Below are 56432 nucleotides of genomic sequence, written 5' to 3'. Positions count from 1 at the left end.
ACCGCAGCCCCGAGGAGATCCGCGCCCTGGCCGACCGGCTCGGCCTGAGCCTCGACCTCTACCAGCCGTTCCGCGACTTCGAGGGCGTCGCCCCGGACCTGCTCGAGGACAACCTGCGCCGGGCGCGCGAGCGGTTCGCGACGGCGCGCCGACTCGGGATCGGGACGGTCCTGGTGTGCAGCAACGTGGCGACCGCGACGGTCGACGACGACGAGGTCTCGGCGGCCCAGCTGCGCCGCCTCGGCGACCTCGCGGCGGAGCACGGGATCCGGGTGGCGTTCGAGGCGCTGGCGTGGGGACGCTTCGTCGACGACTACCGCCGGTCGTGGCGCATCGCCGAGCGGGCCGGCCACGAGGCGGTCGGGGTGTGCCTCGACAGCTTCCACATCCTGGCGCGAGGTCACGACCCGGCCGGGATCGAGGAGATCCCGGGGGACAAGATCTTCTTCGTGCAGCTCGCGGACGCCCCCGCGCTCACGATGGACGTGCTGTCGTGGAGCCGCCACCACCGCCTGTTCCCGGGGGAGGGCGCCTGGGACCTGGGCGCCTTCGTGCGGCACGTGGCGCGGGCCGGGTACGGCGGCCCCCTGTCCCTGGAGGTGTTCAACGACGTCTTCCGCCAGGCCGACACGCGCCGCACCGCCGAGCACGCGCTGCGGTCGCTGGTCTGGCTCGAGGACCGCGCGGCGCGGCTGCCGGGGAGCCCGCCGACCTTGCAGCGGATCGCCGACCCGGACGTGCCCACCGGCTTCGACTACGTGGAGGTCAAGGCGGAGGACACCGGCGACGTCGAGGCGGTGCTCGGCCAGCTCGGCATGACGTTCCGCGGTCAGCACCGGACGAAGCCGGTGCGCCTGTGGTCGTCCGGGGACTCGCGGGTCGTCCTCAACGAGCAGCACGCGCGCGACGAGGCCCCGCACCTGGCGGGCGTGGGGCTGCGGGTGACGGACGCCGCGGTGGTGAGCGACCGCGCCCGGGCGCTCGCCGTCAGCCCCGCCTCCCGGCGGACCCAGGCCGGCGAGCTGGAGATGGCCGGGTTCGTCGCCCCGAGCGGGCTCGAGGTGTTCCTCAACGACCGCGACCTCGGCGACGAGCCGGCGTGGGTCGCCGAGTTCGAGCACGGCCACGCGGCGGACCCTTCGGACCCGGCGAGCGGCGGCGGGGTCCGCGCGGTCGACCACGTCAACGTCTCCCACGGCCGGGACGCCCACGACGAGGCGGTGCTGTTCTGCACCAGCGTGCTCGGGCTCCGCACGCCGCCCGCCACCGAGGCGGCCGGCCCGCACGGCCTCGTCCGCAGCCAGGTGATGCGCTCCGACGACGGGCGGGTGCGCCTCTCCCTGAACGTCGCCCCCGGCGGGGTGCGGCACCCGGACCACGTCGCGCTCGTGTGCGACGACGTCGTGGCGGTGGCGCAGCGGGCGCGCGAACGCGGCCTGCGCCCCGTCCCCGTGCCGGACAACTACTACGACGACCTGCGTGCCCGGTTCGGCCTCGACGGCCAGGTGCTCGCCACCCTGCGCGAACACCGGCTCCTCTTCGACCGTTCCGCCTCGGGCGAGTTCTGGCACTTCTACACGCCGCGCATCGGCCGGCTGTGCTTCGAGATCGTGCAGCGGGTCGGCGACTACGACGTCTACGCGACCGACAACACGCCGGTCCTGCTCGCGGCGCAGGACCGGATGGACCGAGCCGCCGCGGCGGGCACGCCCACCGCCGGGCGGTCGGGGGGTCGGAGCTCGTGACCCGGGACGCAGGAGCGGCCCGCACCCGGCGCTGAGGCCGGACGCGGGCCGCCGTCGTGGTCGTCAGGCGTCGACGCGGAGCCGCGCGCCGAGCGCGACGGCGGCGACCACCGCGGCGCCGGCGACGAGCACGACGTCCTTGAGCACGTACTGCCCGAGGAGGGTCACGCCGTCGCCGAAGAGCTCGTCGGCGAACAGCGCGACGGGGGAGAGGATGCCCACCATCGCGACGGCGAGGGCGAGGAGCCCGACGCGCAGGAGCCGTCCGGTGACGAGGGTCAGGCCGATGAACGTCTCCAGGGCCGCGACGGCGAAGACCGCCGTGGGCCCGCCCACGATCCCGAACGTCAGCGTCTCGACGGTGCGCGCCGCGATGGACTCGGCGGGGCTGCCGCCGGGCACGAACTTCAGCAGGCCGAAGCCGAGGAACACGAGACCGAGGGACACGCGGAGCGCGGGGACGGACCAGCGGGCGAGGAGCCGCGCCGCCCGGGTGACGACGACGTCGATCCGGTGGGCGGCGGACTGCGTGAAGGGGCGGGACGCGGCGAGCGTGGCGCGGGGGGCGCGGGGGGTGGTCGTGGACATGGCGGTTGGCCTGTTCTTCGAGGAGGGGCGCGGCCGGGGTGGTCGCCCCTGGAGAGAGCGCGCCCTGGGACGCGCCGATGCATCCTCGACGTTTTTTCGCCCGCTCGGGCGGGGAGGACATCGTCAGGACATCGTCGGCGGCGTCCTGGGCAGGATCATCAGCACGGCACCGCGGCGGTCGTCCGGCAGTCGCCGACTTCACATTGAGGTGAGCAAGTGATTAGATCACTTCCATGACGACGGAGTCGGGGCCCATCGCGCGCCCCACCCTCAGCGGGAGCCTCGCCGAAGCGGTGATCCGGATGATCGGTGACGCGGGACTGGTCGCGGGCGAGCGCATCGGCCCGCAGCGCGACCTCGCCGCACGGTTCGGCGTCGCGGTGCCGACGATGCGCGAGGCGCTGCGCCGGCTGGAGGGCATGGGCATCCTGTCGTTCCGGCACGGGTCCGGGATCTACGTGGGCGAGAACTACAACCGCTCCGTGCTGCCCAACGCCGTCCTGCCCCCCGCGGACCGCGAGCGCCTCGTGGAGCTCGTCCAGGCCCGGGTGCTCATCGAGCCCGCCATCGCCCGGCAGGCGGCGGTCGTGCGCGAGCCCGCGGCGCTCGCGCGCCTCGCGGAGCTTCTCGCGGACGCGCACCGCTGCCTGACCACCGGCGACGACCGGCTGTGGCGGGTGAACGTCGACCTGCACCGCGCGATCGCCGACGCGGCGGGCAACCGCATCGTGGCGGAGGTGCTCGACGTGATCCTCCTGCTGCACGCGGAGGACCAGCGCCGGATCCTCACCCTGCACGGCGACCCGGACGCCGACTACGAGGAGCACGCGGAGCTCGTCCGGCTCATCACCGCCGGCGCCGCCGACGAGGTGGACCGGCGGATGCGGGAGCACCTCACCGACGTGGCCGGCGCCATCCGCCCCGCGGGCGGCTGACGGACCGGCGCGCCCACCGACCTTTACCCACGACAGCAAGCACCACGATCACGACGGAGTGATGACGATGCACACGACACGCAAGAGCGTCCTCGCTGGGGCGATCGCCTGCGGCATCGCGCTGAGCGGCGGCGCCCTCACGGCGACAGGGACCGAGGTTGCCGGGGCCGAGGCACCCGCGCACGACGGGGTGCGGGCGAGGGCATGCTCGCTGGACGGCGCGACGGTCACGGCGAGCGCGGCCCGGCCCTCGCCGCTGGAGGAGACGTTCACCGCGTACGCCGACTCGGGCGTGGGCTGGACCGGGGCGGACAGCACCTACTCGGTGCCGCTGCGCGACGGTTCGCTCGCGTGGATCTTCTCGGACACCTTCCTCGGTCCGGTCGAGCCCGACGGCACCCGTCCCACGACGACGCCGTTCCTCAACAACTCGATCGTGCTGCAGCGCGGCGACGAGCTGACCACCGTCACGGGCGGCACCCCCGACGCCCCCGAGAGCATCGTGGGACAGGACCCGGACGGTGCCTGGCACTGGTTCGGCGCCGGCCTGGCGACGCGCCGCGGCGACCTGCAGGTGGGCGTGCTCGAGTTCGCCCGGTTCGGCGAGGGCCCGTGGGACTGGGGGTGGAGCGAGTCCTCGGTCGCGACCGTGGACCCCGCCACCGGCGACGTCGAGGAGATGCGCCCGCTGCCGTCCGCGGCCGGCGTCCAGTGGGCGTCCTGGTACCAGCGCACGGGCGGCCACGTGCTCGTCTACGGCGTCGAGGACCGCGGGGCCGAGAAGTACATGCACGTCGCGAAGGTGCTGGGCGGCGACCTGGCCGCCCTCGACCGGTGGCGGTACTGGGACGGCGCGCGGTGGGTGCGCGACGAGGCCGCGTCGGCCCGCGTCATGCCCGGCGTCGCGAACGAGTACAGCGTGACGCCCTTCCGCGACGGCTGGCTCCTGATCACCCAGGACACGTCGGTGCCCTTCAGCAGCGAGATCAAGGCGTACACGAGCTGCTCGCCGACCGGCCCGTTCACCGGCGGGTCCACCGTCCACCGGATGCCCGAGGTGGGGCCGGGCGGCAGCTACGGCGACCCGGACGTCATCGCCTACAACGCCCACGAGCACCCCGAGCTGCGCGACGACGACACCCTCCTGGTCACCTACAACGTCAACTCCGTCGACCCTGACGACCTGTACGCGGACGTCAGCATCTACCGGCCGCGGTTCGTCGAGGTCACGCTCGACGTCCGCCGCTGAGGCCCTCCCCACGAAAACCCCATCCACGACGAGGTGAGAATGCAATGAAGCGAACCCGGATCCTGGCCGGCGCCACGGCGGCGTCCCTGGCCCTCGGCCTGGCGGCCTGCTCCAGCGGCGACGACGGCGGAGGCGGCGGCGGCGACGGCGACGGTGCCGCGCTCGGCTTCTACACGGACAAGGCGGCGTGGGAGCCCAGCTTCGACGCGATGAACGAGGTCTCGGGCGCGGACGGTTCGACGCTCGAGTTCACCGGCTACTCGGACTCGACCGCGTACGACAGCTTCATCAAGCAGTCGTTCCGCACCAAGCAGGTGCCCGACCTGTTCACCTGGCACACCGGCAGCTCGCTCGCCGAGCTCGTGGACCAGGGCCTGGTCGCCGAGACCACGGACCTGTGGACCCAGGCCGAGGCGGACGGGCTCGTGCCGGAGGGGCTCAAGGACAACTACACCTACGACGGCAAGCAGTACTGCGTGCCGCTCAACGTGGCCTACTGGGCCGTCTACTACAACAAGAAGGTCTTCGCCGACCACGACATCGAGGTGCCGACCACCTTCGAGGAGATGATGGCGGCCGCCGAGAAGCTCAAGGGCGAGGGCGTGACGCCCTTCCACCAGATGAACATCATCTTCGAGTTCGTCTGGTTCCAGGCGCTGCTCGCCGGCAACGCGCCGGAGACCTATGAGGGACTGCAGACCGGCGACGCGTCCTACCTCGACCCTGAGGTCGTCGAGGTGATGGACCAGTGGAAGCAGATGATCGACGACGGGTACTACAACGACCCGGGCGTCACGACGGACCCGCAGACGCTGCTGAAGAACGGCGACGTCGCGATGGCGTACTTCGGCACGTTCCTCACCGGCCAGCTCACGGACGTCGGGGCGAAGTCCGGTGAGGACTACGGCATCTTCCCGATGCCGAGCATGAACCCGGCGTCGGGCGACCAGACGGTCCTGGAGACCGGCCCGCTGTGCGTCGGCAAGGGCTCCGAGAACGAGCAGGCCGCGCTCGACTACAGCGCCTGGTGGATGACCGACGAGGCGCAGAAGACCTGGTCCTCCTCCCGCGGCGACGTCTCGTTCAACCCGAACGTGACGGTCGAGGACCCGGAGCTGCAGAAGCTGGTCGACGGCGTGACGGGCGGCGACACCACCATCCAGCAGCGCTACCTCGAGGCCAACCCGCTGCCCGTGTACACGCTGTCGACGGAGATCTTCGGCGACTTCGTCACCAACGCGCCCGACCCGATGCCGGGGCTGCAGCGGCTGCAGGACGAGGCCGACACGTACTGGGCCGAGCAGGGCTGATGCCCCACCGCACCACCGTCACCACGCCACCGGGGGCCGCCGAGCCGGCCGCGCCCCCGGTGGTGCCGGAAGGAGAGACCACCATGACCGCCACCGCCGCGCCGCCGCGGCCGCCGACCAGCGCCGAGCGCCCGGCCCGCCGCCCGCGGGCGACCTACCGCTGGTCCGCCCGAGGGTTCGCGCTCCCGGCCGTGCTGGTCGTCGCGCTGCTGCTCTACGTGCCGTTCGTGTGGACCAGCTACCTGAGCCTCACCGAGTACAACGGGCTCGGCGACCCCGAGCTCGTAGGCCTGGCCAAGTACCAGGAGATGCTCACCGACGCCGGGTTCCTGAACTCCCTGCTCAACACGGTGTTCTGGGTGGTGGGCACGCTCGTGCTGCCGGTCGGGCTGGGCCTGGTCATCGCCGTGCTCGCCTACGGGCTCAAGGCGTCGTTCTGGTACCGGCTGCCGTTCCTGCTGCCGTACGCCATCTCGGGCGTCGCCGTCGGCGTGATCTGGACGTTCGTGCTCCAGACCGGGGGCGCGCTCGACGAGGCGCTCGGGCTGTTCGGCGTGACCGACCCGCCGCGATGGCTGCTGGACGCCCCCTTGAACACGTTCGTCATGATCGCCGCCGCGACCTGGCAGGGCGCGGGCGTGAACGCCCTGCTCTTCACCATCGGGCTGCAGTCCATCCCGAAGGAGCCGCTCGAGGCCGCGCGCCTCGACGGCGCCTCGGGCTGGACGATGTTCCGGACGATGACGTGGCCGATGCTCACGCCGCTCACGACCGTGGTCGTCGGGCTGTCGATCGTCGGCTCGCTCAAGCAGTTCGACATCATCTGGGCGATGACGAAGGGCGGCCCCGGCGTCTCGTCGGAGACGCTCGCACTGACCATGTACAAGGACACGTTCGTCGAGAACGACTACGGGCTGGGGGCCGCCGTCGCGGTGTTCCTCACCGTGGTCACCGTCGCGGCGTCCGTCCTCTACCTGCGCCGGCAGCTGTCGGGCGCCCGGGAGTCGTGATGAACGCCGTGACGGCGGACCGTGTCCGCAAGGCCGTCCTCGTGGTGCTGGGCCTCGTCTGGCTCGCGCCCGTGTACCTCATGATCGTCAACGCCGCGAAGACGAACGACCAGTACGGCGTCCTGTCCGTGTGGAGCCCCGCCGGGCTGGGCGGGCTGTGGGAGAACGCCGCCGCGGCCTGGACGCGCGGCGACATCTCCGCCGGCATCGCCTCCACCGCGCTGTACGCGATCGCGGCACCAGCGATCGCCGTCGTGATCGGTGCTGCCGCCGGGTTCGCGATCGTCGCCCTGCGACTGAAGCACGGGTTCGCGTGGTTCGTCGTGATCTTCGCGTCGACCGTGTTCCCGATGCAGATGCTGCTCATGCCGCTGTTCCTCGGCTACGTCCAGACCGGCCTGTACGACACGCGCACGGGGATGATCCTGGTCTACACCGTGATCTCCGTGCCGTTCGCGGCGTTCGTCATGCGGAACTTCTTCTCCGGTGTGGCGCACCACGTGTTCGAGGCGGCCGTGGTCGACGGCGCGTCGACGTGGCGCATCTTCTGGCGGATCTACCTGCCGATGGCGGTGCCCGCGCTCGTGGCGATCTTCATCCTGCAGGCCACGCTCATCTGGAACGACCTGCTGCTCGGGCTCACGCTCACCCAGTCGGCGGAGACCCGGCCCGTGATGACGGCCCTGTCCGCCCTGCAGAGCACCTACGGCGGCTCGACCATGCCGACCGTGCTGGCCGGCGGGCTGATCGTCTCGATCCCCACCGTCGTCCTCTTCCTCCTCGCCCAGCGCACGTTCACCCGCGGCCTCGCGCTCGGGCAGTACTGACCCCCACGGAGCACCACCATGACTGATCGACACCCTCCCGCCCCGGGCGTGCCCGCCCCCGCGTGGACCGGGCGCACCGCCGTCGTCACGGGCGCGGCCGCCGGCATCGGCGGCGGCGTCGCCGACCTCCTCGTCGAGCTCGGCGCCACCGTCGTCGGGCTGGACCGGGACGCGGCGGCGCTCGACGCCGCCGTCGCCCGGCACGCCGGCGCCCCGGGCCGCCTCGTCCCGATGACGGTCGACGTCGCCGACCCGGCGGCGCTCGACGACGCCGCCCGGCGGGTCCGCGACGAGCACGGCGGCCTGGACGCCGTCGTCTGCGCCGCGGGCGTCCAGCGGTACGGCACCGTGGACGAGACCGACCCCGCCACCTACGCCGAGGTGATGGGCGTCAACGTGGGCGGGGCGTTCCACACCTGCCGCACCATGATCCCGCTGGTGCGGGCCAACGGCGGCGGGGCGGTGGTGGTGGTGAGCTCCGCCCAGGCGTACGCCACCCAGAGAGGCGTCGCCGCCTACACCGCCAGCAAGACCGCCCTGCTGGGGCTGGCCCGCGCGATGGCGGTGGACCACGCCGCCGACGGCATCCGGGTGAACAGCGTGAGCCCCGGGTCGGTCGACACGCCGATGCTGCGCTGGGCCGCCGGCCTGTTCGCCGGCGACCGCCCGGCCGACGAAGTGGTGGCCGAGTGGGGACGGGCGCACGCGCTCGGCCGGGTCGCCACCCCGCGGGAGGTGGCCGAGGTGGTCGAGTTCCTGCTCGGCGACCGGGCGTCGTTCGTCACCGGCGCCGACGTCAAGGTCGACGGCGGGCTCAGCGCGCGCCTGGCCGCCGCACTTCCGGAGGAGACGTCATGAAGGGCAGCGGCATGCGGATCGCGGACGTCCGCGCGACGACGGTCACCGTGCCCCTGGAGGCGCCGCTGCGGCACTCCAACGGGGCCCACTGGGGCCGGTTCGTGCGCACGATCGTCGAGGTGGAGACCACCGACGGCCTGATCGGCCTCGGGGAGATGGGCGGGGGCGGGCAGAGCGCCGAGGCGGCCATCGCGGCGCTCAAGCCGTACCTGCTCGGGCACGACCCCGCGCGGACCGAGGCGCTGCGGTTCATGCTCGCCAACCCCACGGCGAGCCTGTACAACAACCGCACCCAGCTCGTGGCCGCGATCGAGTTCGCCTGCCTCGACCTGCTGGGCAAGCACGCCGGTCTCCCGGTGCACGCGCTCCTGGGCGGGGCGGTGCGGGACGAGGTCGAGTTCGCGTCGTACCTGTTCTTCCGGTACCCGTCGGCCGACGGGTCGGGGGAGGTGCGCACGCCCGACCAGCTCGTGGCCGAGGCTGCGCGGCTCAAGGCCGAGCACGGGTTCCGGGTGCACAAGCTCAAAGGCGGCGTCTTCGACCCCGACTACGAGCTGGAGTGCTATCGGGCGCTCGCGGCCTCCCTGCCGGGCGACCGGTTCCGCTACGACCCGAACGGCATCCTCGGCGTGGAGGAGGCGATCCGCTTCGCGCACGCGATCGAGGACCTCGACAACGACTACGCCGAGGACTTCTGCTACGGCCTGAACGGCATGCGTCGCCTGCGGGAGAACACGAGGATCCCGACGGCGACGAACACCGTGGTGGTGAACTTCGAGCAGCTGGCGGCCAACGTGCTGCAGCCCGCGGTCGACGTCGTCCTGCTCGACACCACGTTCTGGGGCGGCATCCGCCCCTGCGTGCGCGCCGCCGGCGTGGCCGAGACCTTCCAGCTCGGCGTCGCCGTGCACTCCTCGGGAGAGCTGGGCATCCAGCTCGCCTCGATGCTGCACCTCGGGGCGGTCGTGCCGAACCTCACCTTCGCCGCCGACGCGCACTACCACCACCTGCGCGACGACCTGATCGTGGGCGGCAAGATGACGTACCGCGACGGGAAGATCGCCGTCCCGGACGCCCCCGGCCTCGGCGTCGAGCTCGACCGCGCCAAGCTCGAGGAGTACGCCGAGCTCTACCGCGAGCTGGGCCCCTACCCGTACGACCGCGACCCGGGCCGGCCGGACTGGTACCCGCTGCTGCCGAGCACGCAGTTCGCCGACCCGCGCGCAGCCGGACGTCCCGACGCCCTGGCCCGCGAGCCGTACTGACACCCCGACCTGACGTACAGAGAGCACGAGGACACGCCACGATGAGCACCGCCGCTGTCACGGCCGCGCCGACGATCCCCACGGTCGAGGACCTCGCGTCCGACGTGATCGCCGACGACTTCGACGACATGATCAACCCGCCCGGCCTCACCAACCACTGGGCGACCGCCCAGGTGGACCACGACGTCCTCGCGGTCCGCTCGCTCAACGTCCCGCCCGTGTCCCAGGGCGACTCCATCAGCGGCCAGCTCTACCTCGGTGGCCGGCTGGCGCGGTCGTACGGGCAGCCGGTCGAGGTGCGCTGGCGGCCCGACCGGGTCGAGCGGTGCACCGTCGTCGACGGCTGGGAGGTGCGCACGACGACGGTCTGCCCGCCCGGCGAGCCGGGCGTGGCCGTGCAGCTCGAGGTCACGGACACGACCGGGACCGACCGCGAGCTGCGCGTGGGGGCCTGGTTCGACTCCACGGTGACCTGCGCCGGCGAGCCGTGGCTCGCCGGGGCGCCTCCGCAGGCGAAGAACGGGCTGACCCGGACCGGGGCCCGCCGCGTCGGGCGGCCCGCCGACGGCTCGGCGGCGAGCGTCCAGGGGCTGGTCGACGATTCCGGCGCGGACGTCGACGACGGCGGCTCGTCCCGGGTCGCGGAGGTCGTGCGCACCGTCCCCGCCGGCGGCACGGTGCGGCTCGCGTACGTGCACACGGTCGCGCGCACCGAGGACGAGGCGCGGGCGGCCTTCGACCGCGTCGCGGCGGACGTGCCGGGCGCGATCGAGGCCTCCCGGCGCACCTGGGACGCCGAGATCGAGGCGCTGTTCACGCCGGGGAACGACGAGTTCGGCGGCTGCCTGCCGCGCCTGGTGACGACCGACGACGCGCTGCGCCGGCTGTACTGGTGGGGCGCCGTGGGGGTGCTGTGGTTCCGCCGCGACAACCCCGCGTCGGTGCTCGGCCGCACCTACGACACGCTCATGCCCCGGTACTGGCAGTCGACCACGTTCATCTGGGACTACTCGCTGAGCTCGATGGTGCACGCGCTGCTGGACCCGCACGTGATGCGGCGGCAGGTCGAGCACTGGGTGGGCCTCGACATCGAGAAGCACTTCGGCACCGAGTGGCTCACCGGCGGGCCGGTCGGCTACTGGTACTCGGTCAACCACTACGCGATGACCCGCCTGGTGCACGACTACCTGCGCCTGCACGGCGACCACGGCCTGCTGGACGCCGCGGTGACCACGCCCGACGGCCGCACGTCGACGATGGGCGACGAGGTGCGCGCCTGGTCCACGGCGTGGCACCGCCTCCGGTCGTCGTCAGGCCTGGCCGACTACGGCGACGTCGACAACCTCCTGGAGTGCGTGAGCTCCTACGTGCACGAGGTGGCGAGCCTCAACGCGGCCAACGTGTGGAACCTGCGCACGGCGGCGCGCCTCAGCGACCTGCAGGGCCGCGACGACGACGCGGCCCGGCTGCGCGCCGAGGCCGAGGACCTGCTGCCGAAGGTGCTGGACCTCGCGGTGCCCGGGGAGGGCTTCTTCCACGCGCGCCAGCCCGACGGGTCGCTGGTCGCCACGCGGCACTGCTACGACTTCGCCACCGTCGGCACGACGATCGCCGACGACGTGCCCGCCGCGCAGCGCGATGCCATGGTCGAGTTCTTCGTCCGCGAGCTGCGCACGCCCTCCTGGATGCGGGCGCTGTCGCCGCACGACGACGACGCCGGCTGGTCGCTGCGCGCCGACCACCAGTGGAACGGCGCCTACCCGGCGTGGCCCGCCGACTCGGCCCGCGCCGCCATCGCCCTCGGGCACCCGGAGGCCGTGCTCGAGTGGCTGCCCGGCCTGGCCCGCACCGCCAACCAGGGTCCGCCCGGGCAGGCGCACTTCGTCGAGGAGGCCGAGGAGCCGATCGGCGGCGGCGCGCGAAAGACGCCCCCGCAGCTCCCGTACCTCATCGACTGGTCGTGCTCGTCCGCGGGCGCGTGGTGCGAGCTGGTCCTCGCCGGGATCTTCGGGGTCGACGTCGCCCTCGACGGCACGGTCACGGCCGGCGGGTGCGTCGCGGACCTCGACCCCGACGCGCGCCTGGAGGGACTCGTCGTGCAGGGCCGCACGTACGACGTCGTGGGCGGCGAGGTCCGGGAGCGATGACCGCGGGCTGGGCCCGCCTGCTCGACGACGGCCGCGTCGCGCTGCCGGAGGCGCTCGCGAGCGTCGACGAGGTGACGCGGTCCTCGGGGGACCGGGCGCTGGTCGTGCGGGTCGCGGGCGGGCTCGGCGTCGACGTCCTGCCGGATCGTGGCCTGGACCTCGGGGCCGCGTGGTGGCGCGGCGTGCCGATCGCGTGGCGCTCGCCGCACCTCGGGGACCCGGGGCCGGCGCGCGGCTGGGAGGACCGCTTCCTCGGCGGGCTGCTCGCCACCTGCGGCCCGGACAACATCGGGTCCCCGCGCGGCGGGGCCGGCCAGCACGGCACGCACCACCTCACTCCCGCGCACGACGTGCGGTGGTGGCGGGAGCGTGCCGACGCGGAGGACGACGGGGGCGCCGAGATCGATGTGCACGTCGCCGGGAGCGTCGGGCACACCACGCTCTACGGGGCCCGGGTCGTCGTGGACCGGGAGGTCGTGGTGGCCACCGGCCGGCCGTGGGTCGAGGTGCGCGACGTCGTGCGCAACGTGGGGGACGCGCCCGTCGGCGTCCCGCTGCTCTACCACGTCAACCTCGGCGGGGCGGCGCTCGTGCCCGGCTCGCGGCTCCTGGTCGACGCGGACGAGCCGGTCCCGGCGGAGCCGCTGCCGGACGGCCGGGACGCGGTGACGTTCCCGGAGCCGGCCCGGGCAGCGGGGTACGTCGTCGCGGAGCACCCGGGCGTGCGGTCGGCTGGCGGCCGTGCCCGCGCCGTCGTCGCGCCGACCGGGCTCGGGGCGGCCGTCGGCGAAGAGGCGGGCGGCGGTCCTGAGATCGTGGTCGAGTGGTCGTCCGCGACGATGCCGCGGCTCTACTCGTGGCTGTGGCCGGCGCGCGGGGCGTGGGTGCTCGGCGTCGAGCCGGCGAACGCGCCCCTCGTCGGGCCGGAGCGCGACCTGCCGCACGGCGGCGCGCCCGTGCTGGCGCCGGGGGAGTCGTGGGCGTGCGGCGTGCGGGTCGGCGTCCGGACGTCGACGGAGCCGGGGCGATGACGGCGCACCACGACGCGGTGCACGACGACGCGGCACGGCGTGCGCCCGGCACGGTGCTGCCCACCAGCGTGAGCGACGCGGCGCGGCGCTACCTCACGGGGCTCGCCGAAGCGCGCGCCGCGGGGCCGAGGGCGGCCTACCCGGCCCCGGGCGACCTCGACGGCTGGCTGCGGCACGTGGCGGACGTCGACGTGTGGTTCCGCTCCGCGGTGCTGCGCGACGGCCCGCCCGCCGAGGGGTCGGAGCGCGATGTCGCGGGCGTGACCACGCACGTCGTGGCCGCCGGGCGCGCCGAGGACGACGGGCCCGTCGTCCTGGACCTGCACGGCGGCGCGCTGCTCTACGGGGCGGGGGCCGTCTGCCGCGCGTCGGCCGCGTCCGTCGCGTCGACCACGGGGCTGGTGGCGTGGGGAGTCGACTACCGGATGCCGCCCCTGCACCCCTACCCGGCGGCCCTGGACGACGCGACGACGGTCTACCGGGCGCTGCTCGCCGAGCGGGACCCGCGGGACGTCGTCGTCGCCGGCGGGTCGGCGGGTGGCAACCTCGCCGCCGCGCTGCTGCTGCGGGCGAAGGACGAGGGGCTGCCGATGCCCGCGGCGCTGCTGCTCCTGACCCCGGAGGTGGACCTCACGGAGTCGGGCGACTCGTTCGTCACCAACGCAGCACACGACGTCGCGCTCGCCAGCCTCCGCGAGGTCAACGCGCTGTACGCCGCCGGGGCCGACCTCGCGCACCCGTACCTGTCGCCGCTCTTCGGCGACCTCGCCGGGTTCCCGCCGACCTTCCTGCAGTCCGGGACGAGGGACCTGTTCCTGTCCAACACCGTGCGCATGCACCGCCGGCTGCGCGCCGCCGGCGTCGAGGCAGAGCTGCACGTGTTCGAGGGCATGCCGCACGGCGGGTTCGGCGGCGAGGCGCCCGAGGACGCCGAGCTGTCGGCGGAGGTGCGGCGCTTCGTGCTCGGTGCGCTCGCGGCGAGCCGGCGGACGTCCTGCTGACGCCGGCCCCCGGGCGGGAGGTGGCGCCGCGCGTTGAGGACGGCGGCCGGGCACGCGAGACTCGGGGCATGGGCCCGCGCGCCTTTCGTTGGGTGCTTCACGTCGACCTCGACCAGTTCCTGGCCGCGGTCGAGATCCTGCGGCGCCCGGAGCTCGCCGGGAGGCCGGTGATCGTCGGCGGGCGCGGCGACCCGAACGAGCGCGCCGTCGTCTCCACCGCGTCGTACGAGGCCCGCGCGTACGGCGTCGGGTCGGGCATGCCCCTGCGCCTCGCGGCCCGCAAGGTCCCGGACGCGGTGATCCTGCCGGTGGACCACGAGGCGTACGACGCGGCCTCCGGGCACGTGATGGACACCCTCCGGGGGCTCGGCACGGTGGTGGAGGTCCTCGGCTGGGACGAGGCGTTCCTCGGCTGCGACGCGGACGACCCGGAGGGCGAGGCCCGCCGGGTGCAGGCCGCGGTCCACGACGCGACGGCGCTGCGCTGCTCCGTCGGCATCGGCGACACCAAGGTCCGCGCCAAGATCGCGACGGGGTTCGGCAAGCCCGCCGGCGTCTACCGGCTCACCGCCGGGAACTGGTTCGAGGTGATGGGCGGACGGCCCACGACCGCCCTGTGGGGCGTCGGGCCGAAGATCTCGAGGCGGCTGGCGGCGCACGGCATCGGCACCGTCGCGCAGCTCGCCGCCGCGGACGACGACGTGCTCGTCGCAGAGTTCGGGCCCCGCATGGGCGCGTGGTTCGGCGAGCTGGGGCGCGGGCACGGCTCCGCCGTCGTCGACGACACGCCGTGGGTGGCGCGGGGGCACGGCCGCGAGACCACCTTCCAGCGGAACCTCACCACGCCGGCGCAGGTCGCCGCGGAGCTGCGGGAGCTGGCCGCCCGGGTGCACGCGGACACCGTGGCGGAGGGCCGGCCGGTGGTCCGGGTCGCGCTCAAGGTGCGCTACGCCCCCTTCTTCACGCGGACCCGCGCGCGGAAGCTCCCCGCCCCGACGCGGTCCCTCGAGGACCTGACCGCCGCCGTGCTCGCCCTCGCCGAGGACCTGGAGCCCGGCCGCGAGGTGCGGCTGCTCGGCGTGCGCGCCGAGATGGTCATGCCCGACGGTGATGATGCAGGATTTCGACGGCCGTCACGATAGTGCATTACGCTCGCGACCCATGGCCCACCCCACGCCGCCGGCGCAGCAGTCCACCAACGAGCGCGAGCTCGAGGCGGAGATCGTCACGGATCTGCGCGACCAGATGACCTACGGCTCGTACCTGCGCCTCGACCGGCTGCTGTCGGCGCAGGAGCCGGTCAGCACGCCGACCCACCACGACGAGATGCTGTTCATCGTCCAGCACCAGACGACGGAGCTGTGGCTCAAGCTCGTGCTGCACGAGCTGCTGTCGGCCCGCGAGCTGCTGGCCGCGGACGACCTGGCGTCGGCGCTCAAGCGGATCGCCCGGGTCAAGCACATCCAGAAGACCCTCACCGAGCAGTGGTCGGTGCTCGCCACGCTGACGCCCAGCGAGTACGGGGAGTTCCGCGGCGACCTCGCCAACGCGTCCGGCTTCCAGTCGTACCAGTACCGTGCGGTCGAGTTCCTGCTGGGCAACAAGAACTCCAGGATGCTGCGCGTCTTCGACGCCGAGCCGCCCGCGCAGGACGTGCTGCGGCGCCTGCTGGAGGAGCCCAGCGTCTACGACGAGTTCCTGCGCTACCTCGCGCGCCGCGGGCACGCCGTCCCGGCCCGCGTGCTGGACCGGGACGTCACGCACGCCCACACGCACGACGACGAGCTCGTCGAGGTCTTCCGGGGGATCTACTCCGACCCGCACGCCGACTGGGCCGCCTACGAGGCGTGCGAGGAGCTCGTCGACCTGGAGGAGAACTTCCAGCTCTGGCGCTTCCGCCACCTGCGCACCGTGCAGCGCATCATCGGCTTCAAGCGCGGGACGGGCGGCTCCTCCGGGGCCGGGTTCCTGCAGAAGGCGCTCGACCTCACGTTCTTCCCCGAGCTGTTCGCGGTCCGCACCGAGCTCGGCTCCTGATGACGGCGCACCTTCCGCGTCGCGTCCCTCCGGTGCGCGCCACGGACGGCGGCACGCTCCTGCCGGGGTTCGTCGACGCGCACGTGCACCTGGGGCTCGCCGACCCGCTCGCGGTGCGCGCCGGCGGTGTCGCCGGCGTCGACGACCTGGGCTGGGACCCCGCCGTCGCCGCCCGCTGGCCCGGCGCGCCCGGGTACCCGCACGTGCGCGTCGCGGGTGCGTTCCTCGCCGCGCCGGGCGGCTACCCGACCGGCCGGGCGTGGGCGCCGGGCGGCGCCGTCGAGCCGGTCGCCTCGCCCGACGACGCCGCGGCCGCGGTCGCCCGCCAGGTCGCGCACGGCGCCTCGTACGTCAAGGTCACGCTGCACGCCGGGGGTCCGGTGCTGGGCGACGCCGCGCTGGCCGCGGTCGTGCGCGCGGCGCGCGCCCACGGGCTGCCCGTCGTCGCCCACGCCGAGGGGCCGGGCCAGGCGGAGCGGGCGCTCGCGGCCGGCGTCGACCGGCTGGCGCACACGCCCTGGACCGAACGACTGCCCGACGCGGTCGTCGAGGCCGCCGCGGTGCGCCAGGTCTGGGTCAGCACGCTGGACATCCACGGCTGGGGCGAGCCCGACGCCGAGCAGGACCGGGACCGGGAGGTCGCGCTCGACAACCTGCGGCGCTTCCACACCGCGGGCGGCACCGTCGCCTACGGGACCGACCTCGGCAACGGGCCGCTGCCCGCCGGGCTGAACGTCCGCGAGCTGCGGGCGCTGGCCGCCGCGGGCCTGGAGTCCGCCGCCCTGCTCCGGGCCCTGGTGTCCCGCCCCGTGCCGGGCGCGGCGACGTTCGTCCCCGGCCCCCCGCTCGACCCCCGCACGGACCCGGACGAGCTCGTCGACCGGCTCGCCGACGCGCGCGTCGTCCGCGACCCCGCCACCCCCGCCCCGACGGAAGAGACCACCTGATGACCGTGCCGCCCCCGCTCCCGACCGCAGGCCCGCAGGCCCGCGCCGCCGCCCTCGACGCCGCCGACCCGCTCGCCGCCTACCGCGAGCGCTTCGTCGCCTCGGACGACGTGGTCGCCTACCTCGACGGCAACTCCCTCGGCCGCCCGACGAGGGCCGCGGCCGAGCGGCTCGCGCGCTTCGCGACCGACGAGTGGGGGGCGCGCCTCATCCGCGGCTGGGACGAGTCCTGGTACGAGCTGCCGCTGACGCTCGGCGACCGGATCGGCGACGTCGTGCTCGGCGCCGCGCCCGGTCAGACGTTCGTCGGCGAGTCGACCACGGTGGTGCTGTACAAGCTCGTGCGGGCCGCGCTCGACCTGCCCGAGGTCGCCGGGCGCGACGAGATCGTCGTCGACGCCGGGAACTTCCCCACGGACCGCTACCTGCTGGAGGGGATCGCGGCGGAGCGGGGCAAGCGGCTCGTGTGGCTCGACCCGGCGCCCCACGCGGGGGTCGCGCCCGCCGACGTCGCCGCCGTCCTGGGCGACGACACGGCCCTCGTCCTGCTCAGCCACGTCGCCTACCGCTCCGGCTACCTCACCGACGCGGCCGAGGTCACGCGGCTCGCGCACGAGGCCGGGGCGCTCGTGCTGTGGGACCTGTGCCACTCCGCGGGCGCCGTGCCCGTCGCGCTCGACGACTGGGGCGTGGACCTCGCCGCCGGCTGCACCTACAAGTACCTGAACGGCGGCCCGGGGTCGCCGGCGTTCGGCTACGTGCGCGCGGGCCTGGTCGATCGGCTGCGGCAGCCGATCCAGGGGTGGATGGGCGCCGAGGCGCCCTTCGAGATGGGCCCGCGGTACACGCCGCACGCCGGCATCCGCCGGTTCGTGTCCGGCACGCCCACGATCACGTCGATGCTCGCGATGCAGGACATGCTCGACCTCGTCGACGAGGCGGGCATCGGCGCGATCCGCGCGAAGTCCGTGCTGCTCACCGGGCTCACCCTCGACCTGTGCGACGAGCTCCTCGCGCCGCTCGGCGTCGAGGTGACCTCGCCGCGCGACGCCGACCGCCGCGGCTCGCACGTGACGATCGACCACCCGGCGTTCCAGGAGGTCGTGGCCGAGCTCTGGCAGCAGGGGATCGTCCCGGACTTCCGGCGCCCGCACGGCATCCGGCTCGGCCTGTCGCCGCTGTCCACGTCGTTCGACGAGGTCCGCCTGGGCGTCGAGGCCGTCCGCGCCGCGCTCGTCCGGCTGGCCGCCTGAGCGGGCGCACGATGCACGCCCCGCCCGGCGAGCGGCCCGCGGTCCTCGACGACGTCGACTCCCGCGCGGGCAGCGCGACGTCCCTGCTGCGCACGATCGTCGGCGCGTACCTGCGGCGGGCCGGCGGCTGGATCGCGGCGGCCGACCTGGTCGCGCTCCTGGACGCGGTGGGGGCCGGAGCGTCCAGCGCGCGCAGCGCGGTCTCCCGCGGCAAGTCCCGGGGGCTGCTCGAGGCCGCGGCCGAGGGCGGGCGTCCCGGCTACCGCCTGGCGCCGGGCGCGGCGGCGATGCTGGAACGCGGCGACCGCCGGATCTTCTCCTACCGCCAGCAGGGCGAGGCCGACCCGTGGTGCCTCGTGTCGTACACGGTGCCCGAGCACCGGCGCGACGCCCGCCACCAGCTGCGCCGGCACCTGGCGGGGATCGGCTGCGGGCACGTCGCGACGGGCCTGTGGATCTGCCCGGCGCACCTCGCGGACGAGGTGGAGCAGATCCTGCGCTCCCTCGGGCTGCGCGACGCCGCGACCCTCTTCGTCACGGGCACGCCGCGGGTGGCCGGCACGTTCGCCGACGCCGCCGCGCGCTGGTGGGACCTGGAGCGGCTCGCCGCCCGGCACCACGAGTTCCTGGACCGGCACGACGACGGCGCCCGTGCCCCGGCGCGCACGGCGGCGCCACCGGGCGGACCCGAGGCCTTTGCGCGCTGGACGCGCGTGCTGGACGACTGGCGAGCCGTCCCGTACCTGGACCCCGGCCTGCCGCCGAGCGCGCTGCCGGCCGACTGGCCCGGCCCCCGCAGCGTCGCGACGTTCGACCGGCTCCGTGCCGCGCTCGCCGGGCCCGCCGACGCGCACGTGCGGGCCGTCGTCGGTGGGACGGACGACGTCACAGCATCTTCGGGAAGCTGAGCACCACGATCGTCGCGACGACGAACAGCGCCACGGCGGAGCCGAGCAGGGTGCGGCGCGCGACGCGGTGGGCGAGCTTGGTGCTCAGCCCGGCGAACAGCGCGACCGCGGCGAACAGGATGGACGTCAGGACGTAGTTGTCGCCGTTCTGGTTCGCGCGCAGCGCGGTGGTCGACAGCTCCTCGGCCCGGGACAGCTCGCTCTCCGCGCGCTGACGCGCCTCGGGGTCGTAGTCGGGCATGAGGAACGGGTTGCGGGGCGCGGCGTCGTCGTGCAGCGGGTCGGTGGCCAGCCAGGCGTCGAACGCCGGCACGAACTCGGGCCGGAACCGGGCGTACAGGAACGCGGACTGCGTACCGTCGGCGGGGGAGTAGGTGCCGTCGTCGGCGAGGCCCGTCTCGATGCCGGCGCGCTGCTGCGAGGCGATCGCGTCCACCCACGAGGTGAACGTCTCGACGTCGATGGTCATGAGCTGCCCCGCCTCGGTCGAGGCCCGGGTGGACTCGGCCCGGGCGGCGGACGCGGCCGCGTAGCTGTTCGCCATCACGCCCGACCACTTGGTGCTCTGGAACGCCGACCAGGCCGTGACCAACGTCGCGAGCGCGAGCAGCGCCGTCGCCAGCAGCTCCACCCGCCGGCTGATCTCGCTGCGCCCCGACGCCGCGCCGTCGGCGCCTGGAGCGGCCCCGGACCCGCCCGCGGCCCCGCTCGTCGTCCCGGCCGTGGCCTCACCCGTCGACATGATCGCCTCCCTGCGGTTGCGGCCCCGCGCCGGCAACCCGATCATCGTGGCGGATGACCTGCCGTTTCGTACCGCGACACGACGGGTTGCCCGGCAGGCGGACGTGACGGCCGAGTGGGAGGGTGACCGCATGACCGGCACGACGAGCACGGAGACCAGGGAGCCGTCGGCGTGGGCCGTGGGCGGGACGGCTCTGGGGGCGTCGCTCCTGATCATGGTGGGCCTGTTCCAGGGGTTCGAGGGCCTGGCCGCGATCGTGAACGACGACTTCTTCCTGCGCACGGAGTCGTACGCGTTCGCGCTCGACCTCACGACCTGGGGCTGGATCCACCTGGTCCTCGGCGTCGTGCTCGTGCTCACGGGCTTCTTCCTGCTCACCGGCAGCCCGGTGGCGAGCGGCATCGCCATCGGCCTGGCCGGCCTGAGCGCGCTGTCGAACTTCCTCTTCCTCCCGTACTACCCCGTGTGGGCGGTGCTGGTGATCGCGCTGGACGTCTTCGTCATCTGGGCGATCCTGCGCACCACCGCCGACCGCTGACGCCGACCGCAAGCACCGACGAAAGGCAGGACATGACCACCAGTGCCGAACCCAGCGCACCGAGCAGCGGGCCCGTGGAGCTCGTGCTCCTCGAGTTCCCGCGGGCCGAGTTCAAGGGCGAGATCATCGCCGAGCTGGCTCGGCTCGTCGACGCGGGCACCATCGACGTGCTCGACGCCCTGCTGATCCGCAAGGCCGACGACGGCAGCGTCGAGTGGGTCGAGGCCACGGAGGGCGGCGACGACGACCTCGCCCGCATCGTCGGCGAGCCGGCCGGCCTGCTGGCGGCCGACGACGTGGACGCCGTCGCCGAGGACCTGGCCCCCGGCTCCGCCGTCGGCATGATCATCTTCGAGCACACCTGGGCGCGCGGCCTGACCGGCGCCGTGCTCGGGGCCGGCGGGCGGGTGCTCGACTGGACCCGCGTCCCGGCCGTGGCGATCGAGGAGCTCTCCCGCGAGCTCGAGAAGGAGAACTGAGATGCCCCCTATGCGACGGATGGGTCGACCCGGACTGATCGGGACGATGGCCCGCACCGCGGTGATCACCGGGACGGCGACCGCCACCAGCCGGGCGATGAACCGCCGGGCCGCCGGCCGCGAGCAGCAGCAGTACGAGGCACAGCAGTACCAGGCCCAGCAGCAACAGCAGCAGGCGTACGCCCAGCAGCAGGCGATGGCGCAGCAGGCGGCGGCAGAGCAGGCGGCGGCGCAGCCCGCGCAGGTGACCACGGGCCCCGGGCAGGACGACCTCATCGCCCAGCTCAAGCAGCTCGGCGACCTCAAGGCCGCGGGTGTGCTGTCGGACGCCGAGTTCGCGGCGGCGAAGGCCAAGCTCCTCGGCTGAGGCGGAGGTGCAGCGCAGGGTGGGGGCCGAGGGACGAGGCACCCGCCCGGAGCGGAACCGCAGACTCGGCCGACACCAGCTCGGTTGACGTCCGGCCGAGACGTTCGGCTGGGACGAGAAGGCCCGGGGCGGCGCCCCGGCTGAGATCATGACGACGATGCCCGGCGCCGCGATGCGCCGGGCATCGTCCTGCGTGCGCGGGCCCGCGCCGACCCTTCGGGGACGGCGTGCGCCCTGTGAGAAAGGGTCGGGATGGACCTCGAGACCGTGACCATGCTGGCGGTGGTCGCCGCGGCTGCCGTCGTCGCGCCGTTCGTCGTGGACCGGCTCGAGGCGCACGTGCGCATCCCGTCGGTGGTCGTGGAGATCCTGCTCGGCATCCTCGTCGGCCCGGCGGTCCTCGGCCTCGTGCACGAGACGCCGGTCATCGACGCGCTGTCCGACCTCGGTCTCGCGTTCCTCATGTTCCTCGCGGGCTACGAGATCGAGTTCTCGCGGATCCGCGGCGGCCCGCTCCGCAGCGCGGCGGGTAGCTGGCTGGTGTCCCTCGTGCTCGGGCTCGCGGTGGGCGTGTACCTGGCCGGGCCCCAGGCCGGCCTCGTCGTGGGCCTGGCGCTCACGACGACGGCGCTGGGCGTGATCCTGCCGATCGTGCGCGACGGCGGCGCGACCGGCACGCCGTTCGGCGACCGGGTGCTCGCGGTCGGCACGGTGGGCGAGTTCGGTCCGATCCTCGCCATCGCGTTCGTCCTCAGCGGCGACCGCCCGGCGCAGACGCTCGTGGTGCTGCTGGCGTTCGCGACGCTCGCCGTGTACGGGGCGGTGCTGGCCCGCAAGCCGCGCCACCCACGGCTGGGCCGCGTCGTCACGGCCACCCTGGGCACGAGCTCGCAGGTCGCGGTGCGGCTGTGCGTGCTCGTGGTCATCGGGATGTTCGCGTTCGCCCAGGCGCTCGGCCTCGACCCGGTGCTGGGTGCGTTCACGGCCGGAATCCTCGTGCACCTGTTCCTGTCGTCGAGCGACCCGCTCGAGACCAAGGTCGTCGAGTCGCGGCTCGAAGGCATCGGGTTCGGCTTCCTCATCCCGATCTTCTTCGTGATGAGCGGCGTGACCCTCGACGTGCAGGCGCTGGTGGCCGACCCCGCCGTGCTGGTGACGGTGCCCGTCTTCGTGGTGCTCTTCCTCGTGGTGCGCTGCCTGCCCACCTACCTGGCCCACCGGCGCGCCCTCGGTGGCACCGATGCGCTGGCGCTGGGCATGATGTCGGCCACGGCCCTCCCGTTGGTCGTCGTCATCACGACGGTCGGCACGACGGCGGGCCTGCTGCCGGCGGCCAACGCGGCGGCGCTCGTGCTGGCCGCGATCGCCTCCGTGCTCGTCTTCCCGGTGGTGGCCGAGCAGCTGCGGGACCGGCCCGGGCCGCGGCGGTCCGACGGATCGACGAGCCAGGAGGCCCGCGGATGACGACCGACGTCCCCCAGCCGGTGCTGGGGCGCGACTACGCCCGGCTCCTGGTGCTGTCAGCGGCCCTCGGCGTGCCCGTCTCGCTCGCGGCCTTCGCCTTCCTCGCGTTGCTGCACGAGCTCACCCACCTGGTGTGGGAGGAGCTGCCCGCGGCATGGGGGTTCGCCGGCGTCCCCTGGTGGTGGCCGCTGCCGTGGCTGCTGGTCGCCGGCGTCGCCGTGGGCGCCGCGATCCGCGCGCTCCCCGGGCACGGCGGGCACCTGCCCGTCGACGGCATGAGTGTCGGGCCCGTCCCCGCGTCGCACGTGCCCGGCGTACTTCTCGCCGCCCTGGCCGGGCTGCCGTTGGGCGTCGCCCTCGGTCCGGAGGCGCCTCTGCTGGCCATCGGGGCGGCGCTCGCCATGATCCTGGTGCGCCCGTGGGACGCGACGCTCGACGACCAGGGGCGCACCGTGCTCGCCGTGGCCGGCTCGGCGGCCGCCCTGTCGGCGATCTTCGGCAGCCCGCTCGTGGGCGCCGTCTTCATCATCGAGGCGGTCGGTCTCGCGGGGGTGTCCGGGGCGAGGCTCACCCGGCTGGTGCTGCCGTGCCTGCTGACCTCCGGCATCGGCGCGCTCGTCTTCACGGGCATGGGGAGCTGGACGGGGCTCGAGATCGCGTCGCTCTCCCTGCCGGACGTCGACGCTCCCGCGCGGCCGGACGTCGGAGACGTCCTGTGGACCGTGCCGGTGGCCGTGGTGGTCGCCGTGGGCGTGCGCCTCGTGCACCGGCTCGGCAACGCGGTCGCCCGCCGCGCCGCCGCCGCCCCGTTCACGTCGGCCGTGGCCGGCGCGCTCGCGGTGGCGGTGTGCGCGTCGGCCTACGCCCTGATCACCGGGCGCTCGCCGATGGAGGTCGCGCTGTCGGGCCAGGCGCTGCTCCCGGCCCTCGCCGCCGACCCGGCGGCGTGGGGGGCCGGCGCGCTCGTGGCGCTGCTGGTGCTCAAGGCGGTCGCCTACGGCGTGTCCCTCGGGACGCTGCGCGGCGGGCCGATCTTCCCTGCCGTGCTGCTCGGCGCGGCCACCGGCGTGCTCGTGGCGCCCCTGCCCGGGTTCGGGGCGATCCCGGCACTGGCGGCGGGCATGGCGGCCGCGTCGGCCGCGACCCTGCCGTTCCCGGTCTCGGCGTCGGTGCTGGTCGTGCTCCTGCTGGGGCCGGCCGCGCCCGCCATGGCCCCGATCGTCCTGCTGGCGGCGGTCGTGGGCTTCGTCACCGAGCAGTACGTGCTGCGCCCGCGCCGCGAGGCCCGTGCCTCCGCGCAGGAGGGTGCGGCCGGCGTCTGAGGGCACCGTCCGGGGCCCCATGGCCCCGGACGGTCACTCGCCGGTCGTGCCGTCCACGGCCTCGCGGAGCAGGTCGGCGTGGCCGTTGTGACGGGCGTACTCCTCGATCATGTGCACGAGGATCCACCGCAGGCTGAACGCGCCCTCGCCGGGGCGCCGCGACTCGCGGGAGCTGAGCCGGTCCAGCCCCTCGGGGGTCGCGAGCGCGGCGTCGATCCGGCGGTCCGCGTCCGCGACGGCGGCGTCGAACAGCGCCCGCAGCTCGTCGGGGGAGTCGTCGGCCGCCGTGTGGAACTCCCAGTCGCGGTCGGCGTCCCAGTCCACCGTGTCGAAGGGCGCCATGACGGAGCCGCCGGCCAGCACATCCGCGAACCAGTCCGACTCGACGAGCGCCAGGTGCTTGAGCAACCCGCCGAGCGTCAGGGTGGACGGCGCATGGGCGGTACGCAGCTGCTCGGCCGTGAGGCCGGCGGTCTTGAGGCGCAGCGTGTCGCGGTGGTAGTCGAGGTAGGCGCGAAGCGTGGTGACCTCGTCGGCCCGCAGGGGCGGCTCCGTGCGCTCGTCGGTGGGTGACGGCATCGACGGCTGGCGGAGCCGGAGCGTCCCGTCGTCGAGGGCGGCGCGGATCGCGGCCGCCGTGGCCGCGGGCTCCTCGGCGCGCGTGTCCCGCGCGTGCGGCTCCAGGTCGCCCAGGTCCGCGAACGCGGCGTGCATGCTCTGCACGGCGGACGGGTCGCGCAGCTCGGAGTCGGCGCGGTCGCGGGCTCGCGCGAGGGTGGTCTCGAGGTCGGGGCGAAGCACCACGTACGCCAGGTCCCAGCCCTCGCGCGCGGCGGCCGCGCGGAACGCGGGCAGGAACCACGGCCCGACGACGCCGTCCAGCACGACGTCGTACCCGCCGCGGGCGTATGCGCTCGCGGCGCCGACGACGGCCGCGGCGACGACGTCGTTCTGCCGCTGCGACCCGGCGAGGTACGGCGGCACGAAGCCGGTGGCGATCGACCGGTAGAAGGTGTCGGTCGTCAGGTTCACGGTGGGGCGGTCGGCATCGCTCGCGAGCAACGCCGCCACGGTGGTCTTCCCGGCGCCCGGGGGGCCGGTGAGGATGGTCACGGTCACCCGCGCGAGCGTAGGGGACCCGGGTCCCGAGGACACGCGGAATACGGGCCGACCCCGCGGTCGACGGGCGCGAGCACGTGTTCCGCGGGATCATCCACCGTGGAACGGTCCTCGAGCAGCAACGGAGCAGCCATGAAGAACCGGATTCGTCGTGCCGTCGTCGCGGGGCTGGCGGTCATGCCCCTGACGCTGACGCTGGGTGTCGCGGCAGCACCTGATCCGGCCGCCGAACCCGCGGCCGGGGCGCTCCCCGCACCGTCGTCCGGCTTCCGCGTGCTGCCGTACCTGCAGGCCCCCGGGGCTCGAACCATGACCCTGAGCTGGGTCTCGGAGCTGGACGAGCCCGGCACCGTGGTCGTGACCGGTCCCGGGCTGCGCGGTCCGGCCCGGCTCGCGTCGGAGCCGGAGCGCCTCGACCTCATGGAGTACACCCAGGCCGAGCTGGACCAGGAGATCGACGGCCTGGAGCAGGGGTCGTGGCTGTGGTCGGACGACAGCTACAAGCACTCCGTGGGCCTCGACGGACTGAGGCCGGACCACACCTACCGGTACACGGTGGCGCAGGGCGACGAGACCTTCCGGGGCACCTTCGCCACCGCCCCGACCGCCCGGCGGTGGGACCGCCTGCGCCTGATGGCCTTCTCGGACACCGAGACCGAGCCGATGGGCGCCGTCGAGCAGCGCGAGTGGGAGCTGCACCCGGACGGCTACACGGACGGCTCGGTCGAGCGGCCGGGGCCGGGCTCGATGTGGGAGCAGGTCCACGGGTCCACGACCCGCTACGGCGAGCACACGCTGCGATACCCCCTGGACCAGCGGTCGGCCCTGGTCGAGAACACCGAGGCGATCGAGGCGGCGGACCCGGACCTGATGCTCCTGGCCGGCGACCTGGTGCAGGGCTCCGGGTACCAGCCGGCCTGGGACGAGTTCTGGCGCCACTTCGCCGGCGAGTACGGCACGCTCGCCTCCGAGGTGCCGCTCCTCACCGCGATCGGCAACTGGGAGACGTTCGGCGCGCTCAACGACGGGTACGGCACCCCGGAGGACCGCTCGCCGGCGGTGATCGGGCGCAACCGGTACCACGACTACTTCGACACGCCCGGCGACCGGGACAACCCGCAGTACAAGGACTCCTACTACCGGCTCGACTACGGACCCGTCACGCTGCTCACGCTGGACTCCACGAACGGGGTCCCCGACGAGAACGTCGACGAGGGCATCCTGACGGGCGAGGTGTTCTCCGGGGACGACACGAACCTGACCTTCGACCGACGCACCACCGACACCCAGGGCAGCTTCACGGCGTCCGAGTACGGGGCAGCATTCGCGGACGTGTACCCCGGGCTGTCTCCCGCGGACACCGACCTGCCGAACCTCAACCCGGGCACCGAGCAGTGGGCGTGGGCCACCGAGCAGCTCGCGGACGCGCGGGAGCGGGGGCAGATCGTCCTGGTGCAGTTCCACCACGCGCCGTACTCCTCCGGCGTCCACGGCACGCCTCCGAACCACGTGTATGCGGACAACCAGTCCGGCGTCGCGATGCGCGTCTACAGCCCGCTCTTCGAGGAGTACGGCGTGGCCGCCGTGATCTCGGGCCACGACGAGATGTTCGAGCGGTCCTGGGTGGACGGCGACGGCGACGGCGTCGGCTTCAACGTCTACGACGTCGGGGTCGCGGCTGACGGACTGCGCGGCGAGCAGCTCGTGGAGTCGGAAGGTGGGGAGCTCGTCCCCGTCGGGTTCAACAGCCGTTCGCAGTGGTCCGCCTCCGCGGACGAACCGGAGACGTGGGAGCTCGACGCGAACGGCAACCCGCGGCTGGTCGACGGCGGGCTGCACTACGGGCACCTGCAGATGGACCTGGCGAACACGCGGTGCGGGGCGGAGCTGACGTTCAGCCCCGTGTACCTGTTCCCGGTCCTGGACGACGGCTACGAGCTGGTCCGGACCGAGCGGCGCGTGTACGACGACGTCGTCACCGTGCACCTGGGCGACGACGGCACGCCGCTGGCCGGCCCGGTGAAGTGCCGGCCGGACCGGGGCTGAGCGAGCGGGTTCACCGGGAGGCGAGGTCGCGCGCCCGGAGCAGCACGGCGTCGAGCATCGGCGGCGTGAGGCGCCCCGTGAAGGTGTTCTGCTGCGAGACGTGGAAGCACCCCAGCAGGGTCAGCACCCGTCCGCCGTCGGCGTCGCGGTCGCCGTCGCGCTCGAGCCGGACCTCCGCGCCGTGCGCGAACCGCGGGCGGGGGCGGGGCACGGCCCAGCCCTGCTCGCCGAGGGTGGTGAGCAGCGCCTGCCAGCCGACGGCGCCCAGCGCGACCGCCACCCGCACCCCGCCGCCCACGAGCTCGAGCTCGCGGCCGAGGTACGGCGCGCACCGCCGGCGCTCGTCGACGGTGGGCTGGTTGGCGGGCGGGGCGCATCGCACGGGGGCGGTGACGCGGATGCCGCGCAGCGTCAGTCCGTCGTCGATCGACGTGGAGGTGGGCTGGTTCGCGAACCCCGTGCGGTGCATGGCCGCGAAGAGGAAGTCGCCGCTGCGGTCCCCGGTGAACATGCGGCCCGTGCGGTTGGCGCCGTGGGCGGCCGGCGCGAGCCCGACGACGACGATCGCCGCGCCCGGGTCGCCGAAGCCTGGCACGGGCCGCCCCCAGTAGGTCTCCTCGCGGAACGCGGCCCGGCGCGTCGCGGCGACCTCCTCGCGCCAGGCGACGAGGCGGGGGCAGGCGCGGCAGTCGACCAGGTGGGCGTCGAGCGCGGCCAGGCTCGTGGCCGCGCCGGCCGCTTGGGGGTAGCGGGGCGAGGAGGGGTCGGGCCTGCCGGAGGGGACGGTCGGGACGGGGGGCACGGGCCCATCCTGACCGGGACGTGCGTCGGCCCGCCTCCGGTGGACCGGGGGCGGGCCGCAGGCGGCGGGGTCGCGCGTCAGACGGCGGGGTGCAGCCGGCCGCGGGCCGACGGGGCGGACGGGGCCGGCGTCGCCGCGGGGACGGTCTCGGTCACGAGGGCGGGCTCGGCGCCGAGGCGGCGCAGCGACCAGCCGACGAGGCCGAAGAGGACGCCGAGACCCATGACCAGGGCGCTCACGCCGTACGCCACGACCGAGGTGAAGAGCGACGCCCGCAGGAACGAGGCGTTCATCGCGGTCGCGCGCAGCGGGTCGTCCTGCTCGAGCTGCGCGTAGGTCTGGCCGCCGGTCGCCGCGAGCGCGTGCTTGTCGATGACCTGCGCCTGCGCGAAGGCGGAGAGCGGGCCGTCGACGGTGTCGCCGCCGAGGAAGGCCGCGTCCTCGGAGACCGTGATGTCCTGGGCGGCCAGCTGGTTGCTGACGGTGACCCAGGTCGCCGTGCCGGCGCCGAGCATGAGGACCCCGGCGATCAGTGCGACGAGGCCGACGGTGCGGGCCGGTCGGCGGGCGGTGCGGGTGGTGGTCATGGTCCCCTCCGGGGGTGCAGGTCGCGGGTCTCGCGGCCGGTGCCTCGGCGCCGGGTCCGGCGCTGGTTCTATGGTAAGACCACAGCGTCTGACCGGCCAGGACGAGGCTAGTGAAATGCTTCACAAGATCGATGGTGGTATCGGCGACGCCGGCGGACGGCTCGATAGCGGCCCGATCGCGGCCCGATCGCGGGCCGGCGCCGTCCTGGCTAGCGTGGCGACGACGGGGCAGGGCCGGCGGCGTCAGACGTGCCAGGACGCCGGGTCCGCCCGTCCCGGACTTCGGAGGGAGAACCATGGGCGAGGGCTCAGGCCTGGGTGGCCTGTTCGACAAGGCCAAGAAGCTGGCCACCGACGAGAACATCGACAAGGTTGCCGAGCAGGTCAAGAAGGTTGCGCCGGAGAAGTACGACGGCCACGTCGACAAGGCGGCCGAGGAGGCGAAGAAGCGGAACGACCCGCCCGCCGGGGGAGCGGACGGCCGCACCGGCACCTGACCGGAACCGCGTGCCCCGCCGGGCCCACGGCGCGTGTCGCCGCCTCTGGCCATGCGGGTGAGTACGATCGTGGGGCGTCACCCGTGGTGGCGCCCCGCGTCGTGCTCGGTGTCCCCGCCGCACGACCCTCACCCGTGAGCGCCGCACGCACTGCGCGGCGCTCGCCGAACCGCAAGGAGCAGCACGTGTCCGACGTCGCCTCGCCGATGCCACCGAACCCCGACGACGCGCAGGACACCGCGCGGGACACGGTGACGGTGCAGACGCCGACGACGGGCACGGAGCTCTTCGCCGACCGCCGCGACGTCGTCGCGATGCGCGTGGACGGCGCGCTGCTCGACCTGGCGCGCGACCTCGCGCCGGGCACCGTCGTCGAGCCCGTGACCATCGGCTCCCCGGACGGCCTCGCGGTGCTGCGGCACAGCGCCGCCCACGTGCTCGCGCAGGCCGTGCAGCAGGTCAACCCCCAGGCTCGGCTCGGCATCGGGCCGCCGGTGGAGAACGGCTTCTACTACGACTTCGACGTCGAGACCCCGTTCACGCCCGAGGACCTCAAGGCCCTCGACAAGGCGATGGCGCGGATCATCAAGGAGGGGCAGACCTTCCGCCGCCGCGTCGTCACGGAGGACGAGGCCCGGGCCGAGCTGGCCGACGAGCCGTACAAGCTGGAGCTGATCGGCCTCAAGGGCGGGTCGTCGGACGACGACGGGTCGTCGGTCGAGGTCGGCGCCGGCGAGCTCACGATCTACGACAACGTGCGCGGCGCCGGGCGCGAGTCGGAGGCCGTGGTCTGGAAGGACCTGTGCCGCGGCCCGCACCTGCCGTCCACCAGGCTGATCGGCCAGGGGGTGCAGCTCATGCGCTCCGCCGCCGCCTACTGGCGGGGCAGCGAGAAGAACCCGCAGCTGCAGCGCATCTACGGCACCGCGTGGCCGACCAAGGACGACCTCAAGGCGCACCTGGAGCGGCTCGCCGAGGCCGAGCGGCGCGACCACCGCCGACTCGGCAGCGAGCTGGACCTGTTCTCGTTCCCCGACGAGATCGGCTCCGGCCTGCCCGTCTTCCACCCCAAGGGCGCCATGGTGCGCATGGAGATGGAGGAGTACTCGCGCAAGCGGCACATCGAGTCCGGCTACTCGTTCGTCGCCACGCCGCACATCACCAAGGCGAAGCTCTTCGAGACGTCGCGCCACCTCGACTGGTACGCGGACGGCATGTACCCGCCCATGCACCTCGACGCCGAGCTCGACGACGAGGGCAACGTGCGCAAGCCCGGCCAGGACTACTACCTGAAGCCCATGAACTGCCCGATGCACAACCTCGTGTTCTCCTCGCGGGGACGGTCGTACCGGGAGCTGCCGCTGCGGCTCTTCGAGTTCGGCACCGTCTACCGGTACGAGAAGTCGGGCGTCGTGCACGGCCTGACCCGCGCGCGCGGGTTCACGCAGGACGACGCGCACATCTACTGCACGCGCGAGCAGATGCAGGAGGAGCTCACGTCCCTGCTGACGTTCGTGCTCGAGCTGCTGCGCGACTACGGGCTCCACGACTTCTACCTCGAGCTGTCCACCCGCGACCCGGAGAAGTCCGTGGGCGACGACGCGACCTGGGAGGAGGCCACCGAGGTGCTGCGCCAGGTGGCGACGGCGTCGGGCCTGGAGCTCGTGGCCGACCCGGGCGGCGCCGCGTTCTACGGCCCGAAGATCTCGGTGCAGGCCAAGGACGCCATCGGGCGCACCTGGCAGCTCTCGACGATCCAGCTCGACTTCTTCGAGCCGGAGCTCTTCGAGCTGGAGTACACGGCGCCGGACGGCTCGCGGCAGCGGCCGGTGATGATCCACCGCGCCCTGTTCGGCTCGATCGAGCGCTTCTTCGGCATCCTGGTCGAGCACTACGCGGGCGCGTTCCCGGCCTGGCTCGCGCCGGTCCAGGTGCTCGCCGTGCCGGTGGCCGACGCGTTCGACGACTACCTGTCCGACGTCGTCGCGCAGCTGAAGGCCCGCGGGATCCGCGCCGAGATCGACCGGTCGGACGACCGGTTCGGCAAGAAGATCCGCAACGCGGCCAAGGAGAAGGTGCCGTTCGTGCTCATCGCGGGCGGGGAGGACGCGGAGGCGGGCGCGGTGTCGTTCCGCTTCCGGGACGGCAGCCAGGAGAACGGGGTGCCGGTGGCAGACGCGATCGAGCGCATCGCCGCCGCCGTCCGCGACCGCGTCCAGGTCTGAGCATGGCCGGCAGTCCGCACTCCGAGCCCAGCCGCGCCCCGGGGCCCGGCGGCGAGCCCGCCGCCGGCGCCCCGGCAGGCCCCGTCGACGTGCCCGCCACCGACTTCGGCCCTCGGACCGACGACGTCCAGCGGCTGTGGACGCCGCACCGCATGGTGTACATCGGCGGGCAGGACAAGCCCGCCGACGGCTCGGAGGCGCGGTGCCCGTTCTGCCGCATCCCGGCGGGCGACGACGAATCCGGTCTCGTCGTCGCCCGCGGGCGCGAGTGCTACGCCGTGCTCAACCTCTACCCGTACAACTCCGGGCACCTCATGGTGCTGCCCTACCGGCACGTGTCCGACTACCCGGAGCTCACGGTGAGCGAGACGGCGGAGCTCGCGGCGATGACGCAGCAGGCGATGGGCGCGTTGCGGCGCGCGTACGCCCCGGCCGGCTTCAACCTCGGCATGAACCAGGGCGAGGTCGCCGGCGCGGGGATCGCCGCGCACCTGCACCAGCACGTCGTGCCGCGCTGGCTCGGCGACTCCAACTTCCTGCCGGTGGTCGGCCGCACCAAGGCGCTGCCGGAGCTGCTCGCCGACACCCGGGCACGCGTCGCCGCGGCCTGGTCCGAGAACCCGGCCGGCGACCCGGCGGGCGACCCGGCCGACGACCTGGCCGACGACCCGGCCCACGATGGCGAGGGGGACGCCTGATGTTCTCCGGCCTCCGCGGCGCCATGCAGGGGTTCTGGGCGCCGCTGGCGCGCGTCCTCCTCCGGTGGGGAGTCTCCCCGGACGCCGTGACCATCGCCGGGACGGTGGTCGTCAGCGTCCTCGCCCTCACGCTGCTGCCCACCGGCCACGTGCTGCTCGGCGGCGTCCTCATCGGCCTGTTCGCGCTCGCCGACTCCCTCGACGGCGTCATGGCGCGCACCTCGGGGCGCACCGGGCCGTGGGGCGCGTTCCTCGACTCGACGCTGGACCGGGTCTCCGACGGCGCCGTGTTCGTCGGGATCACGCTGTGGTTCGTGCTGCACCCCGACGTGCCGTACGCGACGTGGGGCGCGGTCGCGTCGCTGGCCTGCCTGGCGCTCGGCGCCGTCGTGCCGTACGCCCGTGCCCGCGCCGAGAGCGTGGGCGCGACGGCCGCCGTCGGCATCGCGGAGCGCACCGACCGACTGGTCGTGGCGCTCGTCGCGGTCGCGTTCACGCAGGTGGGGCTGCCGGAGCTCGTGACTGTCGTCGTGCTGACCCTGCTCGCCGTCGCGAGCGCCGTCACCGTCGTCCAGCGTGTCGTCACCGTGCGGCGCCAGCTCGTCGGCGTGGGCGCGGGCGGCGGCACCCCGGACCCGGAGGCGTGATGGCCGGCCTTTCGCTCGATACCGCGGGGTTCTACACGTTCGCGTGGCGGCACGCCCCGAAGATCCCCGAGCCCGTGCTGCGGGCGGCGTTCACGGCCGTCGCGGACGTCACCTGGTTGTGCCGGACCTCGGGGGTGCGCCGGCTGGAGGCCAACTACGCGCGGGTGCGCCCCGACCTGGACGGCCCCGCCCTGCGCCGCCTGACCCGCGCCGGCATGCGCTCCTACATGCGGTACTTCCGGGAGGCGTTCACCCTGCAGGGCGCGACGCCGGAGCAGATCGACGCGCGGGTGCGGACCGAGGGCTACGAGGAGAACCTCGAGCCGCACGTGCGCGCGGGCCGGGGCGCGTCGCTCGCGCTGGCGCACCTCGGCAACTGGGACCTCGCGGGCGCCTGGGCGTCCCGGCACATCGCCCCGGTGCTCACCGTGGCGGAGCGGCTCGAGCCCGAGGAGCTGTTCCAGGAGTTCGTCGCGTTCCGCCGCTCCATCGGCATCGAGGCGCTGCCGCTCGGCGACCACGACGTCTTCCGCAACCTGGTGCGCGGCGCCGCCGCGGGCGGCGTCATCGTGCCGCTGCTCGCCGACCGGGACCTCACCGCGCGCGGCCTCGAGGTCGACCTGTGCGGGCACCGCGCCCGGGTGGCGGCCGGCCCGGCGATGCTCGCGCTCACCGCGAAGGTGCCGCTCGTGCCCGTCGGGATCAGGTACGAGCGCCTCACCGGCGCCCGGAAGCGGGCGGCGGGCACCTCGTGGGGGGTCGTGCTGCGCTTCTGTCCGGTGGTCGAGGCTCCCGCGCTGACCAACGGCGCCGGCAAGCCCGACCGGCGCGCGCAGGCCGCGGCGATGACGCAGGGCTGGGTCGACACGATCGGGAGGGCGCTGACGGAGAGCACGGAGGACTGGCACATGCTGCAGCGGGTGTTCGTCGACGACCTCGACGCCGAGCGGTACGGGCGCACGCGGGTCGAGGCGGGGGAGGCATGAGCGCCATGACCGCCACCGGCCCGACGCCCGGCCCGCCGTCCGAGAGCGGGACCGGCCGGCCCCTGCGGGTGGGCATCGTCTGCCCGTACTCCTTCGACGCCCCCGGCGGCGTGCAGTTCCACGTCCGCGACCTCGCGCAGGCGCTGCAGCGGCTGGGCCACGAGGTCTCCGTGCTGGCCCCGGCGGACGAGGACACCCCGGTGCCCGACGTGGTCACCTCGGCCGGCCGGGCCGTGGCGGTGCGCTACAACGGCTCCGTCGCGCGGCTGACCTTCGGGCCGCGGGCGGCCACGCGGGTGCGGCGGTGGCTCGAGGCGGGCGACTTCGACGTCCTGCACCTGCACGAGCCGATGGTGCCGAGCCTGTCGATGCTGGCGCTGTGGCTCGCGGAGGCTCCGGTCGTGGCGACGTTCCACACCTCGCAGGAGCGCTCGCGGGCGCTGCAGGTGGCGTTCCCGCTGCTGCGCCAGTCGCTCGAGAAGATCGCCGGCCGCATCGCCGTGTCGGAGGACGCGCGCCGCACGCTGATCGACCACGTGGGCGGCGACGCCGTCGTCATCCCCAACGGGGTGTACGTCGACGAGTTCGACCGCGCGCAGCCCGACGAGCGGTGGCGCGGCACGCCCGAGGCGCCGACGATCGCGTTCCTGGGCCGCCTGGACGAGCCGCGCAAGGGCCTCGAGGTGCTCGCCGCCGCCGCGCCGCGCGTGCTCGAGACATTCCCGGGGGCGCGGTTCCTGGTGGCAGGCCGCGGCGACGCCGGCCGCGACGCCGCGATCGGCGCCCTCGGCCCGCGCTCTGGGTCGTTCGAGTTCCTCGGCGGCATCAGCGACTCCGAGAAGGCGTCCCTGCTCGCGTCCGCCGACCTGTACGTGGCGCCGCAGACCGGCGGCGAGAGCTTCGGCATCGTGCTGGTCGAGGCGATGAGCGCCGGCGCGGGCGTGGTCGCGAGCGACCTGGGCGCGTTCCGGCGGGTGCTCGACGACGGCGCGGCGGGTCGGCTGTTCCGCACCGGCGAGCCGGAGGACCTGGCGCGCGCCCTGCTCGCGGCGCTCGACGACCCGGAGGGCACGGCCGAGCGGAAGGCGTGCGCGAGCGCGTTCGTGCGGCGGTTCGACTGGTCGGCCGTGACGCAGCAGGTGCTGGCCGTGTACGAGATGGCGGTCGCCGCGGGCGACGCGATGGACGGCGGCGTCTCACTGCGCGGAGACGAGCGGGTCGGGTGGCTCCGCGGCCGCCGGCCCGGCGGAGGTGAGGGCGCGTGAACCTGTCGTTGGCATGGTCCGAGCTCGCCCTGGTGGTGCTCGTCGTGGCGGCCGTCGTGGTGTGGCTGGCCTGGCTCTCCGCCTCCCGGCTGGACCGGCTGCACCGCAAGGTGGTGGCGTCGCGGATCGCGCTCCAGGCCCAGCTGGCCCGCCGGGCCGGGACCGCGCTCGACCTCGCGGCGTCGGGCCTGCTCGACCCGGCGGGCGCGGTGCTCGTCGCGGACACGGCGTTCGCCGTCGTGGAGGACGAGGCCCCGCCCGCACCGGGCGCCGAGCTCGCCCTGGAGGGGCTGGGCGCGACCCGCGAGCGGGCCGAGAGCGAGCTCTCCGCGGTCCTGCGCTCCGCGCTCGGCGACGACGACTTCGTCCACTCCCTGCGGGGCACGGCCGACGGCGACGAGCTGGTGGGCGCGCTCGCGGCCGCGTGGTACCGGGCTCAGCTCGCCCGCCGGTTCCACAACGAGGCCGTCGCCCAGGCGCAGCGGGCGCGCCGCACCTGGTACGTGCGCCTCCTGCACCTCACGGGGCGCGCCGGGGTGCCGCACACGGTCGAGCTCGACGACCAGATGCCCGAGGGCCTCGGCCAGTCCTGAGGACGGCGGGCTCCGACGGTACGACGACGGTACGACGGCGGTACGACCGCGGGACGACGGCCCCGCCGGTCGCGCGGCGAACGTAGGATGGCAGAGGGTGCGTGACACCGGTCACGCCGCGGACACGAGCGAGGCGACAGTTGAGCGAGACCACCGGGAACACCGTAGGCGCCGGGACCGGCGAGGTGGGCACCGCCCGCGTCAAGCGGGGCATGGCCGAGATGCTCAAGGGCGGCGTCATCATGGACGTCGTCACGCCGGAGCAGGCCAAGGTCGCCGAGGACGCCGGCGCGGTCGCGGTCATGGCGCTCGAGCGGGTCCCGGCGGACATCCGCGCCCAGGGCGGGGTGTCGCGCATGAGCGACCCGGACATGATCGACGGCATCATCGAGGCCGTCTCGATCCCGGTGATGGCGAAGGCGCGCATCGGGCACTTCGTGGAGGCGCAGGTGCTGCAGGCGCTCGGCGTCGACTACGTCGACGAGTCCGAGGTGCTGACCCCCGCCGACTACGCGAACCACATCGACAAGTGGGCCTTCACCGTGCCGTTCGTGTGCGGCGCCACCAACCTGGGCGAGGCGCTGCGGCGCATCACCGAGGGCGCGGCGATGATCCGGTCCAAGGGCGAGGCCGGCACCGGCGACGTGTCGAACGCGACCACGCACATGCGGCAGATCCGCGCGCAGATCAGCCGCCTGACGTCCCTGGCCCCCGACGAGCTGTTCGTGGCGGCCAAGGAGCTCCAGGCGCCGTACGAGCTGGTGGCGGAGGTCGCGCGCACGGGCAAGCTCCCCGTCGTCCTGTTCACCGCCGGCGGTATCGCCACACCGGCCGACGCCGCGATGATGATGCAGCTGGGCGCCGAGGGCGTGTTCGTGGGCTCGGGCATCTTCAAGTCCGGCGACCCGGTCGCGCGGGCCAAGGCGATCGTCCAGGCCACCACGTTCCACGACGACCCGGACGTGCTCGCGAAGGTCTCCCGCGGCCTCGGCGAGGCGATGGTGGGGCTCAACGTCGAGGCCGAGCCGGCGCCCGTGCGCCTGGCTGAGCGTGGTTGGTGACCGCTCGCTCGCGTGACTGACGGACGGGCCCCGCGGACATCGTGTCTGCGGGGCCCCTCCCCGCGCATGTAGACCCCCGCAGATCGTCCGCGGGGCGGGTGTCCAGCGCGCATCGATCCACCGCAGCGGGTGCAGGCCGGCGCGGAGCCCCCAGGCGAAGCAGAGCAGCGGATCGACGGTGTGGTGGTCGGTTACTGTCGGGGCGTGCTGCTGCCTGAGTCGTCGGTGCCCGGGGCGGACCTGCCTGTGCGGGCGGTGCTACCTGCCACGGTCGACGCGGTGCGGTCGCGCGGTACCGCGGTGCTGGTCGCGCCGCCCGGGTCGGGGAAGACCTCGCTGTTGCCGCTCGCGCTGGTCGACGCGCTCGGGGGAACGATCATCGTCGCCGAGCCGCGAAGGATGGCGACCCGCGCGGCCGCGACCCGGCTGGCAATGCTGGTCGGCGAACCGCTCGGGCAGCGGATCGGCTACGCGATGCGTGGTGAACGCAGCGGCGGCAAAGGACTCCGGGTCGAGGTGGTGACGACGGGTCTCCTCGTGCGGCGTCTGCAGCAGGACCCGGAGCTGCCGGGTGTCGCCGCGATAGTGATCGACGAGTGCCACGAGCGGCACCTCGACGCCGATCTTCTGCTCGCGCTCTGCGTCGACATCCGGGCGAACCTCCGGGAGGACCTGGCGATCGTCGCGACCTCGGCCACGGCGGACACGGTCAAGCTGAGCCGCGCACTGGGCACCGATGTTCCGGCGCCCGTGATCACAGCGTCCGCCGCACTGTTCGACGTCGCGGTCGAGTGGGCCCCACCACCGGTCCCCACGCCGCTGCTGCCCGGCGGGCGGGTCGACCCGCGCCTGCTGGACCACGTCGCGGCCGTCGTCCGGCGCGGGATGACCGAGAACCTAGGCGACATCCTCGTGTTCGTCCCGGGGGAGGGCGAGATCAACGGTGTTTCTCGCCGGCTGGCGGGTGAGAACGTCCTGCCGTTGTTCGGCCGCCAGTCGAGGGCCGAGCAGGATCGCGCCCTGGCGCCGTCCGCCACCCGGCGGATCGTGGTCACGACGTCGGTCGCGGAGAGCTCGCTGACCGTGCCCGGGGTCAGGGTCGTGGTCGACTCGGGTCTTGCCCGGGAGCCGCGGACCGATCAGTCCCGTGGCCTCGGTGCGCTGGTCACCTGCCGGGTCTCGAGATCGTCGGCCGACCAGCGAGCGGGTCGGGCCGGGCGGGAGGCGCCTGGCCGGGTCTATCGGTGCTGGTCTGCCACCGACCACGCTCGTCTTGACGAACATGCGGCTCCGGAGATCGCGATCGCCGATCTGGCAACCTTCGCCCTCGACCTCGCGGCGTGGGGTGCTCCTGCTGGTGACGGACTGACCTTGCTCGACGCACCGCCGGCGCCGGCGATGACCGCGGCCACCAAGCTGCTGCGCCGCTTCGATGCCATCGACGAAGACGGCCGGATCACCGAGCGGGGCCGGCGGATGGCGGCGATCGGGGCGCACCCTCGCCTTGCTCGAGCGTTGCTGGACGGGTCGCCGCGGGTCGGCGTCGACCGCGCACGCGAGGTCGTCGCCATGCTCTCGGACGACTCCGGCCGGGGTTCCGGCGATGATCTGCCGGCCCGCTGGCGAGCCCTGCGCCGTGGCGAGGACCGCGGAGCCACGGCCCGCTGGCGGGAAGAGGCAAAGCGCCTCGGCCGCGGTACGGCGACCGGGGACCCGTCGGGTGTGCCGGCTGACCGGGGGACGCGCGGAGTACCGGATGATCTTGCGGCGGGGATCATGGTGGGTCTGGCGTATCCGGATCGGATCGCGCGGGCTCGCGGGACCGACTCGGCGACGTACCAGATGTCCGGTGGCACGGGTGCTGCCCTGGATCCGCAGTCGCCGTTGCGGACCTCGACCTGGCTGGCGATCGCGGTCGCTGACAGAGGACCCGGTCGCGCCGACGCCAGGATCCGTTCCGCGGCGCCGATCGACGAGCAGACCGCGCGAGACGTCGCAGGCGACCTCGTCTCGACCACCGACCAGATTCGCTGGGACGACGGCCGGATCGTGACGCGGCGCGTCGTGGCGCTCGGCGCGATCGTGCTGGGCGACGACCCGCTGGCAAAGCCCGACCCGCTGCTCGTCCAAGCCGCCGTCCGCGACGGTATCCGGCGCAGCGGCCTGTCGGTACTGCGCTGGTCGGAGGCCGCGCTCGCCCTGCGGGAGCGGCTCGCGTTCTGTCACGCCCACCTCGGCGCCCCGTGGCCCGCCGTCGACGACGACGCACTGCTGGCCGATCTCGACGGATGGCTGGGCACCGAGCTCGCCTCGGTGCGCGGCTCGCGCGACCTTGCACGCATCGACGTGGCTTCGGCGCTCCGGCGACTGCTGCCGTGGCCGGCAGCAGCCCGGTTCGGCGAGCTCGCACCGGAACGGCTCCGGGTCCCGACGGGCTCCGAGGTCCGGCTCATGTACGACGGTGTCGAGCCGCCAGTCCTCGCAGTGAAGCTGCAGGAGGTATTCGGCTGGACTGCCACTCCCGCCGTCGCGGACGGTCGTGTACCGGTCGTTCTGCACCTGTTGTCACCCGCACGGCGCCCGGTCGGGATCACGAGCGATCTCGCCTCCTTCTGGAAGCAGGGCTATCCCCAGGTCCGAGCCGACCTGCGAGCCCGCTACCCCCGCCATCCATGGCCGGAAGATCCACTCACCGCCATCCCGACCAAAGGGCTCAAACCTCGCCATTGAACCGAGCCGCCCTTTGATGCTTCGTCAGGAGGTTCGATCGACTGCCCGCATGCTGATCGCCCGGATCCAGGACCTCGTCCGAACCCACGACGCGCATCCGCAGGCTCCTCGACGCCGGGCTCTCGACGCGCGTTGCCGGTGAAGACGTGGCGCCGGCAGGGGAGCTGCGCACCGGACTAACCTTGGCCGCATGCATGCAGACACCACCTCCGACACGGCGAATCTCCGGGGTTCGTCAATCGTGGACCACGGCATGAACGCCGAGGCCGAGCCGGCGCCTGTGCACCTGGCGGAGCGGGGCTGGTGAGCCCCGCCCTCGGCGACGACTGGGTGAGGGGACCGGACGGGCTGCGGCATCGCCGCGCCGCGCGCGTGATCCTGCTCGACGAGACCGACCGCGTGCTCCTCGTGCGCGGGCACGACGCCGACGAGCCCGAGCGCTCGTGGTGGTTCACCGTCGGCGGCGGCATCGACGCGGGCGAGACCGAGGTCGACGCCGCGCTGCGCGAGCTGCGCGAGGAGGCCGGCCTGGAGCTGGCGTCCGAGGACCTCGTGGGCCCGGTGCTGACCCGCGCGGGGATCTTCCGGTTCTTCGCCGAGACGTGCCGCCAGGACGAGGTGTTCTTCCTGGCCCGCGTCGACGGCGGCCACGCCCCGACCGACGCCGGGTGGACCGACGTCGAGCGGGACGTCCTGGACGAGATGCGGTGGCTGACGACGGCACAGCTGCGGGCCGAGACGCGCGAGGTGTTCCCGACGGCCCTGCCCGACGTCGTCGACGCGCTCGCGGGCGGGTGGGACGGCGTTGTCCGCCACCTAGGCACGCAGTACGACGACGAAGACGAAGGTGCAGCGGAGGTTGGGGGCCGAGGAACGAGGCACCCGGCCGCAGCGGAACCGCAGGCTTCGGCGTCCGACACGCACGACGAGCCGTCCGACCCGGAGGAGCTCGAGCCACGTCCGGCGGCCGAGCCCGTCGAGACCCCGGGCGACGCTCCGTGACCGCGACCGTCGGCGTGCTCGCCCTGCAGGGCGACGTGCGCGAGCACGCCGCGGCGCTGGTGGCCTCGGGGGCCCGGGCGGTGCCGGTGCGCCGGCCCACGGAGCTCGACGCCGTCGACGGCCTCGTGCTGCCGGGAGGCGAGTCGACGACGATCGACAAGCTGTTGCGGATCTTCGACCTCGCCGACCCGCTGCGGGCCGCGATCCGCGCCGGGCTGCCGGTCTACGGCTCGTGCGCCGGCATGATCCTGCTCGCGGACCGCATCGAGGGCGGGATCGACGGACAGCGCACGCTGGGTGGGATGGACGTCGTCGTGCGGCGCAACGCGTTCGGCCGTCAGGTCGACTCGTTCGAGGCGGACCTCGACATGGCGGGGGTCTCCGACGGGCCGGGCGGGCGGCCGGTGCGCACCGCGTTCATCCGGGCCCCGTGGATCGAGAGCGCGGGGCCGGAGGTCGAGGTGCTGGCCCGCATCCCCGACCGCTGGGCGGACGGGGCGGCGGTCGGCGACGCCGCCGGTAAGATCGTCGCAGCACGTGCCGGACGACTGCTCGCCACCGCGTTCCACCCGGAGATCACCGGGGAGTCGCGGGTGCACACCCTGTTCGTCCGGATGGTCGAGGAAAGCAATCGCGAAGGAGCCAGGTAGGTCATGTCCGGTCACTCCAAGTGGGCCACGACCAAGCACAAGAAGGCGGCGATCGACGCCAAGCGTGGCAAGCTCTTCGCGAAGCTGATCAAGAACATCGAGGTCGCCGCGCGAGTCGGCGGGGGCGACCCCGCGGGCAACCCCACGCTGTTCGACGCCATCCAGAAGGCGAAGAAGTCGTCGGTCCCCAACGACAACATCGACCGCGCCCTCAAGCGCGGCTCCGGCGAGGGCGCCGACGCCGTCGACTACCAGACGATCATGTACGAGGGCTACGGCGCGAACGGCGTCGCGGTCCTGGTCGAGTGCCTCACCGACAACAAGAACCGCGCCGCCTCCGAGGTGCGTCTGGCGTTCTCCCGCAACGGCGGCAACCTCGCCGACCCGGGTTCGGTGTCGTACCTGTTCTCCCGCAAGGGGCTCGTCGTGGTGCCCAAGGCCGACGGCGTGACCGAGGACGACGTGATGCTCGCCGCCCTCGACGCCGGTGCGGAGGACGTGAGCGACGAGGGCGAGGTCATCGAGGTCCTGAGCGAGGCCACCGACCTGGTCGCCGTGCGCACGGCCATCCAGGAGGCCGGCATCGAGTACGACTCCGCCGACTCCGTGTGGCACCCGTCCATGGAGGTCGAGGTGGACGTCGAGGGCGCGCGCAAGATCCTGCGCCTCATCGACGCGCTCGAGGACAGCGACGACGTGCAGAACGTCTACGCGAACTTCGACGCCTCCGACGAGGTCATGGCGGCGCTGGACGACTGAGCCGTAGCGCAGTGAAGGGTGGGGGCTGAGGGGACGAGGCACCCGCCCGCAACGGAGTGCAGGCTCGGGCGGACCACGAGAATCAACGAGGAGTGACCCTCCTCCGACCCGCGCAACGAGCGTGCTCGCACGACCCTCAGACGGTGGTTCGAGGATCGAGCAAGCACGCTCGTTGCCGCCTCCGGGGAGTCGGGGGATCTCCGTGAGAAGGTGACGACGTGCGTGTGCTGGGGGTGGACCCGGGTCTGACCCGGTGCGGCGTCGGCGTCGTCGACTCGATGCCGGGCCGGCGCGCCCGGCTCGTCGACGTGGGCGTGGTGGGCAGCGACCCCGCCCACAGCGTCGACCTGCGGCTGCTGGAGATCGCCGACGCGCTGGAGACGTGGCTCGACCGGCACGTGCCCGACGTCGTCGCCGTCGAGCGGGTCTTCGCCCAGCACAACCTCGGGACGGTGATGGGGACCGCGCAGGTCGCCGGGCTCGCGATGGTGGCCGCGGCCCGCCGCGGCGTCCCGGTGGCGATGCACACGCCGAGCGAGGTCAAGGCCGCCGTGACCGGGTCCGGTCGGGCCGGCAAGGAGCAGGTGCAGCGCATGATCGCGCGCATCCTCGGCCTCGACGACCTGCCGCGGCCGGCTGACGCAGCCGACGCCCTCGCCCTGGCGGTCACCCACCTGTGGCGGCCCACCGGCGCGGTGCAGGGCGGCGAGCGGCACGAGCTGACCCCGGCCCAGCGTGCCTGGGCCGAGGCCGAGCAGTCGGCGCGCAGGGCGACGCACCGCGGCGCCCCGTCGCGGGCGGCCCGCCGCTGACGGCCACGTCGCACGGCGTCGCCGGGGACGCCGGGCCGGGTGCCCCCTGGGTCGACGACCCGCCCGGTGTCGCGGGCCGGAGTGTCGGCAGCGGTTGTTACAGTGACGCCTCGTACGGGTGTTCGACGAATCCCGAAGGTGTTCGACGGAAAGGACCAGCGGTGATCGCCTCCCTGACCGGCACGGTCGCGCACGTGACCCTGGAGCGGGCCGTGCTGGACGTCGGCGGGGTGGGCTACCTCGTGCACGCCACCCCCGGCACCCTGGCGGCGCTGCGGGTGGGGGAGCGCGCCCTGCTGCACACCACGCTCGTGGTGCGCGAGGACTCGATGACCGTCTACGGGTTCGCCGACGCCGACGAGCGCGAGGTCTTCGAGACCGCGCAGTCGGTGTCGGGCGTCGGGCCGCGGATCGCGCTGGCGATGCTCGCGGTGCTGACCCCGGACTCGCTGCGCCGCGCCGTCGACTCCGACGACACCGCCGCGCTGCGCCGGGTGCCGGGCGTCGGCCCCAAGAGCGCGCAGCGCCTCGTGCTGGAGCTGTCGGGCAAGCTCGGGGCGCCGTCGGGCGCGGCAGGCGGCGCGTCGTCGTCCACTCCCGCCGCGCCGGCCGACGCCGACGGGCGCGGCCAGGTGGTCGAGGCGCTCGTCGGCCTGGGCTGGGCGCCCAAGGTCGCGCAGGACGCCGTGGACCGCGTGCTCGCCGAGGCGGCGGGCGACGGGCCGGGCGACTCCGACCCGGGCGGCCGCGACGGGGGCACGGTCGACGTCGCGGCGACGCTCCGGGCCGCGCTGCGCACGCTGGGGGGCCGCCGTGGTTGACCCGTCGGACCCGGGGCAGGCGCCGGAGTACGGGGGCGAGCGACTCGTGACCGCGGGTGCCGACGAGATCGAGCGGGCCGCCGAGGCCGCGCTGCGGCCCAAGAGGCTCGACGAGTTCGTGGGGCAGCAGGTCGTGCGCGACCAGCTCTCCCTCGTGCTGCAGGCCGCGCTCGCCCGGGACGCCGCGCCCGACCACGTGCTGCTCTCGGGCCCGCCCGGCCTCGGCAAGACGACGCTGGCCATGATCATCTCGGCCGAGCTCGGCACGTCGCTGCGGGTCACCAGCGGCCCCGCGATCCAGCACGCGGGCGACCTCGCCGCGGTGCTCTCCTCGCTCGAGGAGGGCGAGGTGCTCTTCATCGACGAGATCCACCGCCTCGCGCGGCCCGCCGAGGAGCTGCTGTACGTGGCGATGGAGGACTTCCGGGTCGACGTCGTCGTCGGCAAGGGGGCGGGTGCCAGCGCCATCCCGCTCGCGCTGCCGCCCTTCACGGTGGTCGGCGCGACCACGCGATCCGGCCTGCTCCCGGCGCCGCTGCGCGACCGGTTCGGCTTCACGGGGCACCTCGACTTCTACGACGCGTCCGAGCTGGAGCGCGTGATCCTGCGCTCCGCCGGGCTGCTCGGCGTCCAGATCGAGCACGGCGCGGCGCACGAGATCGCCGGGCGCTCGCGCGGCACGCCCCGCATCGCCAACCGGCTGCTGCGCCGCGTGCGCGACTGGGCCCAGGTGCGGGGTGACGGCGTGCTCGACCTGCGTGCCGCGCGCGCCGCCCTCGAGGTGTACGAGGTCGACCCGATCGGCCTCGACCGTCTCGACCGCGCCGTCCTGGGCGCGCTGTGCCGGCGCTTCGCGGGCGGGCCGGTCGGGCTGAGCACCCTAGCCATGACGGTCGGCGAGGAGCCCGAGACCGTCGAGACGGTGGCCGAGCCCTATCTCGTCCGGGAGGGGCTGGTCGCCCGCACGCCGCGCGGCCGCGTGGCGACGTCGGCGGCGTGGCAGCACCTCGGGATCGAGCCGCCGCCGGGGGCGTGGGGCGCACCGGCGACGGGGTCCCTCTTCGACCCCGCTCCGAGCGCGGGGCCGGGGATGGGCCCGAGCGGGGAGCCCAGCACCTAGACTGAGGTGGTCCCGGCCACAGGAGGGCGGGGCCGGAACTCGGCGGGCGAGACGCTCGTTGGGCCCGTACGCACACGACCTGTGCCTGGTGCGCCGACCGGCGTGCCCCGAAGCCCGGCTGTCGACCGACGACAGGCGGGCAGCGACAGACAAGGACGCTCCGTGGATCCGACACTTCTCATCCTCTTCGTGGTGCTCGCCGGCCTCATGTTCTTCATGAGCTCGCGGTCCCGCAAGCAGCAGCGCAAGCAGCAGGAGTTCCGCTCGGAGCTCGCGCCGGGTCAGGAGGTCATGACGGGCTCGGGGCTGTTCGGGACGGTCGTGGAGATCGACGAGGCGACCGACACGGTGACCGTCGAGTCCACCCCCGGCACCCGGACCCGTTGGCTCCGCGCGGCGATCGCCAAGCGCGTCGACACCCCGGTCGAGGAGACCCCCGAGGAGGCCGTCGCGGCCGACGGCGAGACCGACGTCACAGCTGCGCCCGCCGGGACCGGTACGATCACCCCCGGCGACGATCACGTCGACGTCCCTGACGATCTGTCCAGCCTGGACACCGCCCAGCGGGAGTACCGCGAGCAGCAGCGTCGTCAGGACGGCGAGACCGACTCCAAGCAGTAGTTCGACAGCGGTACGCGAGGGCGGGCATCGTCCGCCCGCCTGACACCGCGCCGGTCGGGGTGACCCGGCCGGCGCCCTCACGCGTCGGCCCAGCGCCGTCGCGCACACGGGAAGAGACTGAAGTTGGCTGACTCACGCACGAAGCGGTCGCGTCCGGTACGCACCCTCGTGGTCTTCACGATCCTGACGATCGTCGTTCCGTTCCTGGTGCTCGGCGCGGGGGTGTTCTTCGACCCGAAGTCGGCGGACAACCCCGACGGCGCGAGCTTCGCCCCAGGGCTGGCCCTGGACCTCCAGGGCGGCACGCAGATCGTCCTGACACCGACGTCCACCGACGGGTCGGAGGTCACGGACGAGACGGTCTCGGAGTCGATCAACGTCATCCGGCAGCGCATCGACTCCTCGGGCGTCACCGAGGCCGAGATCACCAGCCAGGGGTCGAACCAGATCGTCGTCGGCATCCCCGGCGAGGTCGACCAGGCCACGATCGACCTGGTCTCGCAGCCCGCGCAGATGCGCTTCCGGCCCGTGCTGACGTACGCCATGGGCACGCCGACCCCCGAGCCCAGCGCCTCGCCGAGCGCCCCCGCCGAGGAGGGCGCGGCCGAGGAGGGTGCGGCCGACGAGGGCGCGCCTGACGAGGGCGCGGCCGACGAGACGGACACCAGCCCCAACGGCAAGGGCGCGGGTTCGGCGGTCCCGGCCCCGGCGGCGAACGACCCGACCCCGGCCGCGACGGCGACGGCCACGGAGGGCGCCACCGACGACCCGTCGCCGGCGGCGACCGAGGAGCCCGCCGAGGGCGGCGACGCCGCGGCGACCGACCCCAGCGACCTCGCGCAGATCACGCCCGAGGTCCAGGCCGAGTTCGACGCGCTGGACTGCACCGACCCGGCGAACCTCACCGGCGGCGGCGGCGACGACCCGAACGCGGTGCTCGTCACCTGCGCCGAGGACGGCACGCTGAAGTACGTCCTCGGGCCGATGGAGATCGACGGCACGCACATCTCGTCGGCCAGCTCCGGCCTGATGGCCGGCCCCAACGGCACGGTCACCAACGAGTGGGGCGTCACCCTCGACTTCGACGACGAGGGCGCCGCGGAGTTCCGCGAGACCACCGAGCGGCTCATCACCCTCGAGCCGCCGCGCGACCAGTTCGCGATCGTGCTCGACGGCCTCGTCGTCTCCGCCCCGCAGGTGGAGAACCCGATCACCAACGGCCAGGCCCAGATCTCGGGCAGCTTCACGCGGGAGTCGGCCGCGACGCTGGCGAACCAGCTGAGCTTCGGTGCCCTGCCGATCGCGTTCGAGGTGGAGAGCCAGGAGCAGATCTCCGCGACCCTCGGCTCCGAGCAGCTGCGCAACGGCCTGATCGCCGGCCTCATCGGCCTCGCGCTGGTGGTCGTGTACTCGCTCTTCCAGTACCGCATGCTCGGCCTGCTGACCGTCGGCTCGCTGGTCGTCGCGGGCACGATCACCTACCTCGCGATCGCGATCCTGTCCTGGACGATGGGCTACAAGCTCTCCCTGGCCGGCGTCGCGGGCCTCATCGTCGCGATCGGCTTCACCGCGGACTCGTTCATCGTCTACTTCGAACGCATCCGCGACGAGGTGCGCGACGGCCGCACGTTGTCCTACGCGGTCGAGCGCGGGTGGACCCGTGCCCGCCGCACGGTGCTGGCGGCCAAGTCCGTCACCTTCATCTCCGCGATCATCCTGTACTTCCTCGCCGTGGGCGGGGTCCAGGGCTTCGCGTTCACCACCGGTCTGACCACGATCATCGACGTCATGGTCGTGTTCTGGTTCACCCACCCGATGATGGAGGTGCTCACGCGGATGCCGTTCTTCCGCGACGGGCACAAGTGGTCCGGGCTCTCGCCCGACCGGCTGCGCATCGGCAGCGGCCCGCGCTACGCGGGAGCAGGCCGGGTGCGGATGCCCGAGCCCGCGACCGTCGGCGCGCCCGCGCCGTCGGGCGCCGCACCGGCCGGAGCCGGGGCCGCGACCGGGGAGGTGTCGACGACGGCGGACGAGCCCGTGGGCGTCACCGCGTCGGTCGGCGCGGCATCGTCCGCAGCCGCGACCGACACCTCGGGTCGACGCCTGACCATCGCCGAGCGCCGGGCGGCGGAGCGCAAGGCGGCCTCTGCCGCCGGCGAGCCCGCCGGTGACCCCGATCCCGACGGGCGCGCACCCGACGATCCCGCGGCCGCCGAGCCTGCCACGGCCGACGAGAACGAGGAGAACCGGTGATGGCCGGCATCAACTTCGCCCAGTGGGGCAACGACCTGTACACCGGCCGCCGTTCGTACCCGATCGTGCAGCGCCGCAAGCGCTGGTTCACGATCGTCGGGGTGCTCGCGATCGCGTCGATCCTCATCCTGGCGACGCGGGGCCTCACGCTCGGCATCGACTTCCGCGGTGGCTCCGAGTTCACGGTCGCCGGCACCTCGACGACCGACCAGCAGCCCGCGGTGGACGCCGTGCACGACGTGCTGCCGGACGACGAGCCGCGCGTCGCGGTCATCGGCGGCGACTCGGTCCGCGTCCAGACGGAGCAGGTCGACGACGCGCAGGAGGCGGAGCTCGTCACGGGTCTCGCCGACGCCTACGGCGTGGAGGAGTCCGCGATCACGACGTCGTTCGTCGGCCCCACCTGGGGTGCCGGCGTCTCGATGCGCGCCCTGTGGGGCACCGTCGTGTTCGTCGTGGCGGCCGCCCTGTTCATGGCCGTCTACTTCCGGGCGTGGCGGATGTCGGTCGCCGCGATCGTCGCGATGCTCGGCGACCTGCTGATCTCTGCGGGGGTCTACTCCCTCATCGGCTGGGAGGTCACCCCGTCGACGGTCATCGGCTTCCTGACGATCCTCGGCTTCTCCCTGTACGACAAGATGGTCGTCTTCGACAAGGTGCGCGAGAACACCGCCGACGTCTTCACGCAGACCCGCAACACCTATGAGGAGCGGGCGAACCTGGCGGTCAACCAGACGCTCGTGCGGTCGATCAACACCTCCGTGGTCGCCCTGCTGCCGGTCGCGAGCATCCTCTTCGTCGGCGCGTTCCTCCTCGGCGCGGGCACGCTGCGCGACCTGTCGCTCTCCCTGTTCGTCGGTATCGCCGTCGGCGCGGCGTCGTCGATCTTCCTCGCGACCCCGCTCGACGTCGCACTGCGCACCCGGGAGCCGAAGATCGCCGCGCACACGCGGTCGGTGCTCGAGGGCCGCGAGCAGCTCGCGGCGGAGGGCGGGCACGACGCCGAGCTCGCCGCGGCGTCGACCGGCTCCACGCAGCTCATCCCCGGCCGGCACCAGGGCCACGGAGCCCAGCCGCGCCGCCGCCGCGGGAACTGACGCCGGCGTGGGCTGGGACATCGAGCCGCAGCACCCGGCGCCGGCGGCGCCGGGTGCGGGCACGCCGCCCACCGGTCCTGGTACACCGGCGGACGACATCACGCTGGACGCGCTCGCCCGGCTGGGCGAGGGGCGGGCCGCGGAGATCCGCGCGCTGATCCGCGACGTGCCGGACTACCCGCACCCGCCGGTCGTGTTCCGGGACATCACGCCGCTGCTCGCGGACGGCCCTGCGCTGGCGGACGTCATCGAGGCGTTCGCCGGCCTGCACCTGCCGGGCGGCGGTCCCGTCCTGGACGGCGAGGTCGACGTCGTGGCCGGCATGGAGGCGCGCGGGTTCCTGCTCGGCGCGCCCCTGGCCACCCGCCTCGGCGTCGGGTTCCTCCCACTGCGCAAGGCGGGCAAGCTGCCGCCTCCCGTCGACCGGGTCGACTACGACCTCGAATACGGGTCGGCCGCCATCGAGCTGCGCACGGGAACACTCGAGCCCGGGTCGCGTGTTCTCCTCATCGACGACGTGCTGGCGACGGGCGGCACCGCCCGGGCCGCGGCCCAGCTCGTGGAGCGCGCGGGCGGCCGGGTGGTCGCGCTGGCGTTCCTGCTCGAACTCGTAGGCCTCGGCGGGCGCGACATGCTGACGGGACGCACGGTCGAGACCCTGCTGCGCGTAGGGTCGTAGACTTGCCGTTCCGGACGTCCAGCACCCCACGGTGGCGGAGGGAGGCGCAGATGAGCGACGAGACGAAGGTCGCGCGCGCCTCGAGCCCGGAGAGCCCCGCCCAGCAGACCCCGTCGTCCGGCGGCCGGCCCGGCGGGTCCGGCCTGTGGGTGCGCAACCGGCTGGTGCGGCTCGGCGTCCGCGGCGCCCCCGCGACGACGCCCGCCCTGGAGCCGGTGCTCCAGGCGGTCCGGACCAACCATCCGAAGTCCGACCTGTCGGTGCTGGAGCGCGCCTACGCCACGGCCGAGCGCTGTCACCGCGGCCAGGAGCGCAAGTCCGGTGACCCGTACATCACGCACCCCGTGGCCGTCGCCACGATCCTCGCCGAGCTCGGCTTCGACGGGGCGACGCTGGCGGCCGCACTGCTGCACGACACGGTGGAGGACACCGAGTACGGGCTGGAGGAGCTCACCCGGGAGTACGGCGAGGAGATCGCCATGCTCGTCGACGGCGTCACCAAGCTCGACAAGGTGACGTACGGGGACGCCGCGCAGGCCGAGACGGTCCGCAAGATGGTCGTCGCGATGGCCAAGGACATCCGGGTGCTGGTCATCAAGCTCGCCGACCGGCTGCACAACGCCCGCACCTGGAAGTACGTCTCTGGGTCGTCGGCGCAGCGCAAGGCGCGCGAGACGCTGGAGATCTACGCCCCGCTGGCGCACCGCCTGGGCATGAACGCCATCAAGTGGGAGCTGGAGGACCTGTCCTTCCAGACCCTGTACCCCAAGGTCTACGACGAGATCGTGCACCTGGTGGCCGAGCGGGCGCCGGCGCGCGAGGAGTACCTGTCGGTCGTGCGCGAGCAGATCACCGCGGACCTGCGCAGCGCGAAGATCCGGGCCACGGTCACGGGCCGGCCCAAGCACTACTACTCGATCTACCAGAAGATGATCGTCCGCGGGCACGACTTCGCGGAGATCTACGACCTGGTGGGCACGCGGGTCCTCGTGGACACGGTGCGGGACTGCTACGCGGTGCTCGGCGCGCTGCACGCGCGCTGGAACCCGGTCCCGGGCCGGTTCAAGGACTACATCGCGATGCCGAAGTTCAACATGTACCAGTCGCTGCACACGACGGTCGTGGGGCCGGGCGGCAAGCCGGTCGAGATCCAGATCCGCACCCACGACATGCACCGTCGCGCGGAGTACGGCGTCGCGGCCCACTGGAAGTACAAGGAGATGGCGCGCGCCGGCAAGGCAGGGCCGTCCGACGACCCGCGCCAGAACGACATGGCGTGGCTGCGCCAGCTCGTCGACTGGCAGCGCGAGACCGCCGACCCGAGCGAGTTCCTCGACTCGCTGCGGTACGAGATCGGCGGCGCGGAGGTCTACGTCTTCACGCCCAAGGGCGAGGTCATGGCCCTGCCCGCCGACGCGACGCCGGTCGACTTCGCGTACTCGGTGCACACCGAGGTGGGGCACCGCACCATGGGCGCGCGCGTGAACGGCCGGCTCGTGCCGCTGGACTCGCCGCTGCAGAACGGCGACACGGTCGACATCCTCACGTCGAAGGCGGAGTCGGCCGGCCCCTCGCGGGACTGGCTGGCCTTCGTCAAGTCACCGCGCGCCCGCAACAAGATCCGCCAGTGGTTCACCAAGGAGCGCCGCGAGGAGGCGATCGAGCAGGGCAAGGACGCCATCACCAAGGCGATGCGCAAGCAGCACCTGCCGATCCAGCGACTGCTGAGCCACGAGGCGCTGGTCGGGCTGGCGAACGACATGCGGTACGCCGACGTGTCCGCGCTGTACGCCGCGGTGGGCGAGGGGCACACGTCGGCCCAGCACGTCGTCGAGATGCTGGTGAAGTCGCTCGGCGGGGCGGAGGGCACCGAGGAGGACGCGGCCGAGGTCGCCGCCCCGGGCCGCCCGTCCCGGCGCAGCCGCACCGGCGACCCGGGCGTCGTGGTCAAGGGTGTCGACGACATCTGGGTGAAGCTGGCCAAGTGCTGCACGCCGGTGCCCGGGGACCGGATCGTGGGCTTCGTGACGCGCGGCGCGGGCGTGAGCGTGCATCGCGCCGACTGCGCGAACGCCGAGCAGCTGCGCCACGCGCAGCCCGAGCGGATCGTCGACGTGAGCTGGACGACGGGCGCGAACACGATGTTCCTCGTGCAGATCCAGGTGGAGGCGCTCGACCGGTCGCGGCTGCTGTCGGACGTGACGCGGGTCCTGTCCGACTACCACGTCAACATCCTCTCGGCCACGGTCGCCACGACGACGGACCGGATCGCGATGTCGAAGTTCGTCTTCGAGATGGCGGAGCCTGCGCACCTGGCGCAGGTGCTGACCGCCGTGCGCAAGGTGGACGGTGTCTTCGACGTCTACCGGATCACGGGGACGAAGGCCGCCGAGGTGCCCGCGGTGCCGACCGCCTGAGCGTCCCGGCGCCGACGCCTGGTCCCGCCAGGCCGAGCTCCTCGAGCAGGCCGGGCCCGGCGGCCGGCGGAATCGGTTCGAGCCCGTCCGCCCGGAACCCGCTCAACAGGTAGCCGACGAGGCGCCGCGAGGCGCGTCGCGCACCCTCGGGTGCCGCCGCGACGATCCCGCTGTTGGCCATGACCACGAGGGCGAGGTCGTCGAGGGTGAAGTCCGGCCGGAGGCTCCCCGCGGCCTGGGCCCGGCGGACGAGGTCGCCGAGGACGGCGAAGACCTGGTCGCGCTCCTGCGCCAGGTGGGGGGACTGCGGCAGCGCGGCCAGGAAGGCCGCGCCGAAGCCGCGGTCGACGGACTGCATCTCGCACACCTTACCGACGGCCGTGGCGAAGCCCTGCCACGGGTCCGGGTCGGCCGCCGCCCGGCGCACGGCCGCCGTGCAGGCGGCGAACTCCTCGGCGAAGGCCTGCTCGACCAGGGCCTCGCGGGTCGGGAACCTCCGGTAGAGCGTCGCGACGCCGACCCCGGCGTGCCGTGCGACGGTCGCGACGGGCACGTCGACGCCTCGTGCTGCGAACAGGCGTCGGGCGGCCTCGACGATCCGGTCGCGGTTCTGGCGGGCGTCGGAGCGCAGCGGTCCGTGATCGTCGTCCCCGCGCTGGTGAGAGAGATCCCTGGCCATCCTTCTCACTCTAGCCGGAAGTGGACGATGCGTTCCGGTTGGCGGGCTACCGTGGGGCCGCGCCAGATCCCCGACACCAGGAGAGACGTCCATGCTGTCCTTGCAGACCCCTCGTGCGCGCCGTTTCGTCACCCGGTTCAACGCCCGCGTGCTCGCGTGGCGGTCGTCGCCGCGCTGGGGCCGTCCGGTGCGTCGTTACCTCACGATCGTCAGCTACACCGGCCGCCGCTCGGGTCGCCGGTTCAGCATCCCGGTGGGCTACCGCCGCTCGGGCGACGTCGTGGTGATCCCGGTCGGCCTGTCCGATGCCAAGTCGTGGTGGCGGAACTTCCTGGGCGACGGCGGCCCGGCGACCGTCGAGCTGGACGGTGCGGTGCGCCCGGGCCACGCGGTCGCGCGGCGTGACGACCGGGGCCGCGTCACGGTGACGCTGCAGCTGACCGCGGAAGGCGGTCGGGACGCCGAGCACGGTGCGGAGGTGCCGGCGACGGCCGCGGAGTAGGTTCGCCTGCATGACGCTGCCGCTGGAGCCGCCGGTCCTGCCCATGCTCGCCCGCTCCGTGGCCGGCGTGCCGGACCAGACCGACGACGGGGCGGGCTGGGTCTACGAGCCGAAGTGGGACGGCTTCCGTGCGCTCGTCTTCCGCGACGGTGACGACGTGCGCCTCGACTCGCGCAACGGCCGCCCGATGCAGCGCTACTTCCCGGAGGTGGTGGACGCGGTCCGTGCGGCGCTGCCTGAGCGGTGCGTGGTCGACGGGGAGATCGTCCTCGCGCGGCCGGGCGACGGCGTGGGCGCGGCGCACCTCGACTTCGACGCCCTGGGCCAGCGCATCCACCCGGCCGACTCACGCGTGCGGATGCTGGCGGCCGAGACACCCGCGAGCCTGGTCGTCTTCGACCTGCTGGCGCTCGGCGACGACGACCTGACCGCCCGTCCGCTGGCCGAGCGGCTCGAGGCGCTCGACCGGCTCGGTCTGGCCGGCCCGCAGGTGCACGCGACGCCGCGCACCACCGACCCGGCCGTCGCGCGGGAGTGGTTCGACGCGTTCGAGGGCGCGGGCCTGGACGGCGTCGTCGCGAAGCCGGCCGACGGCCCCTACCAGCCGAACAAGCGGGCCATGCTCAAGATCAAGCACGCCCGCACGGCCGACGTCGTGCTCGCCGGGTTCCGGCTGCACAAGACGTCGACGCCCGAGCGTCCGCTCATCGGGTCGCTGCTGCTCGGCCTGTACCGGGACGGCGACGACGACGGAGCGCACGAGGGCGGCGACGGCGGCGTCGGCCCGGAGCTGCAGTTCGTCGGGGTCGCGGCGTCGTTCCCGGCAGCGCGGCGCGCGACGCTGCACGACGAGCTGGCGCCGCTCGCCGTCGAGCCCGGCACCCCCGAGGCGGCCGAGCACCCGTGGGCCGACTGGCAGGACCCGGCGGTCGCGGACGGCAGCGCGGGGGAGCGGAGGCCTGGCGCGCAGTCCCGCTGGAGCGCGGGCAAGGACCTGTCGTTCACGCCGCTGCGCATCGAGCGCGTGCTCGAGGTCGGGTACGACCACATGGAGGGCGCCCGGTTCCGGCACACGGCCCAGTTCAAGCGTTGGCGCCCGGACCGGGAACCGGCCTCGTGCACCTACGACCAGCTGGTCGAGCCGGTCGGCTACGACCTGGCCGCCCTCCTGCCCGGCGCACCCGGGACGGCCTGAGCGCCGGCGGCGATGAGTGCCGCCCCGGCGAGGAGTCAGCACGCACATGGGGACACTCAGGTACGGATTGATGAGCTGCTCGCTCGACGGCTACGTCGCCGACGCCGAGGGCGGGTTCGACTGGTCGGCTCCGGACGACGACGTGCACGCCTTCATCAACGACCGCGTCCGCGACGTGTCGACGTTCGTCGTGGGCCGGCACATGTTCGCCACGATGCGCGTCTGGGACGCGTGGCCGGGCGGGCAGGGAGAGGCCGCGGACGAGTTCGCCGAGATCTGGCGCGGGATCGACAAGATCGTCTGCTCGGACAGCCTCGACGCCGTCGACGCGCCGCGCACCACGCTCGAGCCCCGGCTCACCACGGACCGGCTCGCCGAGATCGTGGCGTCGACCGACGGCGTCGTAGAGATCTCGGGGCCGACGACGGCGGCGGAGGCGTTGCGGGCCGGGCTGGTCGACGAGATGACCGTGCGCGTCGTGCCGCACGTCGTCGGATCGGGTCTGCGTCTGCTGCCGGACGGCATGCGGGCCGACCTCGACCGCGCGGAGTGCCGGCCGCTCGGCGACGGGTCGGTCTTCCTGCGCTACACCCGCCGTTGATCGTGTGAGCATGAGACACGCCCTGTTCGGTTCGCCGAACGGGGCGTGTCTCATGCTCACACCGTGCGGTCAGGTGCGGGGGCGGTCCCTGTCGCGGCTGGGCTGCACGCGCTTGGGTTCGCCGGGCTGCTTGGGGTACTCCGGGGGATAGGGCAGGTCGCCGAGGCCGTGCTCCTCCTCGTCGCGCCGCGCGAGGGCGAGCGCCGCGTCGAGGGAGCAGTCGAGCGCGGGGTCGCGGTCGGCGCGCAGGGCCGCGAAAAGGTCGCCCCGCTCGGAGAACCTCGCCGGCACGGTCGTGACGTCGAAGTCGTCCGGGTGGACCTCGCCGACCTCGTCCCACTCCAGCGGCGTCGAGACCGTGGCGCGCTTGTTGGCGCGCACCGAGTACGCCGACGCGATCGTGCGGTCGCGCGCCATCTGGTTGTAGTCGACGAAGATGCGCTCGCCGCGCTCCTCCTTCCACCACTTGGTGGTGACCCGGTCGGGGAAGCGGCGCTCCAGCTCGCGCCCGATGGCGATGGTGGCGCGCCTGGCCTGCTGGAACGACCAGCGGGGCGCGAGCGGCACGAACACGTGGATGCCCCGCCCGCCGGAGGTCTTGGGATAACCGGTGAGGCCCAGCTCGACGAGCAGCTCCCGCAGCTGCGGCGCGACGGCGGCCGCGTCGTCGAAGTCGGTGCCGGGCTGCGGGTCGAGGTCGATGCGCAGCTGGTCGACGGCCTCGACATCGTCGCGCCGCACGGGCCACGGGTGGAACGTGAGGGTGCCGAGGTTGGCCGCCCAGGCGACGACGGCGAGCTCGGTGGGGGCGACCTCGTCGGCGGTGCGCCCGCTGGGGAACGCGATGGTCGCCGTCTCGACGTAGTCGGGCGCTCCCTGGGGGAGGCGCTTCTGGTAGAAGGCGTCGCCGCGGTTGTCGGCACGTGTGGCCATCACGGCCTCCGGCCACCAGCCCTTCGGCCAGCGCTCGAGCGTCGTGGGCCGGTGCAGCAGCGCACCCAGGATGCCGTCGCCCACGGACAGGAAGTACTCGACGAGCTCACGCTTGATGATCGCCGGCCTGCCGCCGAGGGCCGGGAAGACCTCGCGGTCCGGGCTGGAGACGCGCACGGCGCGGCCGTCGGCGTCGAGCTCGACGGCGGGAGCGGCTTTGGCCATGCGCCTCAACCTAGGGCAGCGCGCCCGCTGCCGCACCCAGTGCTCCGGCCAGGGCGGCGCGGGCGCGGTCGAGGACGGTGCGCGCCCGGGGGCGTCCGACGGCGCGTACCCGGCGCTCCAGCAGGCGGCTCGCCTCCTCGAGGTCGACGCCGCACCACCGCACGAGCGCCACGACGCGTGGCGTCGCGTCGTCAGGCGCCAGGTGCAGCGCGAGGTCGACGACGGTCCGTGCCGGGGCGGTGACCCGCACGCCGGCGCGTTCGACCACGTCGTCGCGCAGCAGGGGCGCCTGCCACACGAGGCCCGCGCCCCACACCGTGGGCCGGTAGCTGCCGGCCGGGTAGGTGAGGTCCAGCCGGCCCTCGTCGCCCACGCGGCGCCCGGCATGGACCCAGGCCGCCGTGCGGCCGGCGACGACGGCGCCCGTCGGCACGCCGGTCAGCGTGCCGGCGCGGTCGGCCGCGGTGAGGGGCGTGCCGGTCGCGACGGCGGCGTCGCCCCGCACGACCTCCAGGACGCCGTCGCGCACCAGCACGTCCCAGGCAGCTCGCCCACCGACGTCTGCGGGGGCGCGCAGCGGACGGCGGACCGGGGGCGGGGGCGCGAGGAGGTCGCCGAGCCGCCGGCACACGGCAGGCTCGGCGACCGGGGACGAAGCGACGGGGCCCACGCCCGGGAACCTACCCGGGCGCGGGCCCCGCCCGCCTGCTGCCTGTGGACGACCGGCCGCACGGCGCGGCCACGGGGCTCAGCCGCGCGACTCCTCCGCGGCGCGCACGACCTGCTC

The 56432-nt window shown here is 74.0% G+C and carries 54 protein-coding genes and 1 pseudogene (2 of these 55 only partly in view); 45 read left to right on the top strand and 10 right to left on the bottom strand.

Annotated elements, in window-relative coordinates:
- A protein-coding gene (locus ABD254_RS17880; protein ID WP_344250031.1) for a bifunctional sugar phosphate isomerase/epimerase/4-hydroxyphenylpyruvate dioxygenase family protein crosses the window boundary here: on the top strand, nucleotides 1-1745 show its 3' portion. Its footprint begins 118 nt before the window's first position; 1745 of the gene's 1863 nt are visible here — the last part of the coding sequence; the start codon falls outside the window, past its left edge; the stop codon is at nucleotides 1743-1745.
- Nucleotides 1746-1808: 63 nt separating this feature from the next.
- Here the strand turns inward: ABD254_RS17880 and ABD254_RS17875 are convergent, their stop codons facing one another.
- Nucleotides 1809-2333 (bottom strand): DoxX family membrane protein, encoded by a 525-nt coding sequence (locus ABD254_RS17875; RefSeq protein ID WP_344250029.1) that lies wholly within the window; start codon nucleotides 2331-2333, stop codon nucleotides 1809-1811.
- Between the two features lie 233 nt (nucleotides 2334-2566).
- Between ABD254_RS17875 and ABD254_RS17870 the strand changes: the two genes are divergently transcribed.
- The 15 genes from ABD254_RS17870 (at nucleotide 2567) to ABD254_RS17800 (ending at nucleotide 19111) form a co-directional block, all read left to right on the top strand.
- Nucleotides 2567-3268: a FadR/GntR family transcriptional regulator gene (locus tag ABD254_RS17870; RefSeq protein ID WP_344250028.1), complete on the top strand. Its 702-nt coding sequence runs from the start codon at nucleotides 2567-2569 to the stop codon at nucleotides 3266-3268.
- A 67-nt stretch (nucleotides 3269-3335) separates the two neighbouring features.
- A complete protein-coding gene (locus ABD254_RS17865) occupies nucleotides 3336-4517 on the top strand; it encodes a DUF4185 domain-containing protein (protein WP_344250027.1) in 1182 nt (393 codons plus the stop codon).
- Between the two features lie 44 nt (nucleotides 4518-4561).
- Nucleotides 4562-5827, top strand: coding sequence for an ABC transporter substrate-binding protein (locus ABD254_RS17860; protein WP_344250026.1), 1266 nt, complete (start codon nucleotides 4562-4564; stop codon nucleotides 5825-5827).
- Between the two features lie 83 nt (nucleotides 5828-5910).
- On the top strand, nucleotides 5911-6837 hold the full coding sequence (locus tag ABD254_RS17855; protein WP_344250025.1) for a carbohydrate ABC transporter permease: 927 nt from the start codon (nucleotides 5911-5913) through the stop codon (nucleotides 6835-6837).
- Nucleotides 6837-7664 (top strand): carbohydrate ABC transporter permease, encoded by an 828-nt coding sequence (locus tag ABD254_RS17850; protein ID WP_344250024.1) that lies wholly within the window; start codon nucleotides 6837-6839, stop codon nucleotides 7662-7664. The genes ABD254_RS17855 and ABD254_RS17850 overlap by 1 nt, the downstream gene beginning before the upstream one ends.
- Nucleotides 7665-7682: 18 nt before the next feature.
- Nucleotides 7683-8522 (top strand): SDR family oxidoreductase, encoded by an 840-nt coding sequence (locus tag ABD254_RS17845; protein WP_344250023.1) that lies wholly within the window; start codon nucleotides 7683-7685, stop codon nucleotides 8520-8522.
- Nucleotides 8519-9787: an enolase C-terminal domain-like protein gene (locus ABD254_RS17840; RefSeq protein ID WP_344250022.1), complete on the top strand. Its 1269-nt coding sequence runs from the start codon at nucleotides 8519-8521 to the stop codon at nucleotides 9785-9787. Before ABD254_RS17845 ends, ABD254_RS17840 begins: the two co-directional genes overlap by 4 nt.
- 41 nt (nucleotides 9788-9828) lie before the next feature.
- Complete coding sequence (locus ABD254_RS17835; RefSeq protein WP_344250021.1) at nucleotides 9829-11934, top strand: hypothetical protein; 2106 nt, start codon at nucleotides 9829-9831, stop codon at nucleotides 11932-11934.
- A complete protein-coding gene (locus tag ABD254_RS17830) occupies nucleotides 11931-12965 on the top strand; it encodes a DUF4432 family protein (RefSeq protein ID WP_344250020.1) in 1035 nt (344 codons plus the stop codon). The genes ABD254_RS17835 and ABD254_RS17830 overlap by 4 nt, the downstream gene beginning before the upstream one ends.
- Nucleotides 12962-13966, top strand: a complete 1005-nt coding sequence (locus ABD254_RS17825) for an alpha/beta hydrolase fold domain-containing protein (RefSeq protein WP_344250019.1) — start codon at nucleotides 12962-12964, stop codon at nucleotides 13964-13966. The genes ABD254_RS17830 and ABD254_RS17825 overlap by 4 nt, the downstream gene beginning before the upstream one ends.
- 68 nt (nucleotides 13967-14034) lie before the next feature.
- Nucleotides 14035-15108, top strand: coding sequence for a DNA polymerase IV (locus tag ABD254_RS17820; RefSeq protein ID WP_344250017.1), 1074 nt, complete (start codon nucleotides 14035-14037; stop codon nucleotides 15106-15108).
- Between the two features lie 19 nt (nucleotides 15109-15127).
- Nucleotides 15128-16003, top strand: a complete 876-nt coding sequence (locus ABD254_RS17815; RefSeq protein ID WP_344250015.1) for a tryptophan 2,3-dioxygenase — start codon at nucleotides 15128-15130, stop codon at nucleotides 16001-16003.
- Nucleotides 16004-16035: 32 nt separating this feature from the next.
- The gene (locus ABD254_RS17810) at nucleotides 16036-16950 is read left to right on the top strand and encodes an amidohydrolase family protein (RefSeq protein ID WP_344250014.1); all 915 of its coding nucleotides are present in this window, start codon (nucleotides 16036-16038) and stop codon (nucleotides 16948-16950) included.
- A complete protein-coding gene (kynU, locus tag ABD254_RS17805; RefSeq protein ID WP_344250013.1) occupies nucleotides 16950-18203 on the top strand; it encodes a kynureninase in 1254 nt (417 codons plus the stop codon). The genes ABD254_RS17810 and kynU overlap by 1 nt, the downstream gene beginning before the upstream one ends.
- An 11-nt stretch (nucleotides 18204-18214) precedes the next feature.
- Entirely contained in the window at nucleotides 18215-19111 is an 897-nt protein-coding gene (locus tag ABD254_RS17800; protein WP_344250012.1) for a PaaX family transcriptional regulator, read from the top strand.
- Here ABD254_RS17800 and ABD254_RS17795 read toward each other — a convergent pair.
- Nucleotides 19089-19853, bottom strand: a complete 765-nt coding sequence (locus ABD254_RS17795) for a hypothetical protein (RefSeq protein ID WP_344250011.1) — start codon at nucleotides 19851-19853, stop codon at nucleotides 19089-19091. The two genes, ABD254_RS17800 and ABD254_RS17795, sit on opposite strands and share 23 nt — an antisense overlap.
- Nucleotides 19854-19983: 130 nt before the next feature.
- Here ABD254_RS17795 and ABD254_RS17790 point away from each other — a divergent pair, with 130 nt between their 5' ends.
- From ABD254_RS17790 to ABD254_RS17770, 5 genes are all read left to right on the top strand, one after another.
- Nucleotides 19984-20391, top strand: a complete 408-nt coding sequence (locus ABD254_RS17790; protein WP_344250009.1) for a DUF7144 family membrane protein — start codon at nucleotides 19984-19986, stop codon at nucleotides 20389-20391.
- A gap of 32 nt (nucleotides 20392-20423) precedes the next feature.
- Nucleotides 20424-20870, top strand: coding sequence for a DUF6325 family protein (locus ABD254_RS17785; RefSeq protein WP_344250007.1), 447 nt, complete (start codon nucleotides 20424-20426; stop codon nucleotides 20868-20870).
- Between the two features lies 1 nt (nucleotide 20871).
- Nucleotides 20872-21237, top strand: coding sequence for an SHOCT domain-containing protein (locus ABD254_RS17780; RefSeq protein WP_344250005.1), 366 nt, complete (start codon nucleotides 20872-20874; stop codon nucleotides 21235-21237).
- A 252-nt stretch (nucleotides 21238-21489) separates the two neighbouring features.
- Nucleotides 21490-22701 carry a cation:proton antiporter gene (locus tag ABD254_RS17775; protein WP_344250003.1) on the top strand — a complete coding sequence of 404 codons (1212 nt, stop codon included), beginning with the start codon at nucleotides 21490-21492 and terminating at the stop codon, nucleotides 22699-22701.
- Nucleotides 22698-24023, top strand: a complete 1326-nt coding sequence (locus ABD254_RS17770) for a chloride channel protein (protein WP_344250001.1) — start codon at nucleotides 22698-22700, stop codon at nucleotides 24021-24023. The genes ABD254_RS17775 and ABD254_RS17770 overlap by 4 nt, the downstream gene beginning before the upstream one ends.
- Nucleotides 24024-24056: 33 nt before the next feature.
- Here the strand turns inward: ABD254_RS17770 and ABD254_RS21450 are convergent, their stop codons facing one another.
- Together ABD254_RS21450 and ABD254_RS21445 are read right to left on the bottom strand one after the other, a co-directional pair.
- Nucleotides 24057-24602 (bottom strand): DinB family protein, encoded by a 546-nt coding sequence (locus tag ABD254_RS21450; RefSeq protein ID WP_425553855.1) that lies wholly within the window; start codon nucleotides 24600-24602, stop codon nucleotides 24057-24059.
- Nucleotides 24603-24647: 45 nt separating this feature from the next.
- A pseudogene (locus tag ABD254_RS21445) lies at nucleotides 24648-25136 on the bottom strand (AAA family ATPase); the annotation flags it as partial.
- A 138-nt stretch (nucleotides 25137-25274) separates the two neighbouring features.
- On the opposite strand from ABD254_RS21445, the gene ABD254_RS17760 reads away from it, so the two are divergent.
- On the top strand, nucleotides 25275-27188 hold the full coding sequence (locus tag ABD254_RS17760; protein WP_344249997.1) for a metallophosphoesterase family protein: 1914 nt from the start codon (nucleotides 25275-25277) through the stop codon (nucleotides 27186-27188).
- A 10-nt stretch (nucleotides 27189-27198) separates the two neighbouring features.
- Here the strand turns inward: ABD254_RS17760 and ABD254_RS17755 are convergent, their stop codons facing one another.
- Entirely contained in the window at nucleotides 27199-27990 is a 792-nt protein-coding gene (locus ABD254_RS17755) for a uracil-DNA glycosylase (RefSeq protein ID WP_344249995.1), read from the bottom strand.
- A gap of 77 nt (nucleotides 27991-28067) precedes the next feature.
- The gene (locus ABD254_RS17750) at nucleotides 28068-28577 is read right to left on the bottom strand and encodes an aromatic ring-opening dioxygenase LigA (protein ID WP_344249993.1); all 510 of its coding nucleotides are present in this window, start codon (nucleotides 28575-28577) and stop codon (nucleotides 28068-28070) included.
- 296 nt (nucleotides 28578-28873) lie between these two features.
- Between ABD254_RS17750 and ABD254_RS17745 the strand changes: the two genes are divergently transcribed.
- The 20 genes from ABD254_RS17745 (at nucleotide 28874) to ABD254_RS17650 (ending at nucleotide 51510) form a co-directional block, all read left to right on the top strand.
- Complete coding sequence (locus ABD254_RS17745) at nucleotides 28874-29074, top strand: hypothetical protein (protein WP_344249991.1); 201 nt, start codon at nucleotides 28874-28876, stop codon at nucleotides 29072-29074.
- Nucleotides 29075-29280: 206 nt separating this feature from the next.
- On the top strand, nucleotides 29281-31299 hold the full coding sequence (gene thrS / locus ABD254_RS17740) for a threonine--tRNA ligase (RefSeq protein WP_344250086.1): 2019 nt from the start codon (nucleotides 29281-29283) through the stop codon (nucleotides 31297-31299).
- Nucleotides 31300-31301: 2 nt separating this feature from the next.
- Complete coding sequence (locus ABD254_RS17735; protein WP_344249989.1) at nucleotides 31302-31997, top strand: HIT family protein; 696 nt, start codon at nucleotides 31302-31304, stop codon at nucleotides 31995-31997.
- Complete coding sequence (gene pgsA / locus ABD254_RS17730; RefSeq protein ID WP_344249987.1) at nucleotides 31997-32644, top strand: phosphatidylinositol phosphate synthase; 648 nt, start codon at nucleotides 31997-31999, stop codon at nucleotides 32642-32644. Before ABD254_RS17735 ends, pgsA begins: the two co-directional genes overlap by 1 nt.
- The gene (locus ABD254_RS17725) at nucleotides 32644-33630 is read left to right on the top strand and encodes a phosphatidylinositol mannoside acyltransferase (RefSeq protein WP_344249986.1); all 987 of its coding nucleotides are present in this window, start codon (nucleotides 32644-32646) and stop codon (nucleotides 33628-33630) included. The genes pgsA and ABD254_RS17725 overlap by 1 nt, the downstream gene beginning before the upstream one ends.
- A 5-nt stretch (nucleotides 33631-33635) precedes the next feature.
- Entirely contained in the window at nucleotides 33636-34895 is a 1260-nt protein-coding gene (locus tag ABD254_RS17720; protein WP_425553854.1) for a glycosyltransferase family 4 protein, read from the top strand.
- Nucleotides 34892-35488 (top strand): hypothetical protein, encoded by a 597-nt coding sequence (locus ABD254_RS17715; protein ID WP_344249984.1) that lies wholly within the window; start codon nucleotides 34892-34894, stop codon nucleotides 35486-35488. Before ABD254_RS17720 ends, ABD254_RS17715 begins: the two co-directional genes overlap by 4 nt.
- A gap of 140 nt (nucleotides 35489-35628) precedes the next feature.
- Nucleotides 35629-36549 (top strand): pyridoxal 5'-phosphate synthase lyase subunit PdxS, encoded by a 921-nt coding sequence (pdxS, locus tag ABD254_RS17710; protein ID WP_344249982.1) that lies wholly within the window; start codon nucleotides 35629-35631, stop codon nucleotides 36547-36549.
- Nucleotides 36550-36753: 204 nt separating this feature from the next.
- A complete protein-coding gene (gene hrpB, locus ABD254_RS17705; RefSeq protein WP_344249980.1) occupies nucleotides 36754-39279 on the top strand; it encodes an ATP-dependent helicase HrpB in 2526 nt (841 codons plus the stop codon).
- A 303-nt stretch (nucleotides 39280-39582) separates the two neighbouring features.
- Nucleotides 39583-40281 (top strand): NUDIX hydrolase, encoded by a 699-nt coding sequence (locus ABD254_RS17700; protein WP_344249978.1) that lies wholly within the window; start codon nucleotides 39583-39585, stop codon nucleotides 40279-40281.
- Nucleotides 40278-40931: a pyridoxal 5'-phosphate synthase glutaminase subunit PdxT gene (gene pdxT, locus ABD254_RS17695; RefSeq protein WP_344249976.1), complete on the top strand. Its 654-nt coding sequence runs from the start codon at nucleotides 40278-40280 to the stop codon at nucleotides 40929-40931. Before ABD254_RS17700 ends, pdxT begins: the two co-directional genes overlap by 4 nt.
- A gap of 3 nt (nucleotides 40932-40934) precedes the next feature.
- Nucleotides 40935-41690 carry a YebC/PmpR family DNA-binding transcriptional regulator gene (locus tag ABD254_RS17690; RefSeq protein WP_344249974.1) on the top strand — a complete coding sequence of 252 codons (756 nt, stop codon included), beginning with the start codon at nucleotides 40935-40937 and terminating at the stop codon, nucleotides 41688-41690.
- Between the two features lie 218 nt (nucleotides 41691-41908).
- On the top strand, nucleotides 41909-42502 hold the full coding sequence (ruvC, locus tag ABD254_RS17685) for a crossover junction endodeoxyribonuclease RuvC (RefSeq protein ID WP_344249972.1): 594 nt from the start codon (nucleotides 41909-41911) through the stop codon (nucleotides 42500-42502).
- Between the two features lie 161 nt (nucleotides 42503-42663).
- Nucleotides 42664-43323 (top strand): Holliday junction branch migration protein RuvA, encoded by a 660-nt coding sequence (ruvA, locus tag ABD254_RS17680; RefSeq protein ID WP_344249970.1) that lies wholly within the window; start codon nucleotides 42664-42666, stop codon nucleotides 43321-43323.
- The gene (gene ruvB / locus ABD254_RS17675) at nucleotides 43316-44443 is read left to right on the top strand and encodes a Holliday junction branch migration DNA helicase RuvB (RefSeq protein WP_344249968.1); all 1128 of its coding nucleotides are present in this window, start codon (nucleotides 43316-43318) and stop codon (nucleotides 44441-44443) included. Before ruvA ends, ruvB begins: the two co-directional genes overlap by 8 nt.
- Nucleotides 44444-44605: 162 nt before the next feature.
- Nucleotides 44606-45064: a preprotein translocase subunit YajC gene (yajC, locus tag ABD254_RS17670; RefSeq protein ID WP_344249966.1), complete on the top strand. Its 459-nt coding sequence runs from the start codon at nucleotides 44606-44608 to the stop codon at nucleotides 45062-45064.
- Nucleotides 45065-45187: 123 nt separating this feature from the next.
- Nucleotides 45188-47317 carry a protein translocase subunit SecD gene (secD, locus tag ABD254_RS17665; RefSeq protein ID WP_344249964.1) on the top strand — a complete coding sequence of 710 codons (2130 nt, stop codon included), beginning with the start codon at nucleotides 45188-45190 and terminating at the stop codon, nucleotides 47315-47317.
- Complete coding sequence (secF, locus tag ABD254_RS17660) at nucleotides 47317-48414, top strand: protein translocase subunit SecF (RefSeq protein ID WP_344249962.1); 1098 nt, start codon at nucleotides 47317-47319, stop codon at nucleotides 48412-48414. Before secD ends, secF begins: the two co-directional genes overlap by 1 nt.
- A gap of 97 nt (nucleotides 48415-48511) precedes the next feature.
- Complete coding sequence (locus ABD254_RS17655) at nucleotides 48512-49093, top strand: adenine phosphoribosyltransferase (protein ID WP_344250084.1); 582 nt, start codon at nucleotides 48512-48514, stop codon at nucleotides 49091-49093.
- 50 nt (nucleotides 49094-49143) lie between these two features.
- Nucleotides 49144-51510 (top strand): RelA/SpoT family protein, encoded by a 2367-nt coding sequence (locus ABD254_RS17650; RefSeq protein WP_344249960.1) that lies wholly within the window; start codon nucleotides 49144-49146, stop codon nucleotides 51508-51510.
- Here ABD254_RS17650 and ABD254_RS17645 read toward each other — a convergent pair.
- On the bottom strand, nucleotides 51464-52189 hold the full coding sequence (locus ABD254_RS17645) for a TetR/AcrR family transcriptional regulator (RefSeq protein ID WP_344249959.1): 726 nt from the start codon (nucleotides 52187-52189) through the stop codon (nucleotides 51464-51466). The genes ABD254_RS17650 and ABD254_RS17645 overlap by 47 nt on opposite strands.
- A gap of 91 nt (nucleotides 52190-52280) precedes the next feature.
- Here ABD254_RS17645 and ABD254_RS17640 point away from each other — a divergent pair, with 91 nt between their 5' ends.
- The 3 genes from ABD254_RS17640 to ABD254_RS17630 all read left to right on the top strand — a co-directional run bounded on the left by ABD254_RS17640 (nucleotide 52281) and on the right by ABD254_RS17630 (nucleotide 54487).
- On the top strand, nucleotides 52281-52691 hold the full coding sequence (locus ABD254_RS17640) for a hypothetical protein (RefSeq protein WP_344249958.1): 411 nt from the start codon (nucleotides 52281-52283) through the stop codon (nucleotides 52689-52691).
- Nucleotides 52692-52701: 10 nt separating this feature from the next.
- Nucleotides 52702-53886, top strand: coding sequence for an ATP-dependent DNA ligase (locus ABD254_RS17635; RefSeq protein ID WP_344249957.1), 1185 nt, complete (start codon nucleotides 52702-52704; stop codon nucleotides 53884-53886).
- A 70-nt stretch (nucleotides 53887-53956) separates the two neighbouring features.
- On the top strand, nucleotides 53957-54487 hold the full coding sequence (locus tag ABD254_RS17630; RefSeq protein WP_344249956.1) for a dihydrofolate reductase family protein: 531 nt from the start codon (nucleotides 53957-53959) through the stop codon (nucleotides 54485-54487).
- 69 nt (nucleotides 54488-54556) lie between these two features.
- On the opposite strand, the gene ABD254_RS17625 is transcribed toward ABD254_RS17630, so the two are convergent.
- The 3 genes from ABD254_RS17625 to ABD254_RS17615 form a co-directional block, all read right to left on the bottom strand.
- Nucleotides 54557-55645: a DNA polymerase domain-containing protein gene (locus ABD254_RS17625; RefSeq protein WP_344249955.1), complete on the bottom strand. Its 1089-nt coding sequence runs from the start codon at nucleotides 55643-55645 to the stop codon at nucleotides 54557-54559.
- Nucleotides 55646-55655: 10 nt separating this feature from the next.
- The gene (locus tag ABD254_RS17620; RefSeq protein WP_344249954.1) at nucleotides 55656-56315 is read right to left on the bottom strand and encodes a hypothetical protein; all 660 of its coding nucleotides are present in this window, start codon (nucleotides 56313-56315) and stop codon (nucleotides 55656-55658) included.
- Nucleotides 56316-56393: 78 nt separating this feature from the next.
- A protein-coding gene (locus ABD254_RS17615; RefSeq protein ID WP_344249953.1) for a DUF349 domain-containing protein crosses the window boundary here: on the bottom strand, nucleotides 56394-56432 show its 3' end. It continues 1830 nt past the right edge of the window; 39 of the gene's 1869 nt are visible here — the last part of the coding sequence; its start codon lies off the right edge, out of view — the gene reads right to left on this strand; the stop codon is at nucleotides 56394-56396.

The organism is Isoptericola hypogeus, from assembly GCF_039531145.1.
In the GTDB taxonomy this organism is placed as follows: Bacteria; Actinomycetota; Actinomycetes; order Actinomycetales; family Cellulomonadaceae; genus Isoptericola; species Isoptericola hypogeus.
Note: the sequence above shows the minus strand (reverse complement) of the source record. Positions and strands in the feature narration are given on the sequence as shown.

Excerpts from the sequence above, each read along its gene's own strand:
- ABD254_RS17875 (WP_344250029.1), bottom strand. The coding sequence starts at position 2,333 with ATGTCCACGACCACCCCCCGCGCCCCCCGCGCCACGCTCGCCGCGTCC.
- ABD254_RS17870 (WP_344250028.1), top strand. The coding sequence starts at position 2,567 with ATGACGACGGAGTCGGGGCCCATCGCGCGCCCCACCCTCAGCGGGAGC.
- ABD254_RS17865 (WP_344250027.1), top strand. The coding sequence starts at position 3,336 with ATGCACACGACACGCAAGAGCGTCCTCGCTGGGGCGATCGCCTGCGGC.
- ABD254_RS17860 (WP_344250026.1), top strand. The coding sequence starts at position 4,562 with ATGAAGCGAACCCGGATCCTGGCCGGCGCCACGGCGGCGTCCCTGGCC.
- ABD254_RS17855 (WP_344250025.1), top strand. The coding sequence starts at position 5,911 with ATGACCGCCACCGCCGCGCCGCCGCGGCCGCCGACCAGCGCCGAGCGC.
- ABD254_RS17850 (WP_344250024.1), top strand. The coding sequence starts at position 6,837 with ATGAACGCCGTGACGGCGGACCGTGTCCGCAAGGCCGTCCTCGTGGTG.
- ABD254_RS17845 (WP_344250023.1), top strand. The coding sequence starts at position 7,683 with ATGACTGATCGACACCCTCCCGCCCCGGGCGTGCCCGCCCCCGCGTGG.
- ABD254_RS17840 (WP_344250022.1), top strand. The coding sequence starts at position 8,519 with ATGAAGGGCAGCGGCATGCGGATCGCGGACGTCCGCGCGACGACGGTC.
- ABD254_RS17835 (WP_344250021.1), top strand. The coding sequence starts at position 9,829 with ATGAGCACCGCCGCTGTCACGGCCGCGCCGACGATCCCCACGGTCGAG.
- ABD254_RS17830 (WP_344250020.1), top strand. The coding sequence starts at position 11,931 with ATGACCGCGGGCTGGGCCCGCCTGCTCGACGACGGCCGCGTCGCGCTG.
- ABD254_RS17825 (WP_344250019.1), top strand. The coding sequence starts at position 12,962 with ATGACGGCGCACCACGACGCGGTGCACGACGACGCGGCACGGCGTGCG.
- ABD254_RS17820 (WP_344250017.1), top strand. The coding sequence starts at position 14,035 with ATGGGCCCGCGCGCCTTTCGTTGGGTGCTTCACGTCGACCTCGACCAG.
- ABD254_RS17815 (WP_344250015.1), top strand. The coding sequence starts at position 15,128 with ATGGCCCACCCCACGCCGCCGGCGCAGCAGTCCACCAACGAGCGCGAG.
- kynU (WP_344250013.1), top strand. The coding sequence starts at position 16,950 with ATGACCGTGCCGCCCCCGCTCCCGACCGCAGGCCCGCAGGCCCGCGCC.
- ABD254_RS17800 (WP_344250012.1), top strand. The coding sequence starts at position 18,215 with ATGCACGCCCCGCCCGGCGAGCGGCCCGCGGTCCTCGACGACGTCGAC.
- ABD254_RS17795 (WP_344250011.1), bottom strand. The coding sequence starts at position 19,853 with ATGTCGACGGGTGAGGCCACGGCCGGGACGACGAGCGGGGCCGCGGGC.
- ABD254_RS17790 (WP_344250009.1), top strand. The coding sequence starts at position 19,984 with ATGACCGGCACGACGAGCACGGAGACCAGGGAGCCGTCGGCGTGGGCC.
- ABD254_RS17785 (WP_344250007.1), top strand. The coding sequence starts at position 20,424 with ATGACCACCAGTGCCGAACCCAGCGCACCGAGCAGCGGGCCCGTGGAG.
- ABD254_RS17780 (WP_344250005.1), top strand. The coding sequence starts at position 20,872 with ATGCCCCCTATGCGACGGATGGGTCGACCCGGACTGATCGGGACGATG.
- ABD254_RS17775 (WP_344250003.1), top strand. The coding sequence starts at position 21,490 with ATGGACCTCGAGACCGTGACCATGCTGGCGGTGGTCGCCGCGGCTGCC.
- ABD254_RS17770 (WP_344250001.1), top strand. The coding sequence starts at position 22,698 with ATGACGACCGACGTCCCCCAGCCGGTGCTGGGGCGCGACTACGCCCGG.
- ABD254_RS21450 (WP_425553855.1), bottom strand. The coding sequence starts at position 24,602 with ATGCCGTCACCCACCGACGAGCGCACGGAGCCGCCCCTGCGGGCCGAC.
- ABD254_RS17760 (WP_344249997.1), top strand. The coding sequence starts at position 25,275 with ATGAAGAACCGGATTCGTCGTGCCGTCGTCGCGGGGCTGGCGGTCATG.
- ABD254_RS17750 (WP_344249993.1), bottom strand. The coding sequence starts at position 28,577 with ATGACCACCACCCGCACCGCCCGCCGACCGGCCCGCACCGTCGGCCTC.
- ABD254_RS17745 (WP_344249991.1), top strand. The coding sequence starts at position 28,874 with ATGGGCGAGGGCTCAGGCCTGGGTGGCCTGTTCGACAAGGCCAAGAAG.
- thrS (WP_344250086.1), top strand. The coding sequence starts at position 29,281 with ATGCCACCGAACCCCGACGACGCGCAGGACACCGCGCGGGACACGGTG.
- ABD254_RS17735 (WP_344249989.1), top strand. The coding sequence starts at position 31,302 with ATGGCCGGCAGTCCGCACTCCGAGCCCAGCCGCGCCCCGGGGCCCGGC.
- pgsA (WP_344249987.1), top strand. The coding sequence starts at position 31,997 with ATGTTCTCCGGCCTCCGCGGCGCCATGCAGGGGTTCTGGGCGCCGCTG.
- ABD254_RS17725 (WP_344249986.1), top strand. The coding sequence starts at position 32,644 with ATGGCCGGCCTTTCGCTCGATACCGCGGGGTTCTACACGTTCGCGTGG.
- ABD254_RS17720 (WP_425553854.1), top strand. The coding sequence starts at position 33,636 with ATGACCGCCACCGGCCCGACGCCCGGCCCGCCGTCCGAGAGCGGGACC.
- ABD254_RS17690 (WP_344249974.1), top strand. The coding sequence starts at position 40,935 with ATGTCCGGTCACTCCAAGTGGGCCACGACCAAGCACAAGAAGGCGGCG.
- secF (WP_344249962.1), top strand. The coding sequence starts at position 47,317 with ATGGCCGGCATCAACTTCGCCCAGTGGGGCAACGACCTGTACACCGGC.
- ABD254_RS17650 (WP_344249960.1), top strand. The coding sequence starts at position 49,144 with ATGAGCGACGAGACGAAGGTCGCGCGCGCCTCGAGCCCGGAGAGCCCC.
- ABD254_RS17645 (WP_344249959.1), bottom strand. The coding sequence starts at position 52,189 with ATGGCCAGGGATCTCTCTCACCAGCGCGGGGACGACGATCACGGACCG.
- ABD254_RS17640 (WP_344249958.1), top strand. The coding sequence starts at position 52,281 with ATGCTGTCCTTGCAGACCCCTCGTGCGCGCCGTTTCGTCACCCGGTTC.
- ABD254_RS17635 (WP_344249957.1), top strand. The coding sequence starts at position 52,702 with ATGACGCTGCCGCTGGAGCCGCCGGTCCTGCCCATGCTCGCCCGCTCC.
- ABD254_RS17630 (WP_344249956.1), top strand. The coding sequence starts at position 53,957 with ATGAGCTGCTCGCTCGACGGCTACGTCGCCGACGCCGAGGGCGGGTTC.
- ABD254_RS17625 (WP_344249955.1), bottom strand. The coding sequence starts at position 55,645 with ATGGCCAAAGCCGCTCCCGCCGTCGAGCTCGACGCCGACGGCCGCGCC.